We start from the raw sequence: 55,950 nt of genomic DNA, 5'->3' as shown, positions 1-55,950 counted from the left end.
CGTACCTGAACGCCTGCCCCGCTCTTGCCCACCGCCATGCATGAGCGGCTCGACCTGTATCCGTCCTTTGACGAACAAGACCCCTGAGCCCTTGGGCGCGCCGACTTTGTGTCCGGAGAGGCTCAGTGCGTCCACGCCCAACGCCTTGACATCCAGGGAAAGCCAGCCGGCTGCCTGCACCGCGTCCGTATGGAAGGGGACCCCGAACTCGTGGGCTGCGGCCGCCAGAGCGGCGACCGGCTGCACTGTACCAACCTCGTTGTTGGCGTACATGATGCTCACCAGGGCAGTTTGGGGGCCCAGGACGCTCCGCAGGGCGTCAACGGTCACCAACCCCTCGTCATCCACCGGCACAACGTCCACGGCGAATCCATGCGCCCGTTCCAGGTAGCGGGCGGATTCTTCCACTGCCGGATGTTCGACGGCGCTGATCACCACCCGGTTGACCGTGGGATCGGCTGCCTTCCGCGCCAGGGCGATGCCCTTAACCGCAAGGTTATCGGCCTCCGTACCGCCGCACGTAAATGTCACCTCGCCAGCACGGCAATGGAGCACTGAAGCGACGCCGGAGCGCGCCTTGGCCAGTGCTGCCGCCGCCGCTTCACCCAAGGTGTGGTGGCTTGACGGGTTGCCGAACTCGCCGCTCAGGTAGGGCCACATGGCCTCCAAGGCCTCACGGCGAACCGGCGCGGTGGCGGCGGCGTCAAGATAGATCATGGTGGGCTCGCCGGCTTCAGCCCTGCGGCGCCGTCAGTTCGATATCGAGGCCGAGGTCCAACGCTGCGACGCTGTGCGTCAGGCCGCCGATGGAGATGACATCGACTCCGGCAGCAGCAATTTCGGTAACAGTGGAGGTGTTGACGTTGCCGCTCGCTTCAACGATTGCCCTGCCGTCCACTTGTTTGACGCCCGCCCGGAGCTGCTCGATGGAGAAGTTGTCCAGCATGATGGTGTCCACTCCCGCCGACAGGACGGGCTCAATCTGGTCCGCGCTGTCAACTTCGACTTCAAAATGGGTGGTGTGGCCCAACTGCGCCTTCGCGGCGATCAGTAACTCGGTGAGCTTGCTGGAGTCGCCCCCGGTCATGACCGCGAGGTGGTTGTCCTTGGCCAGCACGGCGTCGGAGAGGCTGTAACGGTGGTTGGCTCCTCCGCCACAGCGAACGGCGTAGCGCTCGAGCACCCTCAGCCCGGGCGTGGTTTTGCGGGTGTCCGTAATCCGGGCCCTCGTGCCTTCCACGAGCCTGACGAACTCCGCCGTCTTCGTGGCAATGGCGCTCATCCTCTGCACCAGGTTCAGGGCGACGCGTTCGGCGAGCAGCACCGAACGTGCGCTGCCGCTGACCCTGGCGAGGTGCGTTCCGGCGTCGAACTCTTCGCCGTCGGCGAGCAACAGCTCCACATCCAGCGCCGGGTCCACCCATAGCATGGCCTCACGGAACACAGGGCCTCCACTCAGCACTCCGGGCACGCGCGCATTAAGCACGGCCACGGCCCTTGCCTGCGCCGGGATCAACAGCTGCGAGGTGATGTCGCCGCTGGGCGCGTCCTCGGCAAAGGCTCGTTCCAGGATCTCCCGTACAGGAGCCATGGGAAGGGCCAGATGGTTTGTTGGAGCAGTCATTGGACGAGGCTCGCTTTCCGGGTGGTGATGTGATGCTTCTCTGAAGGCTCGACGGCCGCAGGTTCGGCCACGCTGTCGCTGCGGTAATGCGCGCCGAGCGATGCCCTCCGCTTCCGCGCCGCACGCACCAGCAACTGGGCGGCGAGCAGCAAGTTGGAGTCCTCGTGCGCCTGAATATCCAAGGACCTGGAGACAACCAAGGGCACGACGTCGGCCTCCCACGCAGCCAGGGCAGCCTCGGCTTCAGCGAGCAGCAGCCCGTTCCGCAGGACGCCGGCCTTGGCCGTCATCAGCCGCTGCAATGTCTGCCGTGAGAAGCCGCTGGATGCTGGTGCATCGGCGGGCTCGTTGAGCGGGAGCACGTCAGTGGTTCCGCGCGGAGCCCTGCGGTCTTCGGAAAGGAAGCCTTGGATAGCCCGCCGGCCAAACACCAGCCCCTCCAGCAAGGAATTGCTGGCCAGCCGGTTGGCGCCCTGAACTCCTGTGCAAGCGACTTCGCCAGCGGCCAACAGCCCGGGAACGGAGGTTCGTCCGTAAAGATCGGTGACCACTCCGCCCATCCAGTAGTGTGCTGCCGGGGCCACGGGGACCGGTTCCCGGGTCCAGTCGATTCCGGCTTGCCGGGTGCGGGCGGAGATGGTGGGGAATCTCTTGCTGAGGAAACCGCTCCCGCGCTGGGCTTCGATGACCGTTGCATCGAGGAACACATGGCCGTTGGGGTCCCCAAGCGCAGCAAGGTGGAGTGCGATGCTTCGGGAAACGACGTCCCGGGGGGCCAGCTCGGCCTCCGGGTGGTAGTCAGGCATGAACCGGTGGCCGTTTGCGTCCACGAGGATCGCCCCTTCCCCGCGCACTGCTTCGGAGATCAACAGCGGCTCCGCCGCGCTGTCGGCCTGGGGAGCGGGAAACACCATGCACGTCGGGTGGAACTGGAAGAACTCAAGGTCCGCCACGTCGGCACCGGCACGCCACGCAAGGGCCAGCCCATCAGCTGTGGCCACGGACGGGTTGGTGGTTTGCGCGAAGAGTTGCCCGGCCCCACCGGTGGCCAAAAGTACAGCGTCACCGTGGGTGCTGTGCAGGGCCCCATTGTGGAGGAACTCCACGCCGGAGACGCGTCCGGACCCTGCACCCGCTTGTATCAGCGCCGTCACCTGGGCGTGCCCGATGACGTGGATCCTGCCTGCAGCATGGAACTCCAGCACGGTCTTGATCAGTGCTGCCGCCACATGGGCCCCGGTGGCATCTCCACCTGCGTGCAAGATGCGCGGCGCCGAGTGCGCCGCTTCCAGGCCCAAGGCCGGTTCGCCGTCGTCGTCAAGATCGAAGCTGACACCGAACCGGGCGAGTCCGGCGATGTCGGTGCGGGCCTCGGTGCACAGCACCCGGACGGCTTCCTCGTTGCAATGCCCGGCACCGGCCCTGATGGTGTCGGCGATGTGCGCCGCCACCGTGTCACCGGGCGCCGGTTCATCGAGCACCGCAGAGATGCCACCTTGGGCGAAGTACGTGTTGCTGTCCGCGAGCGCGCCCTTGGTCAGCAGCACGACGTCGGAACCGGCTTCGGCGGCCAGCAGCGCGGAATACAGCCCCGCGATGCCGCTTCCGACGACGATCAGCCGTTGCCGGGGCCCTTTGGCAGGGCTGCCTGCAGCGATAGGAAAACTATCTGCAGTCATGTGAGGCTCGATTCGGCTAGTGGTTGTTCTGTCGTCAGGCCGGCTTGGCGGCCAGCATGCGCTCCAAGGCGATTTTCGCGTTGTCCTGCACTGCGTCATCCACGGTGATGCGGTTGACGATGCGTCCTTGGACGAGTTCCTCGAGCACCCACGCCAGATAGCCCGGGTGGATGCGGTACATGGTGGAGCACGGGCAAATCACGGGGTCAAGGCAGAAGATGGTGTGCTGGGGATTCTCGGCGGCAAGCCGGTTCACCATGTTGATCTCGGTGCCGATGGCGAACGTGGTGGGTTCCGTGGCAGCGGCGATGGCCCTTTTGATGAAGTCGGTGGAACCGGCGGAGTCCGCAGCGTCCACGACCTCCATGGGGCACTCCGGGTGAACGATGACGTTCACGCCCGGGAAGTCCAGGCGGGCCTTCTCGATTTGGCTGACGTTGAAGCGCTTGTGGACCGAGCAGAATCCATGCCACAGGATGACTCTTGAATCCAGCAATGCCTGCTCATCATTGCCGCCCAGTTCTTTTCGCGGATTCCACATGGGCATCTGCTCAAGGGGCACACCGAGGGCTTTGGCGGTGTTGCGCCCCAAGTGCTGGTCCGGGAAGAACAGGACCCTCTGACCGCGTTCGAACGCCCATTCCAGGACCACTTTGGCATTGGAGGAGGTGCAGACGATACCGCCGTTCCGGCCACAGAAAGCTTTGAGTGCGGCAGAAGAGTTCATGTAGGTGACCGGTATGACAGGTACGCGGCCTTGGTCATCGGTTCCCGTCCCGAAGATTTCCTCGAGCTGCTCCCAGCACTCCTCCACGGAATCTTCATCAGCCATGTCCGCCATGGAGCATCCGGCTGCGAGGTTGGGCAGGATGACGGCCTGCTCCGGGGTGGAGAGGATATCCGCGGTCTCTGCCATGAAGTGGACACCGCAGAAAATGATGGCTTCAGCGTCCGGCTTGGTGAGTGCGGCGTTGGCAAGCTGGAAGGAGTCTCCCACGAAGTCCGCGTACTGGATGACTTCATCGCGTTGGTAGAAGTGCCCCAGGATCACCGCGCGATCGCCGAGCTTGGCTTTCGCGGCACGGATACGGGCGTCGAGTTCGGCGTCGCTGGCCTGTTTGTATTCGTCCGGCAACTGGCCTTGCCGCGGCGTGGCGGCCGGTGCGGTGTCGCTGCTGGATGCCCCAGGACCGTAGGCAGGAGCACCCGCGAGCGCTTCGGCGAGGTCGTATTCCCAAGGTCCCTTCGCCAACGCCGGGCTGCAGGTGGCACCTGCGCGGGAGAGTCCGTTCTCTGCTTCTTCGCGAGTGATCAACTGGACGGCAGTGTTGACGCTGCTCATGATGTGCTCCTGTTATCTGGCCCGAGGCCGGGTGTTCCGGTAAAGCGGTAGAGGCGTGGTGGGCGGTGTTTGCCGCCTTGGAGGTACTGGCCGGTTTCTTCGATTTCCGGCGTGGCCTTGATGTGGCGTCGGAAATTGGCGGGATCCAATTGCCGGTCCAGGACTGCTTCGTAGACTTCCCGCACTTGGGCCAAGGTGAAGAATTCACCCAGAAGGTGGTAGGCGATCGATCCGTAGGCCATCTTGTTGCGGAGCCGCCACAGGGCGTAGTCCACGATTTCATTGTGGTCAAAGGCCAACTCCCCCAAGCGGTCGGCGCGGAACCAGCGCACGTTCTCGGATTCGTCTGCGAGGGCGGCTTCTGTTGGTTGGACGAGGGCCCAATACACAATCGAGACCACACGCTGGCTGGGCGAGCGGTGGAGGCCGCCGAATGCGTACAGCTGCTCAAGGTAGTGCGGAACCAGGCCGGTGGTCTCACGGAGGTTGCGTGAAGCTGCGTCCTGGAGGGATTCGTCGTGGGACAGCGGCCCACCTGGCAGGGCCCACATGTCCTTGAACGGCTCGCGAATCCGCCGGACCAGCGGCAGCCAGAGGGTGGGACGGCCCGATTTTTCGCTTGGCCGAAGAGCGAAAATGACGGTGGAAATAGCTAACGACGGCGGTGCCAGCCGCCTTTCGGCGACGTTCGCTGAGATGGGACTCATGGCACGCACCTCGCTTCGTCGCCAGCCGGTCCTGCCGGAGTCTCGGTGCTACCCCGGAGGAATACATTGGATGATCAGAATTAGTTAAAGTCTCATTGACTAGAACTAATGGTACGGCCGTGGCAACGTTGGACCAAATGCCCTGCGTCACATTTGCTCGGCTGCCGCCTCCATGAGGGGCAGCGTGCGGCCTTGGATATGGCTGTTCAGCGCGATGACCGACGAGCACCGGACCACGGACTTGGTAGCAATCATGGCGTCAAGCACCCGCTGCATGTCCGGGTTGGAGCGCGCGGCGATCCGCACCATGAGGTCTGAATTGCCCGTCACCGTGTGCACTTCGGTAATCTCGGGGATGGCACTCAAGCTCTGGATAACGGCGTCGTGGCCAATCTCCTGGGTGATGGTCACGGAACAGAAGGCCACTACGGGGAAGCCGAAGTTCGCCGGATCCGGCTGCGGGACCCACGATCCAATGACGCCGCTTTCCATCATGCGGTCGATCCGGGACTGCACAGTGGCACGGGCGACGCGGAGCACCCTGGAGGCTTCAAGCACGGACGATCGGGGCGAATCCGTGAAGAACCGTACAATTTTTGCATCAAGCGCATCGACCATCATCAAAGTTCCCGTCACCCAAGGGTTGTCACCTGTCACATCAGCACCGTGAGAAGTGATGTATCTTACAATCTGCGAGAATTATTCCACGGCCCTGCCTGCGGCGTCGACGCATGGTTTATCCGCTCGCTTCCCAGATAGCTTGTCCAGCTCACAAGGCTGCCAGGCTCAACCCCCATGTAATCCATAGAAGGTAGACACGTATGACAACGAAGTCGATGGCGGCTCCTGCCCAAACATCCGGGCTTGGCCACTCCCTGAAGCCGCGCCAGCTGACCATGATGGGATTGGGCAGTGCCATTGGCGCGGGCTTGTTTCTCGGCTCAGGCGCGGGCGTCCAAGCCGCCGGACCGGCCGTGCTGGTTTCATACCTCGTGGCCGGAACCCTGATTATCCTGGTCATGTGGGCCCTCGGCGAGATGGCTGCCGCCAATCCCAATAGCGGCGCCTTCTCCGTTTACGCGGAAAAGGCCCTGGGCAAAACAGCCGGAGGGACCGTCGGTTGGCTCTGGTGGCTGCAACTGGTGGTGGTGATCGCCGCAGAAGCTCTTGGCGCCGCAGGGCTGCTTTTCTCGGTGTGGCCGGTCGTCCCGGTCTGGATCCTCGCGCTGGTCTTCATGGTGGCCTTCACGGGAATCAACCTCGTTGGGGTCCGCAACTTTGGCGAGTTCGAGTTTTGGTTCGCCATCCTGAAGGTAGCGGCAATCGTTATTTTCCTGCTCATCGGGGCAGCACTGTTGTTCGGTTGGCTCCCGAACGTCACATCCCCGGGATTCTCGGCGTTCGGCACTTTCGCTCCGCACGGCATGAGCGGCATAGCGAACGCCTTGTTTGTGGTGATCTTCGCCTTCGGCGGCACGGAAATCGTCAGCGTGGCCGCTGCTGAAACCGAGAATCCGGCCCACAGCGTCGGCAAGGCGATCCGCACCGTAGTGTGGCGCATCCTGGTCTTCTACATCGGTTCCGTGTTCGTCATCGCAGCTGTCCTCCCCATGGGATCTGCCGGGCTGAAGTCCCCTTTCGCAGGAGTCCTCGACCTTGCAGGAATTCCCGGAGCCGGGACAGCCATCACTCTGGTCGCCGTCGTGGCCCTGCTGTCGGCCCTGAACGCCAACCTTTACGGGGCGTCACGGATGATCTTCTCGTTGTCCGAGCGAGGCGAAGCACCCCGGATGCTGTCCGCGGTGAACAGCAACAAGGTGCCCGTGGCCGCCGTCGGCATTTCCGTGGCGTTCGGCTTCATCGCGACCGTCCTGGAACTGATCTTCCCCGAGCACGTCCTGCCGGCGCTGCTGAACCTTGTGGGCTCCACCTGCTTGATGGTCTGGGGAACCGCCCTGGTCTCCCAGTTCATCCTGCGCCGAAGGGCTGATCGCGATGGAACGGAACTGCCGTTGCGCATGAAGGGATTCCCGTTCCTGACCATCCTCGGCTTGGCGCTCTTGGTACTCATCCTTGCCGTGGGCTTCGCTAACCCTGAGAGCGCAGCCCAGTTGCTGGGCACGTTGGTGCTGATCCTGGTGATTGCCGCGGGTTGCTTCTTCAACGCACGAGCCAAGATAGGAAAGACACTGGAAGTCCGCTAACTACTTGCCTAACCCAACGACGAAGCCCTGCACAGTTTGTATCGTGCAGGGCTTCGTACGTTCCTCAACATGGACAAAATGCTGTACTCAAACTGAGCTTATTGCGCAGGCGCGATCCCGGTGACTAGGGTCACACCCATGACTACCCATCCCGAGCTGTCCGGCGACGACGCACCGGCCCCGCTCACGCACGAACAGCTCCGTGAGCTTTACGCCCTCATGTCAGCGGTACGCCGGCTCGATACCGCCGCTGTCGCTTGGCAACGCCAAGGCATCATCCCCGGCTACGCTCCGGAGCTCGGCCAGGAAGCTGCCCAGGTGGGCAGCGGCTACGCCGTTGACCGGACACGCGACTTCGTTTTTCCCACCTACCGCGAGATGGGGGTGGCAAAGGCCATGGGACTGGACATGGTGGGCTACATGTCCACGCACAAAGCCACCTGGCACGGGGGTATGTACAACCCGCTGGAGTCCCGCTTCGCACCGATCCAGGCTGTGGTGGCCGGTTCGGTCCTGCACGCCGTGGGCTGGGCCCATGGGCAGACCCTCAGCTGCCCCACGGACAGCGGCGTTGCCGTGACGTACTTCGGCGATGGCGCCTCATCGCAGGGCGATGTCCATGAAGCCATGAACTTTGCAGCGGTCATGAAAGCCCCGGTGGTCTTCTTCGTCCAGAACAACGGTTGGGCAATCTCCGTCCCCACAGAACGGCAGGTTGCCGGGGGCTCCGTTGCCGCCCGGGCAGCCGGGTATGGCATCCCGTCACTTCAGGTGGACGGCAACGACGTCGTTGCTGTTTACCAAGCGACGCGGTCAGCTTTGGCACATTGCCGCTCCGGCAACGGCCCAGTGGTGATCGAAGCCATGACGTATCGCCGCGGTCCGCACTCAACAGCCGATGATCCCGGCCGTTACCGCACTCTTGAGGAGGAGCGGCTGGCTGCGGGCGAGGATCCGCTGGAACGTTTCAAGCGGCGACTGCTTGCCGACGGCGTGGCCGATGAAGCCTTCTTTGCCGAGGCGCAGCGCGCAGCCGAAGAAGAGGCTGAAGCGATCCGGACCGGCATCGAGGAGCTGGGGCCCCGGCCCGGCGCCGAGATGTTCAGCATGGTTTTCCAAGAGCCAACACCCGACCTCCAATCCCAGGCCACGGCGTGGCGCGAGGAGTCAGAACATGTCTGAGACCACCATGACATCCCTGCAGGATGCTGAAGCACCGGCACCGAATGTAGCCACCATGTCCATGCAGCAAGCCCTCAACCTTGCCTTGGACGAGGTTTTGGGAGAGAACCCAAAAGCCGTGATCTTCGGTGAGGACTGCGGCCGTTTGGGCGGCGTTTTCCGGATCACGGACGGACTCCAGGCAAAGCATGGCGAGGACCGTGTCTTCGACACACCGCTGGCCGAGTCCGGCATCCTCGGCATGTCGGTGGGCTTGGCAATGGCGGGCTTCCACCCGATTCCCGAAGTGCAGTTCGACGGTTTTGCCTACCCGGCAATCAACCAAATCGTGTGCCAGATCGGACGGATGAACTACCGAAGCCGCGGCACGCTGCCCATGCCGATTACGTTGCGCGTTCCCAGCTTCGGCGGGATCCGGGCTCCCGAACACCACGGCGAAAGCCTGGAGGCACTGTTCGCCCATGTCCCCGGACTCAAAGTCGTCTCACCGTCCACTCCGAACGATGCCTATCACCTGCTCAAGTACGCCGCCGGCCGCCCGGACCCTGTGATCTTCATGGAACCAAAGTCCCGTTACTGGCAGAAAGGTCCCGTGAATCCCACGTCGGGAAACCCCTCAGGCGCACGGGTGGCCAAGGAGGGCCGCCACCTGACATTGGTGGCTTGGGGTGCCATGGTCTCCCGTTGCCTACAGGTTGCCGAACTCGCCGCAGAGGACGGGATCGACGTCGAAGTCCTGGACCTTCGCTGGCTAAAACCCATCGACTCCGAAGCACTGGCACGCTCTGTCGGGAAGACACGGCGCGCCGTCGTCGTTCATGAAGCACCGCTGACCTCCGGCCTCGGCGCCGAGGTGGCCCAGCTCATCACGCAGAGCTGCTTCGCCACGCTCAAGGCACCCGTGGAACGCGTGACCGGCTTCGACGTTCCCTACCCATCCGGGGACCTGGAGGACGAATACATTCCGAACATCGACCGCATCCTTTTTGGGATCCAACGCGTACTGGAGTACCGCCGTGGCTGAACTTACCTTTCCGCTACCCGATCTTGGTGAAGGCCTCATCGAGGCAACCGTGCTCGAATGGCTGGTGGAACCCGGCCAGCAGGTGGAGCGCAACCAGGCAATCGTGGAACTTGAAACCAGCAAGTCCGCCCTCGAACTGCCAAGCCCACAGGCAGGTAAAGTGGTGCGTATTCACGGAGCGCCAGGAGACACCGTCAACGTTGGCGAACCGCTGATTGTGTTCGAGGTGCCGGACGACACCGCCGGGATCGTGGGCACTGTTCCCAAGGACGAAGCACCCAAGCGCCGGGTCCGCCTGAGCGCCGTACTCGATGAGGACTGAGACCATGACCGGCAGGCACACCGTGGAACAGCACAGGCACACAGTGGAGGGCACCGACCCGGGACTGTTCGTTCAAATCCATGAACCTGCCAACGGCGCCGGCCTCCGGCCTGTCCTCTTGATTCACGGATTTTCGTCCTCCAGCAAGTTGAACTGGCAGGACAGCGGCTGGATCACTGCCCTCCAGGAAGCTGGCCGCCGGATCATCACCGTGGACTTGCCCGGCCACGGCCGGAGCTACTCCCCGGAGGATCTGGACTCGTATACACCCAGCCGGATCCGTGCCGACTTCCTGCAAATCGTGACCGACGCCGGAGCCCGGCCCCTTCGCGAAGGGGACCCGGCCACCGGCGTGGACGTTATTGGCTATTCCCTCGGTTCACGACTGGCTTGGGAATTCGGCGCAACCCAGCCTGACCTGGTCCACCGGATGGTCTTGGGCGGACCCAGCACGGCCGATCCCCTCGCCGCGTTCGACCTTGCCGCCGCCCAGCGGCATTTAGCCGACGGGACGCCGATCGACGACGCCTCCACGGCCGGCCTACTGAAAATGGCCCAACTGCTGCCCAGCAACAACCTGTTCGCCATGTTGTCCCTCATTGAGGCCATCAAGGAAGAACCTTTCGATCCGTCAGAGGCGGCGCCGCACATGCCTCTGTTGCTCGTGGCCGGGGAGAAGGACGAGCGTGCAGCGACCATGCCGGAATTGGCCGCCATCGCCGCGAAACACGGTGCCAACGTTGAAACACTCCTGATCCCGGGCCGCACGCACACCAACGTGGTCACCAGCCGCGCGTTCAAAGAGGCCGCCGTCGAATTCCTCGGAGTCTGACCGCTGAGCCGCTAGCGAGCGAGCCGTTCAGCATTGAGGCTCATGCGTTCGAGCACACTGAGGGCCATGGCGTACTCATCGATGCCGATGCCCATGGACAAGTCCTGACGGGCCGTTTCCACCAACCACGCGGCTTCGTGGCACTTCCTCCGCCCCACGTCGCTGAGGGTCAGCCGGTCATCGATCATGGTGATCATGCCACGTCCCACCAAAGTTGCCAGCTCCCGTTCACGCAGACGAACATCGCTTCCCCAGACCGGCCGGAGGGCCTCCACCAGTTCACCGGGACGAAGGGCGCCGTCGTCGAGGATGGTGAGAGCTTGCCATTGCCGTCGACTGAGCTTGAGCTGGGCTAGGGTGCGGTCAAGCTGGGCCTCCAGGGCGGCATCGAGCCTCTTGATCCAATATCCGATGGGCTTGTCCACCTGTTCATGCTTTCAGTGGATGGGCCAGCGGGCAAGGAGCGAACGGTAGGCTGGGGTCTGCAAACGATGGACATGGAAGTGGAGCAGATGGGCGTGCGTTACAAAGACCGGGCAGAGGCCGGCAGGCGCTTGGCTGAAGCTCTCCCCCAGTTCCGGGAAAATCGCAGCACCATTGTGCTCGGGCTCGCCCGCGGCGGCGTACCGGTCGCAGCCGCAACCGCCGAAGCCTTGAGCCTGCCCTTCGGCGCCGTGCTGGTGCGCAAGCTCGGCATTCCCGGCCGGGACGAGACCGCCTTTGGCGCACTGGCTTGGTCGCAGGGAGATGTCCTCCGGATCGTCAACAAACCCATCAAGGAACTGATTCTTTCCCGCGGCATCACCCAGGCTGCGCTGGACGCCGTCGAAGCCCACGAGCGCACGGAGCTTTTGCGCCGCGCCGACGAGTACCCGGGCATTGGCCATGATCTCCACGGAAAAACGGTGATCCTCGTGGACGACGGCCTTGCGACCGGGGCCACCATGCGGGCCGCGGTGGAAGCGGTCCGCGCGGGAGGCGCCTCTACGGTCATTTCTGCGGTCCCCGTATCGTCCTTGGAAGGCACGTCGTCCCTGGCGCGGGTGTGCGACTTTGTGCTTCCCCTCCACATCCCGGGTAAGTTCCACGCCGTCGGGGCGTTCTATGAAGAATTCGGGCAACTGACCGATGCCGACGTCGTGAGCCAGCTGGGTGGCTAGGGTCAAGCGGGAAAGCCGGCCCAGCACCATAGGATGGTTCGCATGAATCCCCGCAGCGCCACCCAGGGCCCAGGCGAAGCAACAGCCCAGGTCCCGCCGTCCCAAACGCTCTCACGGGGAATCCGCGCCCTGGAAATCCTCGCCGCAGCAGAACGGCCGCTCACCATCGCCGAACTTACGACCGCGCTGGGTGTCCACCGCTCGGTGGCTTACCGCATCCTCCGGACGCTCGAGGACCACTCACTGCTGGTCCGCGACGACTCAGGCCGTGTCCAACCCGGGCCAGGGCTGGCGGTCTTGGCCAGTGGCGTGTCCCGGAATCTCCAAACCGCCGCGTTGCCGGAGCTGACCCAGTTGGCAAACACTTTTCACATGACCGCCTTTGTGGCCGTCTGGGACCACCAGGAATGCGTCACCTTGGTGACGGTCGAGCCCAGGCACTCCGGCGCTGCCCTGGCCCAACACCCGGGAAGCCGCCACCCCGTCAGCAGTGGAGCTCCCGGCATAGCCATCCAATCCACCATGAGTGAAGAACGGTGGGATCAGATGGCCCCGGGCATCCCCTACCGGCCGGAAGCGCAGGAGGCGCGTAAGAGGGGGTACGCGGCGAGCCATGACGAAGTCATCGCTGGCCTCTCCTCATTAGCGGCCCCGATTCACGTCCCCTCGGGACGGCCGGCAGCGATCGCCGTCGTCTATATCCGGCTGGACCAGGATGCCGAAGCCGTGGGCGAGGCACTGGCCGCGAGTGCCGCGCGAATCGAAACCCAGCTCGCCTGACCTGTGCCCCGGGGGGCGGTCCTCTCAGTCGTCTTCGGACCCGTGACCGATACGTGCGTAGAGGGCCGGCTGCGAGCGCCGCAACCGCAAACCCCAGATGATGCCTACGACGCCGGGGAGCAGCACCAGTGCGGGAAGGATGAACGACGCCGGGGTGGAGTCGGTCTGGCCCAGAAGGACATTGAAGTTCACTGTGATGAGGCCGAAAACGAGTGCCAGGAGAACAAATCCAAGGGCCGGAGCGATCACTTTTACCCACAAGCTGGCAGCATGCCGCTGCTTCCGGAAAAACCCGATCACGGCCACGGACACCACAGCCATCAACAGTACGAGTCCCATCGCGCCGCTATTCGTCAGCCACGTGAACATCGTCAGCACCGGATACATCTCGCCAAGATCGGATCCGGACCCGGCGATGGCGAACGCCACGGTCACGACGACGGCGATCACCGTCTGGGCCAAGGACCCGGCGAAGGGAGCTCCGCTTCCTGTCCGAACCTTGGCCAGCGCTGATGGGAGGACGCGTTCGCGGCCGAGGGAGAAAAAGTACCGGGCAACGGCGTTGTGGAAACTGACCAGCGCAGCAAAGAGGCTGGTAACGAAGAGGAGCTGGGCGATGTCACTGAGCAGGACTCCCCCGTGCGCACCGAGGAACGAAAAGATCATGTCCGGGCCGCTGGTGGTGGCGGCCGCGATAACGGAGGAGGGGCCTGTGCTTACTGTCATCGCCCATGCGGACACCGCATAGAACACCGCGATGATGCCCACCGCCGCGAACGTCGCCCTGGCCACCGTGTGCTGCGGGTCCTTGGACTCTTCTCCATAGATGGCCGCTGATTCAAAACCCATGAAGGCTGCGATGCCGAACGAGAGCACCGCCCCGATCCCTGGCACAAAGAGCGTGGCGGGGCTGAAAGCCTCCGCACTGACGCCCTCAGGAGCCACTGCCAGGCTGATCACGTCGTAGGCGATGACCACTACGAATTCGAGGGCCACCAGAACGCCCAGCACCTTGGCGGACAAGTCCACCCGGTTGACGCCCAGCCACCCCACAATTGCTATGCACACGAGGACGGGAATCCACCACGGCACATTGATGCCCAGGCGGGTCGACAGGAGTGAGGAGACTGTGAAGCCGAACAGTCCGTAGATGCCGATCTGCATGAGGTTGTATGCCATGAGTGCAACCAGGGAAGCCCCCACCCCGGCCGGTCGTGAGATTCCCTGCGCTATGTAGGCATAGAACGCTCCGGCGTTCGTCACGTAGCGGCTCATTGCCGCGTAGCCCACGGCAAACAGGGCCAGAATCCCGCCGAGGATCAGGAAAGATAGCGGGACACCTACCACCCCTGTTACAGCGAACGTCGTGGTGACTCCGCCGGCAAGTACGGTCAGCGGTGCGGATGCGGCGATAATCATGAAAGTTACGGCTGGTACGCCGAGCCGCCTCTTGCTGATGGTGGCACTGCTGGTCTTGCCTTTGACGGGATTGTCCACGCTCATAGTGTGCTCCTGCTTCGGTGCCGCGGATCATCGCGCGGCACGGGGTGGGTCTTTCCGCAATCTTCCACCGTCAAGACGGGCCGTGACTTGTCTCACACGGCAGGGTGTTTGTCGGTTCACGCATGCACCCTTGCAGAGGCGAGCCGGTGTAGAATCGTGGGCAAGCTCACGTCCGCACCAACGACCCTCCCGAAGCGGCCCGGTACCGCGGGCCGTTGAAAGGGAATTGGATGACCGTCCAGGCCGAAGCAGGCGCCACCACCGTTCAAACAATCGTGGCAGGGTCTTTCCAAGAATGGACCAAGGCCATTTCGGCTTCTTTCGTTCCTTTGTTGGCGAAGGGTCCGGCCAATGCGCAGTTCCACGGCACGATGCGCGGACGCGTGCTCGGCCAAATTTCCGTTGTGGACATCACCGCAGGACCACACACGGTAATGCGCACTTCCGAATTGATCGCCAAATCCACGGGACGCTTCTTCAAGCTCAGTATCCAACTCGCTGGAACGGGCCGCTTGGTCCAGGACGAACGCGAAGCGATACTGCACCCTGGCGATCTCTCGATCTACGACACCTCCCGCCCCTACCAACTGACGTTCGACGACGACTTCCGGACGCTGGTGCTGATGTTCCCCCACGGCGTGCTGGACCTTCCTGCGGGGGCCATGGAGCATGTGACGGCCCTGCGTATTCCGGGCGACCAAGGTCTCGGCGAGATCATCAGTCCCTTTCTGGTGCGGCTGGCAGAGAACCTGGAAGCCCTGTCAGGAACCAACGGACTCCGGTTGGTGCACAACGCGCTGGACTTGGTCACCACGCTCTTCAACGGCGAGCTGGACCAGCTCATTGAAACAGGCCGGGACCCACACTTGCTCCTGCTCGGCCGGATCCATGACTACATCGAGGCCAACCTCGGGGACCCGGAACTTTCCCCCGGAAGCATTGCGGCCGCTCATTACATCTCCACCAGGCACCTCCATGACCTGTTCCAGGAGATCGGGACCACGGTGGCGACATCCATTCGGCAGCGCCGGCTGGAACGGTGCCGCCGCGATCTGAGGGACCCCGTCCTCGCGGACCGCCCGGTCACAGCCATTGCTGCACGGTGGGGATTCACCGATGCCGCCCACTTCAGCCGGATTTTCCGTGCTTCTTTTGGCAACTCACCTACGGGGTACCGCAACGGCGGCTGACATGGGAGGCGCCTAGTCCCGCGCTCGCCGCCGCATGACCAAGGCGGTGAGGACGCCCAACAGCAGCAGTGCCACCGCTGCGGCCATCGAAACGATGAAAGCCGCTGTTGCCCCTTGTGCCTGCGCCAGCTGGCCGGCCACATAAGAACCAAGTGCGGTCCCTGCCACAATCCCGCTGGCAAGGGCAGTCATGACCGTCGCCATCCGTCCGGAAGGGGCAACCACGCCGCCAATACTGAAGACAGTGACCATTACGGGCCCTACCGGAACGCCTAGGAGCAACAGGATAAAGACCATGGGCCAGATTCCGGCAGGCAGCACCAGCAGCACGGATAACAAGGCCATGGCCAACGCCGCGACAACCCAGCGGGCGGCCAGACTGAACCGCTGGGGCCAGTACGCCACGGACAACGCCGCAACAGCCGAGCTCAAGCCCATCACCGAATAGAGGAGTCCGGCGATCTCGGCGGTGGCGTACTGTGCCGAAAATGCGCTGAGTGCGTTTTGGGTGGCCCCGAAGAAAGTGCCCATGCATACCATGGCAACGACCGGAACAGCCACGACGGCCGCCGTCCAGCGGCCGCGCCGGGCGGGATTGTCGTTCGGCGTCCGGGCACTTGTGGGTTGCTTCCGGCGGGTGGGGACCACGGCTTCCTGGCTCGGGTGCACGGCAAACGCCGGGACCAGGGTGATAGTTATGGCAGCCGCCAACGCCAACGGTAGCCACGGGGCAACCATGCTGGCGAGGATACCCACAAGTGCCGGTCCGAGGACAAACGTGACCTCGTCCGCGGTGCCTTCGTAGGACAGTGCCGTGTCCAGATCCGCCCTGTTGCTGGCGACGCTTCCGCGGCCACCGCTCGATTCCAGGTTGCGGCTGGTCAACGCCATCCAACGCACCCGGGCCATAGGTCCAACCTGGGGACAGCTTGCACCGGCGAGCAGGGCTACCAGCAACACTGAAGAGGCGTCCTGCACGGACTCATATGTTGGCGTCACATAGGCAGCGGCGAGCAGACCCGCCACCGCCAATGCATTCACGACGGCGGCCACGAGCAGTACCGTGCGCTGGCCGGCCCGGTCCGCCAAAGAACCGAGGACGGGGGCGCCGATGGCCGACCCGATGCCGACGGCTCCTGCCGCCATACCGCCAAGGGCGTAGGACTGGCTGACGGCCGTGATCAGGGTCAGTGTCCCTACCGTCAGCATCGCCAGGGGAACGCGGGCAAATAGTCCCAGTGGGAGGAATCCGGGCCCTGCAAGTTCGGGCAGGCGGGAGAATCTGCCAGGCAGGCGGGAGGTGCGTTTTTGGGCTGCCGGTGACGGCGCGGATTTCCGCGTAGGCAAAGGTATCCGCGAAGGCGCGGGCATCTGCGAAGGTACGGGTTTCCGCGAAGGCAAAGGGGTCACAATAGGTTTTTCCATGATTCCGGGTTCGCTAATAGCTGCGCATCGTCCCTCCTCCCGATGCGCGCGACCCGGTATCGGTTCAAGTCTATCGGATCGGCCTTAGCTCGGACCGGCGCCGGCGATGTGGACACTGGACCCATGCCTGCCCTTGACCACCTGCAACTGGGTTTGGATGCGCTGTTTCATCTCGGCTACATGGCTGACCAGTCCTACGACCCTGCCCCCGTCGCGCAGCCCCTCCAAGGCATCCATAACTTGTTCCAGCGCTTGCTCGTCAAGGCTGCCGAAGCCTTCATCGACGAACAACGTTTCGATGTCAACGCCGCCGGCTTCTTGTTGCACAACGTCCGCCAGCCCAAGCGCCAACGCCAAGGAAGCCATAAAGGATTCACCACCGGACAACGTGGCCGTGTCCCTTTGCTGTCCTGTCCACTCATCCACCACTTCCAGCCCAAGGCCAGACTTTTGGTTGCGGGCGGCGCGCGCATCCGTATGCCGCAACGTGTACCGGCCATCGCTCATGGCAACAAGCCTCTCGGACGCAGCGACAGCCACCTGTTCAAGCCGGGCAGCAAGCACGTAGCTGTTCAGGCTCATTCGGTAGCTGTTCTCACCGGCACCGCGGACAGTCTCTGCCAGCCCGGAGAGCATGCCTGCCCGTTGCCGTGGTTCCTTCCCTGACTGGGCTGACTCCACGTACTCCGCCCGGATACGGCCCACCGACTTCTCAGCCTTCTCCGCAAGGCCTGCCGCTAGCGCCACGTTGCGGGCCTCCTCACCGGCCACTGCAGCTGCTGCCCGGGCCGCGTCCAACTCGGCCGCAGGCAATGGGAGGTCGCCGATGCCAACTTCCTTGGAAGCAAGCGAAAGATCCTCGCTGGCAAACAATTCCTCAATTCGCGCTGCCTCGGCGTCGAACTCCGCCAAATCCGTCTCCAACGCCACGACGTCGGAGGCCGATAAGAGCTCCCGGCGCGCGTCCTCCGCTGACGCGAACCCGGCCCCGGGAAGCGCCTTATCCAGGGCTGCTGCAGCCTCCAATCGGGCCTTGTCGGCGTGGTCAAATACAGCGACGGCGTCGACGGCGGTTTGAAGGAGCATCCGTTGTGCAGAGAGGGCTTCTGAGCGTTCCCGCAGGCTCGGAAAGTCCCGTCTCAGCGTTGTGAGTGTTGCTTCCAAAGCAACGAATTGTTCCTGCAGCATGTCTGCCGCGGACGAGGCTTGCACGGATGCCTGCCTGGTCTCGCTGAGTTGTTCCTTCACCAGGACGATGCGGCCAGTGAGCAACTCGTGTTTGGCTCGAAGTTTCTCCAAGGCCTGGGAAGCCTCGCGCGCCTCCACCACAGCCGCTTTCCAGGACGCCAAGCGGTGTTCAGCTTCATCCAGCTCATCCGAACCTCCTTGGGCAGCGAGGCCTGCGACCCGTTCCGTCGCTGCTGAGAGGTCCGCTGCGATCTGTCCGAGGACTTGCTCGCTTGCTTGGAAGGCGCGCTCGGCCTCTTGCTCGTCTTGGGCGATGCTCAGGGCGGACTGGGCCGCGGCAGCAGGGGCAGGATGGTCGTGGCTGCCGCAGACGGCACAGGGTTGCCCCGGAATCAGGGCGGCAGCAAGTTCACCGGCGGCATTTGCCAGCCGCGCTTCCCTCACGTCGAGCCAAGCTTGCCGGAGATCCTGGGACTCGGTGCGGGCCTGAGCGTGGCTCTCCGTAAGAACGTCCAGTTCCTGCACGGAGGCCGCGTGGCGGATCACGAGGTCCACATGGTGCTCTGCCGCTTCAGCCTCACGTTGGACTTCCACATGGCGGGCCGCCACGGGCTCGAGAAGCTCGATGCCTGCGGTAACGGCTGTTTCTTCCGCCGTCAGCTCGTCCAGCGAGGCGGCCGCCTCGCTGGCAGTCTCTCCCAGCCGTTCCAGCTCGTCGCGCCTGGAGGCCAGCTGGGCCGTAACCTGCTCCAGGCGCTGCTCATCGGGCAATCTGGCGTCCAAAACGGCCAAGGTGGTGTTGGTCGTTTCCAAGGCGGCTTTGGGATCCGACACGTCCAAGGCTGCTGCCTCCAAGCGCTCCACGGCGTGATCCTTGCGGTCACGCGCGGCGTGGAATATGCCGACGGCGGTGTCGAGTGCTTCCAGATGCCCGCTAAGGACGGCCGCGCGACGGTGCCGGGCGAGCTTGTCTTTCTTTTCGAGCGCAGGCGGTGCTGCCAACTCCAGCAACACCCGCCGTTGCATTCCGGCCGCGAGGCGGGCGTGACGCTTCGCTTTTTGCACGTCGTGCTGCAACTGCTCCTCACGTTGCCTGGCGCGGGCCTCCGCTAGCTTGGCATGGGCTTGCCGTCGCTCAGTTTCCGCCGCTATTTCGGCCTCCAGCGCTTCAAGCCACGCCTCCGGCTCCGGTGCGCGGGCAGCTTGATCGAGTTCGACGGCGGAACCGCCGGCCTCGCCGAATGCAGGAAGGCCCAGGTGATCCCTTTCTCCAGCCGCCCTGTCAAGAAGATTGTCGAGGTGCCTTGCGTTCTGTTCTACCGCCCGCGCAGCGTCCGCGGCTTGGAGCGCAACTTGCTTCTCGACTGCCTCGAACCGTTGGGTACCGAAAAGTTTCTGCAGGAGATCAAGGCGGTCACCGGCTTTTGACCGCAGGAAAGCGGCGAAATCACCCTGGGGCAACATCACCACGCGCGTGAACTGATCGCGGTCCATACCGAGAACATCGGAGAGCTCGGCACCCACTTCATCATTCCGGGATGACTTCTCAATCCAATTCCCCGCCACTCGTTCACGCAGGAGGGTCTTGGCCTGTTGGGTGGTGAAGCCCTTGCGGCCACGTGCGCTGGGCCTGTCCCAGGCCGGAGACCTGGTCACCTCGAACCGACGGCCCCGGGCCGAGAATTCGCAGACAACATGCGGTTCCACCCCTGGAGCGGCGTGGTCGCTGCGGAGGCGCTTTCCCTCTTGGCGTGCACCCGGCACGGACCCGTAGAGGGCGAAACAGATCGCGTCGAGGACGCTGGTTTTGCCCGCTCCCGTGGCTCCGTTCAGGAGGAACAAACCCTGGGCGCCCAATTGATCAAAGTCGATGTGCTGTTTTGCAGCAAAGGGCCCGAAAGCCTCCAGGTCCAGGCGATGGATCCTCATAGCTCCGCCTCCGCCACCCTGGCAGCCTCCAAGGCCTCACGTAATGCGGCTACTTCCGCGTTGCCGGACTCCCGCCCGCGAACGTGCTCCAGGAACCCGCAGCAGACGTCGAGGTCGTCCCTGGCATCAGCTAACCTGCGGCTGTAGCTTTCCTTGCTCCGCACCCCAGCGTCGTCGGGGTCGAAAACCAAAACAAGGGTGTCCGGGAAACGTGACCTCACCTGCTCCATCGCCTGGGTTGGGCGCTGGGTGTCAGTCAACGTGACCTGGCAGTAGGCAGACTCTGCCCACGCGTGCTCGGGAGACTCCAGAAGCTCCGCCAACTGTCCGCGCAACACAGCTAATGCCTTGTGCTCTTGCCACGTCACCTCCTGGACCGCCACGGCGCCAGGCCCTCCTGCCTCGTCCCCGGGTTCTATGTCCAGCAACCAAGCGCCCTTGCGATGGTTTGCTTCCGAGAATGAGTAGGCCAACGGCGAGCCCGAATAACGCACATTGGGGGCCAACTCCTGCCGCCCGTGGAGGTGGCCCAAGGCAGTGTAGGTGAAGCCCTCAAAGAGATCCAGTGGTACCGCACCGAGGCCGCCGATGCTCAAGTCCCGCTCGCTTTCCGACGTAATCCCGCCGGAGGCAAAGGTGTGGGCGAGGACCACAGGATACACCGGGCCCAGCGCGCGCCGGCGTTCGACGTCGGCCCGGATCCTCCGTACGGCTTCGAAAGTAACGTCAAAGTGGCTGGCGTTCTCAACTCCCAGGCCGTCGGCTACGAGCCGGGGCTCCAAGTACGGGATGCCATAAATAGCGACAACGCCCTTGGCAGGCTGTTCCGGGTCCGCAGGCTGTTCCGGGTCCGCAGGCTGTCCCGACTCCACAGACTGCTCCGGGTCCAGCGGCAGGACAACCGGGACATCCAAGTCTTCGATCCGCGTCCTCAGGTGCACTCCCCCGCGTTCCAAGAGGCGGGAAGCAAAACCAAGCCGGATGGCGGAATCGTGGTTGCCGCTGGTGAGTACCACACGGGCCCCGGCTTCTGTGATCCGGACCAAGGCCTCGTCCAACAACTTGACAACGTCAAGGCCCGGCAACGCGCGATCGTAAACGTCCCCCGCTATCAGGACCACATCCACCCCGGCCGACACAACGAACGCGACCAACTGGTCCACGAAGCCGCGCTGTGCTTCCAGCATGCCAACGCCGTGGAATGAGCGGCCCAGATGCCAATCGGATGTGTGGAGTAACCTCATGTTCCCAAGTTAACCGGGGGCACCGACAAAAAGAGGAAGGCGAGCCATCCGTCGTCGAGCCTTGGCGGTTGCTAGCCTCTCTTGCCGTCGAAAAACTCGCGTGCCTCATCAGTTGATGTTTGCTGCGTCCGCGAGGTTGGGGTCGCGACCGTGCCGGACTCAACGGAGTCGGTTTCGGCCAGGTCCTCATCGTCGAGTCGCTCCGATACGTTCGAATCCTCGTCGTCCGAAGCGTTCTTGTTCTCCACGCGAGCCACCTCGGCCGAGGGAACCACGGCATCGGCGCTGGCTTCCTTGGCGGCCTTGGCCGAGGAAGCGTCGCGTAGCCCGCGGAACGCCAAACCTGCCAGGACGGCGCCCATGATGGGGGCCACCCAAAACAGCCACAAGCTCCCCAAGGCCCAGGAATCGCTGAAGAACGCCTGGGCTGTAGCACGGGCAGGATTGAAGGGAAGGTTACCCAAGACCTGGCCGAATTGGAGCAGGACTGCCATGGTCAGGCCAACAGCAATGGGTGCTGCCGACGGCAGTGCGCGGCGGCCCACGGTGGAGCCAAGGAACACAGCGACGATCAGCGCCGCACCGATAACCTCAACCAAAAGAACGCCAGCCATCTGGGTTTGCGCCAAGGAGTGCTCCCCAAAACCAGGAGCTGCGGCGTCGAAGGCCTTCCTCGCGTCAGTGAGGACAGGCACCGTCAACACCACGAAGTAGACGAGCGCCGCGCCGAGAATGCTACCGACGACCTGCGCCACCACGTAGGCGAGCGCGGCTACTGCCCGGATGCGGCCTGCTATGAAGTTGCCCACCGTGACGACGGGGTTGAAGTGCCCACCGGAGACATGCCCGAAGGCAAACATCGCGGCGGTCACTGTCAGGCCAGCAGCCAAGGCAGTGGGGACAGGAGCAGAAGCGGGCGTGGAGAAGACTGCCACACCGGCCGCCACGAGCACCACAAACATCGATCCGAGGGCTTCAGCCGAGGCCCGGGCCAGGAGTCCCGGGCTGCGGTCGGCGGTGTCCAATACGGGAGTGGTCATGGCGGATGGATCCTTAAAGTTGGTGGTGAAATGCGGGTGACCGGAGCACGGGGTGACCGGAGCAGTGGGTGCTGGCCCCAACGAATCTTGCCAGCCGAAGCTGTGCAGTTGCTGGACCTTGGCCTGCCGCGGCCCGATGACGAGCTTAGCCGCCCGAGGCGATGGCCGCGATGACGGCTGCGCCCAGTGCCATGACCGCCAGCGTGCTGGAGAGAACCAACCTGCGGGACACCGCTTGGGTATACGCTGCTTGGTTGCCCATATGCAGTACGCGTGAGCGAACCCACACCACTACGGCAAGGACAACGGTCGCAGCAGCAGCCACCAGCGCACAGAGCCCTTGATAATCGAACCCCGGGTGGGCTCCGGCGAGCCCCGAGAGCCACCGGCGCCAGATAAACAGGTCCACCACCACCAGCGAGATCAGCGTCCGCCGCCACGCCAAGGTGGTGCGTTCAGGTTGAAGCCCTGGATCCCGGAGGTCCATCTTCACCGGGCCATGAGGATCAAGACGGCGAAGCCAAAAGCAGCCACCGCCACCACAATGGTCATGAACAGCAGGACGCGGGAAAACGGCAGCGCCTGGTTGTTGCGCATCGCAGCTTCCATCAGGCCCCACCTGCGGTAGGACAGGACCGCGAGCCCGGCCCCGATGAAGGAAAGCACCACGCAAAGGATGATCCGCACAGGTTGCGGAGCGATGTTCGGCGCCAACTGGTCAATCGCGATAGCACCGGCAAGCAGGGCAAGCGAGGTTCGTATCCATGCCAGGAAGGTGCGTTCATTGGCGAGCGAAAACCTGTAATCGGGAGTCTTGCCCGTCCGTCGCCAAGCGGGTTCACGCACGTCTTTTCTCCAAGGTTCAAGCGGTCCGGGAAGCTTCCCCACCATATCAGCGGGTGCGCGGGCCACGGTAAGTTACTGGCATGAGTGTTAACGCTTCCACGCCCGTCCCTCCAACCTTCGAATCCCGTGTCCGCGGAGCATTGCTCGGTGGTGCTTTGGGTGATGCCCTGGGCTACGCCGTGGAGTTTGAATCGTTGTCCGCGATCCGCGCAGAGTACGGCCAGGAGGGCCTCACCTCCTTTGAACAGCTCGACGGCGGTGGCCACTTCTCGGACGACACTCAAATGACGCTCTACACCGTCGATGGGCTTGTTGAAGCCTTGGAATGGGCCAACGACGGCGTTGCTGCCGACGAACTCGCGTGCCTTTGGCTTGCTTATTTGCGGTGGCTCGCAACCCAAGGCGTCGCCCCGAATTCCTCCGCCCCGGTGCCGCAACCCCGCTGGATCGACCAGCAGGAGGTTCTTCGGCAACGCCGCGCGCCGGCAGAGGACTGCATCAGCGGCCTGGCATCGGGCCAGATGGGAACCGTGGCCCGCCCCGTAAACCCCGACTCCAAGGGCTCCGGTACAGTGATGCGCTCAGCGCCGTTCGGGCTCATCCCGCACATCTCCCCCGAAACGGTCTACAAGCTCAGTTCCGATGCCGCCTCGCTGACCCATGGACACCCTTCCGCACGGTTGAGCGCTGCCGTCTTCAGTCTGCTGATTCACAAAATCGTGGCTGGCTCCGACATCCGGAGCGCCGCCGAGTCCGCGCTGGACTACATCGAGCAGTCTCCCACCAAGGCCCCGGAGCTCCCGGACCGCCTCAGAACGGCGATCCAACTTTCGGAGAAGCCCTCTGTCACGCCGCCCGGGGAGTTGACGGCGGCGCTGGGTGAGGGATGGGTCGCCGAGGAGGCCCTCGCCGTCGGGCTTTATGCCGTTCTTTCGACCAGCGGGAGCGAGCCCACCGAGCACTTCCGCAGTGCCATTGGCGTCGCGGTCAACCACAACGGTGACAGCGATTCGACGGCGTCCATCGCCGGGAACATCCTCGGCGCCTTCTACGGCGAAGAATGCTTGCCGTCCGGGTGGCTGGAGACGCTCGAAGGCAGTGAAGTGGTCCAAGGGATGGCCTCGAGGCTGATCGCCGTCACCACGGGGTGACCGGCCACTAGTTTCCGCCCACCATCTGCAGGAATTCACCTTCGGAGACAACCTCGATCTGCTGCCCCTTGGCGTGCAGTTCCAGTACCCGTTTGGCCTTGCCCGTCAGCCGTCCTGCCCGAAGGTCCCCCGCGACGAAGCCATCCCCAACCACCAACACCGTGGTCCGTGCAGTGACCCTGCTCTCGGGGCGGGCACCCATATCCGCCGCCCGTGACTTCGCTTCGGGCCGGGGGATGGCAAGGTCGCCGGTGAATACCACGGTTTGGCCAAAAAGCGGGTGACCGGGCTCAGCAGCGGCGTTGGGCACCGGGTTCGGCCCTTCCTCGCGCCAAGTGGACCAAGCACCGGAGCGGGCATCACGTTGTCCCACCGAGCCGTTGCCGGCGGTTCCGCCCGCGCTGGTGCCCAGCCTGGCTGCGAGGGCTGAAAGAGTTGCTTTGGACAACCCGGCCGACGGGTCGAAGGCTGGTTGTTTGGGCACGGTGAGGCCCAACGAAAGGTAGAGTTCGGCGATGCTGTTGGCATTGTTGCGACGCGCGATGTCCACCAGGATTCCGGCGCAGGCCCGGGCATCCTCGGCGGCGTCGTGGTGATTGACCAGTGGCACTCCTGCTTCCTCGGCGGCGTAGGGCAAGGAGTTGGACACCAAAGAATAGCAACGGCGCGAAAGCATCACCGTGCAGACAAACTCGTAGGCAGGACCAGGGAGGCCGGAAACTTCCAAGCCGGACCGGATGACGCCGAGATCGAAGGCGGCGTTGTGCGCGGCAAGGATGTCCCCACCGATGAACGCCCCGATTTCCGGAAAGAGCTCCCCGAACCGCGGCTGGCCCGCTACGTCTTCTGCCCTGATGCCATGGATTCGCGTGTTGTGAAACTCGAAGTGGTCGTGGTTTTCCGGGGGACGCATCAGCCATGAGGCTTCCTCCACCACTACGCCCCCGCGGACCTTGCTGAGCCCCACAGAACAGGGCGACCCCCTGAAACCGTTGGCTGTTTCGAAGTCGATCGCAGTAAAGTCCAAGGCCACCGGACAATATTACAGTTCCAAACCCCCGTCCACTACACTTCCAAACCCCAGTCCGGTCCGCGCGGCTCACCGCGGAAAACGAACGACGACGGCGGTCAAGTAGGCTTGAAGGGTGATCCTTTCAGCTGTGAACCACCTTGCCGTATCCATGTTCGGAGGCGCCGGACCGGTGCGGCCGCCTATGGGCTCTTTCCTGCCCGGTTGGCTGGACCCCCAAGTGTTCCTGGCCGATCCGGCTTTGGCTCCCTGGGTTGTGCTCCTGGTATGCGGCATCATCTTCGCCGAAACCGGCCTGCTGGTGGGATTCTTCCTCCCGGGCGATTCGATGCTCTTCACCGCCGGCCTGCTGGTGGCAACGGGAACCATCAAATTCAATATTTGGGCGCTCGCGGCGCTGGTCATCGTCTCTGCCGTGATCGGCAACCAAGCCGGCTACCTCATTGGTGCCAAAGCCGGGCCGGCCATCTTCAACCGACCGAACTCCCGGCTCTTCAAGAGGGAAAATGTCCAAAGCGCGCACGCCTTCTTTGAGAAGCACGGCGGAAAGGCACTCATCCTCGCCCGATTCGTGCCGATCATCCGCACGTTCGTGCCCGTGATCGTCGGGGTCGCCCAGATCGACAAGCGCAAGTTCTTCCTCTTCAACGTCATCGGTGCCGTGCTCTGGGGCGGCGGGGTGACGCTCCTGGGCTACCTCTTGGGCGACAGCGTCCCTTGGGTCCGGGCCAATCTGGACCTCATCTTCATCGTCATCGTGTTGATTTCGGTGATACCGATCGCCATCGAAGTGGCCCGCGGATTCTTCGCGAGGCGTAGGGCCGCCACCAACGGCACCGCCCCCGTGGACGAATTCATCGAAGATCACGACGGCGGCACAACAGGCGGCCGCTAAGCCTCCATCTCCGAGTCATCCTCTCGGGACAACGCCGCCGGACAACGCCGAAACGATGGCGGGCATAAGAGCGCGGAATGCCTCGCCGCGATGGCTGATGGCGTTCTTCTCCTCCGAGCTCAACTCGGCGCAGCTTCGATCCATCCCGGCCGGCTGCAGTACGGGATCGTAGCCAAATCCGCCTGCGCCGCGGGGGTGCCGCAGCAACGTGCCTTCCAGTTGGCCGTACTCCACCGTCTCGTGCAGTACTCCGTCGGGACCGGGCACGGCCAGGGCCGCGGCGCACACGAACGCAGCCCCACGGAACGCATCCGGAACGTCCGAAAGCTGGGCCAGGAGCAGGTCCAGGTTGGCCGCATCATCTCCGTGCCGGCCGGACCAGCGTGCGGAAAAGATCCCGGGAGCGCCGCCAAGGACGTCCACGGCTAACCCGGAGTCATCAGCAATCGCCACAAGGCCGGTGGCCATGGCCACGGACCTCGCCTTCAACAGCGAATTTTCCGCGAACGTCACGCCTGTTTCGGCGACGTCCGGAGCCCCTACCGCGCCGGCGTCCACCACTTGGGTGTCGACGTCGAGCCCTGGCACCTGGCCGCGCAGGAGTTCCCGCAGTTCTTTTAACTTGCCTTTGTTGTGCGTGGCCAAGACCAGGCGCGGTCCCGTGACTCGGGACGAATCACTGCCTCGGGACGAATCACTGCCTGGGGACAAGTCAGCGCTCACGGCGCTTCCGCCAGGGTCTCGCGCTGGATGACGGACAACTGGCTGGTACCGAGCAGTGCGAGGTCCAGCAAGGCGTTGAGCTCGTCACGGTCGAACGGGGCACCCTCCGCGGTCCCCTGGACTTCCACGAACTTGCCCGAACCGGTGACCACGACGTTCATGTCGGTTTCTGCGCGGACATCTTCGACGTATGGCAGGTCCAACATGGGCACGCCATCAATAATTCCCACGGAGACTGCAGCGATGGTATCCACCAACGGCTCGGCGTTGCGGGCGATCAACTTGTTCTCGCGGGCGAAGCGGATGGCCTCGGCGAGTGCCACATAGGCTCCCGTGATCGCCGCGGTACGTGTACCGCCGTCGGCCTGGAGGACGTCACAGTCCAGGACTATCGTGTTCTCGCCCAGCGCCTTGGTGTCGATGATGGAGCGCAGCGATCGCCCGATCAAACGGGAAATTTCATGGGTGCGGCCGCCGATCTTGCCCTTGACGGACTCACGGGCGGACCGGGTGTTGGTAGCACGGGGAAGCATGGCGTATTCCGCGGTGACCCAGCCGCGACCCTCACCCTTGAGCCACCGCGGCACGCCCTCTGTCAGGGAAGCCGTGCAGAGCACCCGGGTGTTGCCGAACTCGATGAGCGCCGAACCTTCGGCCTGCTTGGACCAACCCCGGGTGATGCTGATGGGGCGGAGCTGGTCGGGAGTCCGGCCGTCGGCGCGGGTCACGGGTATGCCTGTAGCTTCAGAAGTCATGCCTCAAGCTTAGCCATGCCTAGATCGTGTAATGGACTCCGGCGACCGCCACAGCAACGTCCCCCAAAAAGACAGGCTTGGCCTCTGACATCACCTTGGTGTGGGAGGTCCACACGGGAATGTGCGTCAGGAGCAGGCGCTTGGCACCTGCATTCCTGGCGGCCTCACCCGCGCGCTTGCCCGTCAGGTGCACATCCTTGATCGCGTCATCGCGGCCTTCTTCGAAGGCTGCTTCGCACAGGAAAAGATCCGCGTCCCGTGCCGCGTCTTCCAAGCCGGAACACGAATCGGTGTCACCCGAATAGGCCAGCGTCCGTGTGACCGTTACGCCGTCTTTGCCCGGCTCAGTGGCAGTGACCCGCAAACCATAGGCTTCCTCCACCGGATGGTTCACCGCGAAGGGAGTCACCGTGAAAGGCCCCACCGTTACCGGCTGGCGCTCGGCCCAGTGCGTGAAATCGAATTCCTCGTGCATGCCCGGATCCAAGTCCAGCCCGTAGGCGGTAGCCATCCTGTCCGCCGTCGCTGCAGGACCCCATACGGGGATCCTGTCGCGGCCCCAGCCGCCCGGCTTCCACCGGACTGCCACGTGCAATCCGCACAGGTCCATGCAGTGGTCCGGATGCAGGTGCGTGAGGAAAATCGCGTCGATGTCCTCCAAATCCGTGTACCGCTGGATGGCACCGAGCGCCCCGCTGCCAAGGTCCATCACGATTTTCCACTGACGTTCGCCGTCGTGGGCGGTCACCAGATAGCACGACGCCGGTGAGCCGGGACCGGGAAACGAACCGGTGCAGCCGACGATGGTCAGTTTCACAGGCCACGTCCCAGGCCCGTAGCGGGATCCACGGGCGGGAGGCCGTCCGGCTGGACGAAGTAGGAGCGCCGCGACAGGCCGGAACCTGCACGGGCGGCTTGCAACATTTCCGGTGTGATACGGGCGAGACTGCCGGTGGGGTATTGGGCCGCCACGTGGTCCACGTGCTTCACGGAAAGGACTTCAGGGCCAAGGAAGCGCCGCGCAAGTGTTTCAAAACCTGCTGCATCCCCGGTGGCCACGAACTCGTGGCTGGGCGCGCTGGCGGCCGTCCGTTGGATTCCGTGGTTGGCCAACGCCCGGTACACGTCCTTGGCCGTTTCTTCGGCACTGGAAACCAGTGTCACGTCCTCGCCCATGACGAGGGAAATAACGCCGGTCAACAAGGGATAGTGCGTGCACCCAAGCACCACAGTGTCCACACCCGCGTCCTTGAGCGGTTGGAGATATTCGTTGGCAGCTGCCAGAAGGTCCGGGCCGGTGGTGATGCCGGCTTCAACGAATTCCACGAACGCAGGACACGCTGCAGAGGTAATGGTGAGGTCAGGGGCCGCGGCGAACGTATCCTCATAGGCCCTGGAGCCTACCGTCGCGGACGTGCCGATAACTCCGATCCTGCCCGAACGCGTGGCCGAGACAGCCCTCCGCACGGCCGGTTGGATGACCTCGATGACGGGAATGCCATACCGGGCGGTATACCGCTCGCGCGCGTCACGAAGCACCGCCGCCGATGCGGAATTACAGGCGATAGTCAGTAGCTTCACGCCGGAATCCACAAGTTCGTCCATGACCCCGAGGGCATTGGCCCGCACTTCGGCAATGGGCAGCGGCCCATAGGGACCGTTCGCGGTATCACCCACGTAAAGGATCGATTCGTTGGGAAGCTGGTCGATAATGGAGCGGGCCACCGTAAGGCCGCCGACGCCGGAGTCAAAGATCCCGATCGGACGGGCCCCTATGGGGGCGTCGCCTGATGAACTGCCCGATGCTGAAGTCATAATTATTCGAGAATAAGGCTTCCCTTGGTGTCCGGCCATTACCTGTGTCCACCGCCTCGTGTCGGATGCGTCACACCGGACGGTCCAGGGTCGGCATCTCCTATCAGGACTGCGCCTGCCTGGCGGAGATCATCGACTGCACCAAAGACTCTTGCAGCCAGGTGGTGAAGTTATAGACCAAGGCCAGATAGCTCTCCACATCCTCTGCCTGACTCCAGTCCTGCATGCTGTGGATATGGTCGGCGTCCGCCTCATCGCGGATGTCCAACCGCTCAGCCAGGACCAGCCGCACATCGTTGAGGGCCATGGACCAGCGAGCCGCCTCTTCACCGGTCAGGACAAGGTCGTTCTTGTCCAAGCCCAGCGCGGTGGCTTTGAGTGCGCCGATCTTGCTTTCCCTGACAGAGCGCTCGGTGAGCTGCCGGAACTCGAGGGAACCGGCGTCGTCGTCTTTCATGACGTTGGGCAAGAGCCGCAGGAGGGCGCGATCACTGGGCTTCTTGGCGTCCATGTCCAGGCCGATGAGTGCTGCCAGCGGATCCTCGTTTTCCCGCACGTCCGATTCCAGCATGGAGATGACATCGTCCAGCAAACCGCGCAGCAAGTCGCGCTCCGCCGGTTCCAGGTGCCCGGTGATGCCCTTGAGCCCGTATTTGAATGCTTTAGCCACGCTGGCGGCCGCCCTTTCCCGGTGTCTCGTTGCCGCTGGCAGCCTTTTCAACTGTCGCCCAGAGGCCGAATCCGTGCATGGCTACCGCATGCTGCTCCACTTGTTCCTTACTGCCGTGCGCCACAATCGACCGGCCCTTTTTGTGGACTTCCATCATGAGCTTGTGCGATTTGGCCTCCGAGTAGCCGAAATAGCTCTGGAAGACATAACTCACGTAACTCATGAGGTTGACGGGATCGTTCCAGATCACGAGGTTCCAAGGAATGTCCGGAGCAGTGAGGACATCGGTGGAGGTCTGTTGTGCAGTGTCCGTCCGCTGATCAATGTCCGTGCCGTACGCAACGCTAGGGGTCATCTGTCCATTCTATGGCGGCGCGCACTAGAGTGAATCCGTGAGTAGAGCCTCTTCCTGGGACCACCCCGCAACTTCCTTGTACACCGACCACTACGAACTGACCATGCTCCAAGCCGCCCTGCATTCAGGTGCTGCCCATCGCCGTTCAGTCTTCGAAGCCTTCGCGCGCCGCCTGCCGGACGGCCGCCGTTACGGCGTGGTGGGAGGCACCGGGCGCCTCCTGGAGGGCATCGCCGATTTCCGCTTTGGAGACGCTGAACTGGCCTTCCTTGAGCGCAATAACGTGGTCAACCAGGAAACGTTGGACTACCTGGCCAGCTACGAGTTCAGTGGCGACATTTGGGGTTACGCCGAAGGCGACGCCTACTTCCCCAACTCCCCCATCCTGATCGTCGAGTCCACGTTCGCCGAGGCTTGCATCCTGGAAACATTCATTCTCTCGGTCCTCAATCACGACAGCGCCATTGCCTCGGCGGCGTCGCGGATGACCTCGGCAGCCGGCTCGCGGCCATGCATTGAAATGGGCTCCCGGCGCACTCAGGAAGAATCGGCGACGGCGGCAGCACGCGCCGCTGTCATCGCAGGCTTCGCCAGCACCTCCAACCTCGAGGCCGGACGACGCTACGGCATCAAGACGGTAGGCACGGCAGCGCACTCCTTCACTCTTCTCCACGACACGGAGCGCGAGGCATTCGAGGCCCAAATCGCGGCGTTCGGTCCCGGGACGTCGCTGCTCGTGGATACCTACGACGTCGAGACGGCGGTCCGTACCGCCGTCGAACTTGCCGGCGACAAGCTGGGGGCAGTCCGGCTGGACTCCGGTGACCTCATTGCCCAAGCGCAGTGGGTGCGGCAATTGCTTGATGACTTGGGGAACGTCAACACACGGATTGTGGTGACCTCGGACCTGGATGAGTTCGCGATTGCAGCCCTCCAAGCGGCTCCGGTCGACTCCTATGGCGTGGGGACCTCGCTGGTCACGGGGTCCGGCGCTCCCACCGCCAGCATGGTCTACAAACTGGTCAGCAGGACCGACGACTCCGGCGAGTTCATCCCGGTAGCGAAGGCCGCCAAAAACAAGGTCAGCATGGGCGGGCGCAAGTACGCCCTCCGCAAGCTCAACGAACGCGGCCGCGCCACCCACGAGCTCATTGGCATCGGGCACCGTCCCGAGGACGACGGCAACGACCGCTCATTGCTGCACCAGTTCGTCAAAAACGGTCAGGTCCTGCCCGGATGGACAGGCCCCGAGGGCGTCATCCGTGCCAAGCAACGCCACACCGCGACCATGGCCGAGTTGCCGCCGGTCGTGAACCGGTTGCAGCGAGGCGAGCCAGCCATCCCCACTTTGTACGAGGAGAACTGATGTCCCGCGCCCTGATCATCGTTGACGTCCAAAACGATTTCTGTGAAGGCGGCGCCTTGGCCGTGGATGGTGGAGCTGCCGTAGCCTCTGCCATCACGGAGTACCTCGACGCCCACCAGCAAAACTTCGATCACATCGTGGCAACCCAGGACTGGCACATAGAGCCCGGCAACCACTTCTCGGACGAACCGGACATGGTGGACACCTGGCCACCGCACTGCCGTGCACGGACCAAAGGCGCGGAACTGCACCAGGACTTGGACCCGGAGTACATCCAAGCCTATTTCCGCAAGGGACAGTACACCGCGGCCTATTCCGGATTCGAGGGTATCCTGGCCCCCGAGGACGACGTCCCCACCGGCGACCTCAAGGCCGGTGCCCTGGAACCAGAGGCAATCGATGAGGACGCCATCGGATTGGATGACTGGCTGCAAAGCCACGACGTCGAAGAAGTCGTGGTGGTGGGTTTGGCAACGGATTACTGCGTCAAGGCAACGGCGATCGATGCCGTGCAGGCCGGGTACACCACCACCGTCGTCGCAGGCCTCACCGCCGGCATCGCCCAGGACCTCAGCGACGCGTATGAGGAAATGGAAGACGCCGGCGTCGAGGTGGAACGGGACTGATCCCGCCTTCATTGACGCGGGATCGGTTACTTCCTGCCAATGAACCAGTCCTGGAGCTTGCGCAGGCGTGCCTGCAATTGCTCCTCGTTGGCTTGGGCAACCGCGGGGCCGCCACAGACTTCGCGCAGCTTCGTGTGAACCACTCCGTGGGGTGTCCCGGTGCGGGCCGACCAAGCGGCGACGTTCTTGGCCAGTTCGCTCCTCAGGTCCATCAACATCCGGTGGTCAGGGATAGCTGGAGCGGCAGCAGCAGCCAACGGTGATTGGCGCTTCTTCCGGGACTGCTGTTCGTGTTGGCGCTGACGCAGAAGCGTGCCTACCTGCTCGGCGTCCAGCAGGCCCGGTATCCCCAGGAAATCCAGCTCTTCGTCCGAACCGATATCCGCGCCCGTGCCGAACTCGCCGCCGTCGAACAGCACCCGGTCAAAGGACGCCTGCGAATCCAGCGCCTCAAACTTGCCCTTGGTGAGCTCGTCGGAGGCTTTGTCTTCCCGGTTCGCTTCAGCCATGAGGTTCTCCTCGGGGCTGAACAGCCCGTCGTCGTCCGTCTCCGGCCGGTCCAGGGCGTGGTCACGCTCCGCTTCCATGGTGTTCGCCAAGATCATCAAGGGCGGAACGGAAGGAAGGAATACCGACGCCGTCTCGCCCCTCTTCCGGGCACGCACGAAACGACCCACGGCTTGGGCAAAGAACAGCGGGGTCGACGTCGATGTTGCGTAAACGCCCACCGAAAGTCGGGGAACGTCCACCCCTTCGGAGACCATGCGGACGGCCACCATCCAGCGCTTGTCCCCTGCAGAAAATTCCTCGATCTTGTTGGATGCTTTGGAGTCGTCCGAGAGGATCACCGTGGGCGATTGCCCGGTGATTTTCTTCAGTTGTCCTGCATAGGCGCGGGCGTCGTCGTGGTCCGTGGCGATGACCAGGCCACCGGCGTCAGGAACTGTCCGCCGCACCTCGCTGAGGCGTTTATCCGCTGCTGCCAGAACGGCAGGAATCCACTCCCCGGTGGGGTTCAGTGCGGTACGCCAGGCTTGGGAAGTGATGTCCTTGGTCACCGCGGCCTCGCCGAGTGAAGCGGCCATCTCATCCCCTGCGCTGGTCCGCCAACGCATCTGCCCGGAATAGGCCATGAAAAGCACCGGACGCACCACGTGATCGCGCAGCGCATTGCCATAGCCGTAGGTGTAGTCCGCCTTGGACCTCCGGATGCCGTCCCTGTCCTCGGCGTATTCGACGAACGGAATGGGCGAAGTGTCAGAGCGGAACGGCGTACCCGTCAAGGAAAGCCGGCGGGAGGCGGGGTCGAAGGCCTCCCGGAGGCCGTCGCCCCAGGACAAAGCTTCGCCACCGTGGTGGATTTCGTCCAAGATCACCAACGTGCGGGCTGCCTCGGTTTTGGCACGATGCAGCATGGGCTTGCTGGCAACCTGGGCATAGGTAACGGCAACACCCACGAATCCCCGTCCGTGCTGGCCGTCGGAGTTCTTGAAGTTGGGGTCGATTGCGACCCCTACCTTCGCGGCCGCGTCTGCCCACTGCCGTTTCAGGTGGTCCGTTGGCGCAACGATGGTCACCCGGTTCACGACGCCGGCATCGAGCAGCGTGGTGGCAATGCGCAAGGCAAATGTGGTCTTACCTGCGCCCGGCGTCGCTACGGCAAGGAAGTCCTTTGGATGCCGGGCCATGTAGAGATCCAGCGCCTCCTGCTGCCACGCACGGAGCTTCTGCGCAGTCCCCCAGGCAGCCCGTTCAGGGTACGCCGGAGGGAGCGATGGACCACCAAAAAGAGTTTCTGTCCCACTCACTACTTGGAGTTGCCTGGGCCGCTGTCTCCACCGTCTTTACCCGGGCGGAGACCATCGTAGATCTCCTTGCACTCCGGGCACACCGGGAACTTCTTGGGATCGCGACCCGGGGTCCAGACCTTGCCGCACAGAGCGATCACGGGGTCGCCCGTCATGGCCGACTCCATGATCTTTTCCTTGCGGACATAGTGGGAGAACCGCTCACGGTCGCCGGGCTCCACTTCCGGGCGCGTTTCCTCGCGCTCAATGGTGGCAGTGGACGTTCCGGCTCCGGAAAGCTCGCGCATGGGGTCGTTTTCGAATGGATCCGGAGGAAGCGTAGTCATGCCCACCATCTTACCGTCTAGAGTCCCTGCCACTCTGGCTTGTTGTCGTACGTGTGCCGGTAGTAGTCGGCCAGTTTCAAGGAGGAAGCGGCGGCCTCATCCACCAGGATCGTGGCGTGCGGATGCAACTGCAGCACTGATGCGGCACAGATGGCCGCGACGGGACCCTCGACGAAGTCGCGGACCGCCTGGGCCTTCTGGGCGCCGGTCGCAACCAGCAGGACGTGACGGGCGTCCATGATGGTCCCCAGGCCTTGGGTCACCACGTGGTGCGGAACGTCGTCGATACTGTCGAAGAAACGGGCATTGTCCTTGCGTGTTTGCTCGATCAGCGTCTTGATCCGGGTCCTTGATGCCAACGACGACCCCGGCTCGTTGAAGCCGATGTGCCCATCGGTCCCGACTCCGAGGATCTGCAGGTCCACTCCGCCCGCTGCCTTGATGGCATCCTCGTATTCCTGGCATGCCGCTTCAAGGTCCGGTGCGGCGCCGTTGGGACCGTGAACATTCTCCGGAGCAATGTTCACGCGGTCAGTGAACTCGCGGCGGATGACCTCGCGGTAAGACTCCGGGTGCCCGGGTTCCAGTCCTACGTATTCGTCCAACGAGAAGCCTTGCGCTTGGCTAAAGTCCAAGCCCTCCGCTTCATGGCGGCGCGCCAACTCGTCATAGATCGGCAAGGGAGATGAGCCGGTAGCCAAACCCAGCACGGCATGAGGCTTCCGGCGCACCAGTGCCTCGATGGCATCAGCTGCCAGGACACCTATCTGGTGGGCGCCGGGGAGAATGACAACTTCCATCGTCCTGACCTTTCCTTGGTTAAGGCTGCGAGCTGACAGGATATCCCATGTCCGACATTAAGGGATCTAGAAACCGTGGCGCGGAACAGCCCTCTGGTATTGCGGAACCCAGGGAATGTCGTAGCCAAGCTCGTAAGCTGCCCTCAGCCACCAATGCGGATCCCGCAACGCGGCGCGGGCCATAAAGACCGCGTCGGCCCTGCCGTTGGCCACAATGTCCTCGGTCTGCGCAGGGCTCGTAAGGAGTCCCACCGCCCCGGTCCTGACACCGGCGTCGCGCTTAACCTGCTCGGCGAACCCTGCCTGGTAACCGGGCACCGCACGGATCTTTTGATGGGCAACGGCGCCACCACTGGAAACATCAACCAGGTCCACGCCCCGCTCCGCTGCGGCCCGGGCCAAACGAACCGACGCCTCAACATCCACGCCCCCTTCGGCCCAGTCGGTCGCAGAGATCCTCAACAGCAGCGGCATCGAATCAGGGATGACATCCCGGACGGCGTCAACCACCGTGAGCATCAACCGGTTCCGGCCTTCTTCGCTTCCGCCCCACTTGTCTGTTCGGGTGTTGATCAGCGGGCTTTGGAACTGATGGAGAAGGTAGCCATGGGCACCATGGATCTCCACGGTGTCAAAACCTGCGGCAACCGCACGGCCTGCGGCGGTTGCGAAGTCGGCCACAACACCTTCGATTTCCTGCTCGGACATGGCCACAGGCGGCGCATACCCCTCGAAGGGCTGGTTTGAGGGACCGGAAGTCACCCAACCGCCGTCGTCAGCCCGCACGGAACCGGAGCGATCGGCGAAAGGCCAATACGTTGATCCCTTGCGTCCGGCGTGCGCCAGTTGGACCCCGATCTTGCAATCCACTGCGCCGTGCTGGTGCACGAAGTGGACTATCCGCTCCCACGCCGCCGCCTGCTCGTCGGTGTACAGCCCTGCATCCCGGGGGCTGATACGACCGGCCGCATTCACGGCGGCCGCCTCCGTCAGCATGAGTGCGGCACCACCGGCAGCGAAAGAGCCAAGATGCATCAGATGCCAATCATTGGGCACCCCCTCCCCGGTTTCGGGAGTACAGCTGTACTGGCACATCGGCGAGACCCAGCCCCGATGGGGGATGGTCAGCGACCGCAGTTCGATGGGCGTGAACAGTGCGGACGGCACTAGAACAGCACCCTTGCCAGGCCGTGGCGGGCTTTGGCGACCCTCTCGTCAGAGCTGCCCACTACTTCGAAGAGCTCAAGGAGGCGTATCCGGGCCGTATCACGCTCCGGTCCAAAGTTCCTGCCGATAAAGGAGATGATCCGGTTGAAGGCGTCCTCGATGTGGCCACCGGACACGTCAAGGTCCGCAACCCCCAACTGTGCCTCCAGATTGTCCGGCTCTGTGGCCGCCAGCTCCCGGAGGCTTTCCGCTGCTCGCGCGCTGAGCGACTCCAACCGGGCCATCAGCTCAACCTGGGCAAGGCCCGCTTTTGCGTCGGCGTCTGCGGGTTGGTCAAGAAGCGCCTGCTTGTAGGCGGCCGCAGCAGCGGCGTAGTCGCCGGCCTCAATAGCGTCAATGGCTGCCTGATGCAGTGGTGGCAGAGGTGCGGGACCCGCGTCCTGGGCCGGTCCCCCGTCGCCGATGGTTCCGGTCACGCCATTGGCGGCCGCGACCTTCAGCAGTTCCTCCACCAGGCTGCCGATTTGTGCGTCGTCCGCAGGGCCTTGGAACAGGGGCACGGGCTGGCCCTTGATGACGGCGACGGCCGTGGGGACTGCGTCCACTTGGAAAGCCTGCGCCAACTGCGGGAAAGCATCAACGTCGGCGGCTGCAAGGACCAAGCGGCCGCCGTAAGTGAGGACGACACGCTCAACGGCGTCAAGGACCGCCGGGGACTCGGGCGCGTACCTGGACCACAACAGGAACAGGACGGGGATCTGGGCTGACAACTGCACAAGATCCTGGAAGTTCGATTCATTGGCGTCCACCCGAAGTGGCGCGGTGCCGGCGTCGTCAGTGGCCGGCGGTGCGGCTGCGGTTCCGCCCGGGGGCGCCGCCGGTGGCGACGCAGGCGGGGAGGCGGGGCGCCGCAACGTCGAGAGGTCGACGGCGCCGCGAAGGTTGAGCTGGCTGGCAGCGGCTGGAGGGGGTCGGTATCCGGGCGAACTCATACCGTCCACTCTAGCCGCTGCCCTGCCTGGGGCATTTCCTACTTGAAGTTGGCGCCCACGAGGCCACGCGTAGCCGCGACGAGCTTCATTGGATCAGAAGAACCTGCCGGGGGAATGTAGACCGCAACTGACTCCGCGAACTTCAAGACCATTCCCGTGGTGGTTTCCTTGCCACCGGCAAACACTGCCGAATCGTCCTGGAGTATGAGCTTGTCGCCTGCGGACTTCGGTGTTCCTTCAAAGGAGAAGTCGAGGCGGCCCACCACAAGTGCACCACCATCAGCGGTACGGAGCACCACGGTCTGGTTGGTGACCGGGGTGTGCGTGAAGGTGAAGTTGGCGCTGGTACCGCTTTTGACCGTGTCCGCCTGGTAGGCCAGGGCGCCGGCGATATATGGCGATGCCTGACCGTCGGCGAGCTTGCTGCGGTTCGGCGAAACAGGATTCGTCAGCATCTCCGACAAAATGCCCAATGCTTCGTTGCCGCTGTATTCCAAGCCGGTCTTGTCGCTGGCTTGTATGGCCGCCGTCCCTTCGCGGGGAGCCGGGAAGGACGGGAAGTTCGTGCCGGGCTGGAGCGGTGCGCTACCCCACAGTTTGTAGTTCTCGCGCGGTGAAAGCTGCACCAAGGTCAGCACCTGGGGAACCACGTTGCCGTCGCCTTGGGTCAGGGCGTAGACCGTGCGGGGCCAATCGCGCTTGGTGCTGATGACGCTGCTTTGAAGCTTGGTGGCGCGGATCGGCATCCGGGGTTCATATGCAGAGACGGTGGAGCGGATCTTGTAGTTCTGCGTCCGGACCAAGAGCTCCATCTTGTCAACCCTGGGCGCCAGCTTCGCGGCGTCCTTGGCGGCATCTGCGGCGTCAACGGTGCTCGCTACCTGCTCGAGGATGCGCTGCAGTTGTGATTCGAGAATGACCGGCGTGCCCTTCCCCGCCGGAGAGGAAGCATCGGCCGACGGGCTCACGGTGCTGCTGGAGCTTGGGCTCGCCGTGCTGCTGGAGCTTGGGCTCGCCGTGCTGTTGGAACTCGGGCTCGCGGTGCTGTTGGAACTCGGGCTCGCGGTGCTGGTGGAACTCGGTTCCGGGGCTGGGGACGTATCAGCTTGCGCTGCAATAGCGGTGCCACCGACCATGACAGCTGCAAGCGCGGCAGCGACTGCCGTCACCCTCAACGCAGGCCCGTCAGTTTCGGAGCCACGACGACGGCTGGCATCCGTGGCCGGAAGGGCGCCCGACTGGGCAGGAAGCGTGCTGGTTTTCGCTCCCCCGTCCGGACCTTCGCCGTCGTTGTTGTTCTTCCGGTTGGACAGCGTCTTGGTGATGAATGGCAGTGCGATTCCTGCCAGCATGATGATGATGCCCAAGACGATGAAGGGGACAGCCCAGGGCGTGGTGGCGTGGTTGGGAACCGTCATGGAAATTGCCGAAGGCGCCGGCTTGGTACCGTCGCTGGCCACCAGGAGTGACCAGTCTCCGTCAGCAGGCGGGTTCCACGTGTAGTCGAGCTCGCCACTGCCGTTCTCGGTGCTCACCCACAGATCCGATCCGGCAGGCGATGGAGCCTTGGCTTCTCCGTCGGAGGAGGTCACTTGGAGCGACTTCTGGTCCTCGGAAACACCAGTCAGGGTATTGTGGGCGGTTTTGCCAACCCAAGCTTGGACGTCGTCGGGACGACCCGTAGCGACAACGAAGTTGCCGTCACCTTGGATCTTGATCTTCACCGGCCCATCGTGCTGGGAAATCAGTTTTTGATCGATCACAGTCAGCGGGGCGGCCTTGGTGTCGCCGGGAACCGAAGCTGTCACGGTCTCTGGAGGGGCCCAAAAAGTCAGCTGGCCGATGCCGGCCAACATCGTCAGCAGGCCCAGCAGCACCAGCAAGGCTGCAGTCTTCAAACGCACAGGATCACCTATCATCAGCGGTCGTTGAACTTTAAGGGTAACCGTTTTGTTATCACGGAGTCAGATCGGGGGTCCTTGTCAAGGCCCTCCAAACCGCGCCGTGGCGCAGCCGCTGCGTGATTCGCGGCTGCTGATAGTGTGGCGATGATCATGATATCCGCAGGACATCCGGGCACTTAAGCGTCAATTACTTGCTCATTGCTGCTGTGTTCCGTCCCAAATCCAAACCCGTTCCCTCGAAGAAAAGGCTGTACACCGCGTGAAAGACCATCTGGAGCCCCGTCCCGCCGATGAGACCGGGTCAAGCGCTGCGGATGCCCCAGTCGACGGTATCTCCGCCAACCCGCCGGTACGGACGGGGCGACTGGCCGCGATCAGCCGCCGGTTACGCCAGCCCATCCCGGGAGCGCGGACCCGCATGCGCTTCGAGATGCCCCCGGAGGAGACCGGTGAGGGCTACGGCACGGACACCGAAACCGAGGATGATCACGGCTTCGGCTCCCCCGGCCCGCGGATCTCATCGCAGCACCCGCTCTACGTAGGATTCCTGGGCACGGCCGGCGTCGGTGCTGCCCTTGCCGTCTTTTACATCGCCAGCAACACCACGCAGCTCATCCTGTGGATTGTCGCGGCGCTTTTCATCGCTTTGGGGCTGGATCCCGTGGTCCGGTGGCTCGAGGAACACAAAGTCCCGCGGCCGGCCGGCATCCTTATTTCCGTCTCCGTCCTGGTGCTGGCCGTGGCCGGGTTCTTCGCTACGTTGATCCCAACCATCGTCGAACAGGTCTCGGAGATCGTCCGCCAAGGGCCGGAGTGGATTCGCAGCTTCCTCAACTCTGACTTCTTCCGTAGCGTCGATAGCCAGTTCGGGATCAGGGACCGGATCACCACCGAACTGGACAAGTTCGTCAAGGATCCGCAAGCCATGGGCGGCATCTTCGGCGGCGTCGTCGGCTTCGGCTCAACTGTGGCCAACGGCCTGTTCGGCTCGCTGATCGTCTTGGTCCTCAGCCTCTACTTCCTTGCAGCACTGCCCTCCATGAAGAAATGGGGCTACCGCCTGGCACCTCGATCGCGCCGCCCGAGGGTAGAGGCGCTTTCCGAGGCCATCACCGATTCCGTGGGTAACTACGTCATCGGCCAAGTCTGTGTTGCGCTCTTGAACGCCGCATTTGCCTTCATTGTCATGACCATCCTAGGCATCCCCTTCAGTGTTCTGTTGGCCTTCGTGGTGGCCCTGCTGGCGTTCATACCCTTGGTGGGTGGGCTCATCGCAGCAGTGGTGGTCATCTTGGTGGCCCTCACGGTCGGCTGGCAGACCGCAGTGGTTTACGCAATTGCCTACTTTGCCTACCTGCAGTTCGAGGCTTACTTCATCTCCCCACGCATCATGCAGAGGGCAGTCGCAGTGCCCGGAGCCGTAGCAGTGATTTCCGTGATCGCCGGCGGCAGCTTGCTCGGCGTCCTCGGGGCGTTGATCGCGATCCCAACGGCCGCGGCCACCATGCTGCTGATCAAGGAAGTCTTCATTGTGCGGCAGGACCGCCACTAGCCCGTCGCGACCGGGCTATGCCGTCGCAACCGAGCTATGCCGTCGCGACCGGGCTAACCAGTCGCGACCGGCACTAACCCGTCGCGACCGGGCTAACCAGTCGCGACCGGCCCCGCCCACTCCCGGGGCAGTCCGTCCACTCCCGCCCCTGCCGCCGTCACGTCGTCGACAATCTCGTCCAACACGCGCGCCGCATACTTCTCGCCGACCCAAAGGTGCTTGGCGCCGTCGACGCCCACCACCCTCGCCTGGGGAACCACGCTGAAGCGGCGGTGTGCCTCGGCTGGCTGCAAGTAGTCGTCGTGCTCCGGTACCAGGACGGTCAGGGGTTTGCCCGAGGCTGCCCACTCTTTCAGGTGGACGTCGGTGGCCCGATGCAACGGTGGAGACAACAGCACAGCACCTTCGATCTGTGATGCGACTGGCTCCGAAGCGCCATACATCAGGGCAAGTTCGGTGCCGAAGGACCAGCCAACCAGCCAGCGGTTTGGCAGGCCCCGTTCCACTGCGAAACGCACGGCGGCTTCGACGTCGTAACGCTCGCCGATACCCTCCTCAAACTCGCCGTCACTGACTCCTCGAGGCGATGCCGTGCCGCGGGTGTTGAACCTGAGAACAGCAATCCCGGCCAGTGCGGGAAGCCTGTACGAGGCTTTCCGGTAGACGTGAGAGTCCATGAACCCCCCGTGCGTCGGCAACGGGTGAAGCGTGATGAGGGTGGCGCTGATCTCCCCTGATTCGGGCAGCGCAAGCTCCCCCACCAAGACCTTCCCGTCCTGTGTGGTGAACTCCACATTTTCCCGCCGGGCGGGCAATACCGTGGACGCGCGGATGCCGGACGGAGCATCCTGGGAAGCGAAAACGAACGATGCGGGGTCGAAAGTCATGCTTCCAAGCCTACGGGCATCAGCGGTAGCGGTACGTCCGGGAAGCCCAGCAGTTCGTGTGCCAATGCCTACGTTCGGCCAAGCCGGCGGCTTGTCCGAACAGATGGCTATCGGACCACACCACCAAATGCGCAACGCCGGGCAGGATGGCCGTGGAGCAAACCGGGCAGATGTACTGCTTCTCCGCTTTCTTGGCCGTCATGGTCCGGACTACCCATTCGCCGTCCGGGGCACTTTCCCGCCGGACAATGCCGCCCCGTGCACGCTCAAGATCCAGTTCGACGGGAGGTTCCATCCACTTGCCCGCCGGCTTGGCGCCTCGCCCAGTGGACGTGTTGCGGCGGGGTCGGTTGGAGCGGGGCATGGTTCCATTCTGCCCCAGCATGTGCCATCCACACGGTAATGTTGGCCGCGTGCGACTCGTCATAGCCCGTTGTTCTGTTGATTACGTCGGCCGTTTGAAGGCCCACCTCCCCCTGGCCACGCGGCTCCTTGTGGTCAAGGCCGACGGTTCGGTCCTGGTGCATTCGGACGGCGGGTCCTACAAGCCGCTGAACTGGATGAGTCCGCCCGCCAAGCTCCGTGTGGGCACGCCCGAGGACACTGACCTCGAATCCGGGGTGATTGAGCAGTGGACAGTCCAGTCAGCCAAAGCCGACGACCGCCTCATCATCAACATCTATGAGCACCTGCACGACTCCTCCCACGAACTCGGGACCGATCCGGGACTCATCAAGGACGGCGTCGAAGCAGACCTGCAACGCCTCCTCGCCGAGCAGATAGAAACGCTGGGCACGGGCTTCTCGCTGATCCGGCGTGAGTACTTCACTGCCATCGGCCCCGTGGATATTCTCGCCAGGGACGCCACAGGGGCGACCGTGGCCATCGAGTTGAAGCGCAGGGGCGACATCGACGGCGTCGAACAGCTGACCCGCTACTTGGAACTGCTCAACCGCGACCCCCTACTCGCCCCGGTGCGCGGAATCTTCGCTGCCCAACAGATCAAGCCACAGGCCAAGGTGCTGGCCAACAACCGGGGCATCGACTGCGTCACGCTGGATTATGACGCCATGCGTGGTGTGGATGACAGTGGGTCAAGGCTGTTCTAAGCCCTTTCCCAGGGCCGCGGCTGCAGGCTACTAGACTCAGACCATGACTGCCGCAGATCATTTTGCCTCTCCGTCCGCGCCAAGCCATCAGATCGTCAAGGGGACGCTGGTCAGTGACGGTGAGGTGCTGGAGGACGGCTTGATCGCCATCGACGGCGACCGCATCGCGTATGCGGGCCCAGCCGCCGGCTTCGACCCTGAGGCTTTCGACGGATTCCAGAGCGCGATCCGCCTGGGCGTGCCGAGCGGAAGTTACCTTCTGCCGGGCCTCATAGACCTTCATTGTCACGGCGGTAACGGCGGCGACTTTCCCAGCGGAGAAGAGAGTTCCGCTCGCCAGGCCGTGGATTTCCTGCACCGGTCCGGAACAACCACCTTCCTGGCCAGCATGGTCACGGCCCCGCGCGAGGACCTCCTCCGCGGCATAGAGCTCTACGTCCGGCTGGCCGATGAGGGCTTGGTGGGAGGAATCCACCTCGAGGGGCCGTTCCTTTCCCATGCCAGGTGCGGGGCGCAAAACCCCGATTACCTGCTCGAGCCGGATCTCGACTTCATGGCGGAGCTCGCTGGCGCTGCGGGCGGGAAACTGACCACCATGACCTACGCGCCGGAACTGCCCGGCGCCGCAGCGCTCGTGGACCTGATGACCTCGCACGGCGTGACGCCCTCCTTGGGCCACACGGACTGCGACGACGCCACCGCGGCGGCGTCCCTGGCCGCCGCCCGCGAAGGAATGGAGTCCGCAGGGTTCGACGGCGTCAGCTCGCTGCCGACCGTCACGCACCTCTTCAATGGGATGCCTCCGATGCATCACCGCGCGCCGGGCCCTGTAGCTGCATGCCTTCGGGCCGCGCAAGAAGGAAAAGCGGTGGTGGAACTGATCGCGGACGGCGTCCACCTTGATCCGAGCACCGTTGCCACGGTATTCCAGTTGGTCGGAGCAGCCAATATCGTCCTGGTGACCGATTCCATGGCAGCAGCGGGACTGTCGGACGGAAAGTACATGCTGGGGCCCTCCTCCGTCACGGTCACCGACGGCATCGCCACGCTGGATGCCACCGGCTCCATAGCCGGGGGAACCGCCACCCTCCTCGACGTGGTCCGCAAGACTGTTGCTGCCGGCGTCGAACTAACAGATGCCCTCTGCTCAGCCACTGCCGTCCCCGCGGCTGTCCTCGGTCTCTCCGATGAGATAGGTGGCCTCCGCCGGGGCCTCCGCGCGGACATAATAGTGACCGACGCAGACCTTGAACTCACCGGCGTCATGCGAAATGGCCAATGGCTCTCTTAGCAATCCACGCGTTCTCATAGCAATGCAGATTCGGATTGCCAAGCGCACCGTTACCTTCTTTTTACCCTAAATTTTCCTGAATTACCCTAAAGACCGTTGACCTCCGGCAGAGCACATGAAAGTGTTATAGCAGTCTTTGTGTAGGTGGTTTTTCATGCTCGCAAGACGTGTTGCGAGCGTGAAGCTTCTGCGAATCCCGGCGGGCCCCGGCCTTTATGGAATCCAGGTCTTCTCGCGGAGCAACAAGGCCGGTACGAGGTGTACCGGACTAATGTTCCATAATGAGGAGAAATACATGGCACTGGGAACCGTCAAGTGGTTCAATGCTGAAAAGGGCTTCGGCTTCATTACCCCTGATGACGCAGACGGCGACGTCTTCGTCCACTACTCCGAGATCCAGACCGGCGGCTTCAAGACCCTCGACGAGAACCAGCGGGTTCAGTTCGAGATCGGTCAGGGCGCCAAGGGTCCCCAGGCCACAGGTGTCACCGTCGTCTAGTTCCATGCGGTGATTTCTGCACCCGCAGACTTTGGTAACACATTGGCCCCGGTAAACTCCGGGGCCAATGCGTTTAATCCCGCCACATGAATCCAGCAGCAACCGCCATACGGGTCGAATTCGAATTAAGCAACGCGAACAAACGTTGAGATTTCAACCAACCAAGGTCCTGAGCAACCGGGCTGAATGCCTGACCGACAATCCAGGAAGATAAGCCCGGCTCAGGGCCCGCCCCACGGCAGGCAGGTCCAAAGGGTCCTGATAATACATGTACAAGGTCCGATACTCCGGTTGGAACCGTGATTTAAACGAGGCAAGGGACCTGAACCCATAAACGGGTTCCAACGCTTGTCCCACGACCTCCAATATTCCAGGCAACCCCTCTGCCTGTTCAATGTCGTTCTTCTCCGGCGTCAGGGGCGAGCCTGACAAGGAGATTACTTCCACCGTTTCCCGCAGATGAAGCACTGCCGAAGCGATCATGAACTCCATGACTCCTGGAAAGGCGCCACTGCGACGCCGCATGAAGTCCAAGGTCCAACTGACCACCCTGCCGTTTTCGAACACGGGCAGCCAACTTGTCACCCCATAAACACGGCCAGAGGCGTCCACCGCGACGCAACACAAAACATCAGGGTCTTCGAGCTCGTCCAGCCCGCCCAGCGTAAAGCCCATTTCAGGGATGCGCTTCTTTGCGGCCCACTCTTCCGAAACCTCGCTTACCTGTGCCCTGATGCCGTGCGGGAAGTCTGCGTACGCGCCCCATACAGCTTCGATGCCCATTTTGGCTGCGCGGTTCAGGGCAGTCCGCACGTTCTGCCACTCTTTGCCTCGAAAGACGAGTTCCCGAACACGCAACCGAGTTTCCTGGGCCACAGCCACCCGGCGGAATCCCCTGGCCTCCAACGCGGGCCATAGCTCCTCGGTACATGAGTACAGGCACGGTATCAGCGCCCGACGCGTGCAATCCTCCATGAATCCGTCCACGGTAACCTGCCGCTGTTCACGCGATCCAAACGGTCCAGCCAAGGTAAGAGCCACATGGCCGTGCTGCTGATACGCCACTCCCCCGGTACCTTCCGGGGTGAACCAATATTTATTCGGAGCCCAAAGCGCCATCCAGGAGAGCGAATCGCCGCCAACCTTGACCAAGGCGCGCGCACGCTCCCTGCCGTGGTGATCCATAGCTCCCGCGGGATGGCGCCGAACCAGGAGCACCCAGACCCCTATCAAGGCCACCAGCCAGAAAACTGTCCCCGAATAGGAGAAAAGGAAGACTTCAAAGGCATCACGGTCCGCGAATACCTTTCGATACGCTGCGGGCAACGGGACCGGCAGGTACTGCCTGGCGAGTTCAGCCGCCAAACCCAACAGACCGCCGTCGCGCGCCATTCCCCCGGAGGCAAGCCAAACATCGGCATAAGCCAAGATGAGGATGCCGCCTGTCATGCCAACCAGCCAGAAGACCCGGCGTCGTAAGCGGGAGGAAGACTCCACCCTGAAATGGCCACGATAGGCAAACAGCAAGGAGGCGAGTACCAACGGAACAAGAACCAACGGCATCAGGTGCACGATGGCGGTGTCCATCGCGCCCACGCGAGGACGTCCTTGGGACAGGGCTATGCCTGCAAACAGACCGAGGTACGTCGCAGATAGTGCCACCACCAGCAGCTGCACGCCGATCGCGATGCCCAGCGCCATCCGCCGGCCGCGACGCATGCCGTCAGCACAGATAAGAAGCAGTACTACCGGTACCACCGCCAGGGCGAGGCCGAAAGGACCGGGGTGGCCTTGCCGTGCTATTTCGAGGCAGGCTACATCGATCGTGCCGCCGCAATTGCCCTCCACTTGGCTCAAGGTGGGCAGCGGGTTGAGAATCACATCCCGCAGGAGGGCCAACGGCCCCGAAGGACTGCTCGCCGCCGCAGCCACCAAGGGTCCGACGGCGAAAATCGCCGTGACGAGGGAGAGCAGATTCCGGACCTCCCGGCCAGTGGAACGCCGCAACTGAAGACTCCCCCGGCTGCTCTGGGTCCATAGCCCGGCAATTAGGCCTATAAGGGCGCCAATAAGGCCCATGACCGTCTCCGCATGGCCAACATAGAGGACCAAGAGAATGGACAGGGCCAGGACCGCGGTACGCAAGCGGCGTTGCCACAGGGTCGAGAAGAGGCCACTGGCAGCAAGAGTGGTCGCGAGGATAGCCCCATAAGGCCCGATAAGCGCTGTGTCGGCCATTCGCGACAGCCAGCCATCATCGGCGTAAACCGCCACCTGGGTGATCATCAGGAAAGCAGATACGCAGGCGAATTGGCTACCTAAGAAGATGGCCGCGGTCTTCAACGCACCGAAACGACGTTCAGCGAGACTTAGCAGGAACAGGATCATCAAGATCGACGTGACATAGGCCAAGGGATTCGTCGTGAAAAACAACGACGTCCAAATGGCCCACCACTGCCCGGCCTTCAGGCCCTCCAGCGTTGCGCCGGCGAACGGCAACCACGATTCAGGGGGGCCCGCAAAGAAGGTGCCCGCTACCAGGGATACTGATACGAACACCACCAACACGAGCAAGGTGAAAGGCGATTTCCGCAGATGGCGGCCCATCCGGAACCATGCCGGCCGGATGAGGCTCCTGAAAGCCAGGCTCACCGTCCCGACCCCACGTCAGATGGAGCGTGAGACGACGAAATCCACCTCGGGACAGCATGCGGAAGGTGGATGCTAAGGGGTGCGATTCTCTTCTCCAAGCACATGGTATTTCCAATCCCTGGCCGGAGCCCCGCTCGAAAACAATGCTATCGCCAGGTTCCAACCCCGATGACGGGTCCGGCTTCCAACCACGAAGACAGTCCGGCGTAAGCATCAAAATTCATGGCCAACATGAACTTGTTGCCTTCGTACTGAAGCTCCACGATCACGACGTCGGGCTGGACTTTGACGAGTTCGTCTTCCGTTGGTTTACGGCGGCCAAGGAGTTCAAGTGAACTGCGTTTGAACCTGTGCTTCGGAATCACGCTCAGCGACATCAGGCGAAACCACTCAAGTTCACTGTCCTGATAACGACAAACCCCCATCTGCCAACTGTTACCAGCTGTGCAAATGGAGGCATCGACCGTGCCCAGGGCACGCCGCAAATTGAAGCGGCGCACCCCGAAAAGGCACAGTGTAAAAATCAGCAACGTAAACGCCGTCGCCAAGGCGATGAACGGAATGAGGGAATCGTCCATCAAGGTCTTGCTATCGGATCCCCGCTGTAGCCGCTTCGCCCAGTTGGGCGTTGTCAGCGACAATGACCACACGGTTGTTGTCAACGGAGAAGAATCCACCGTCCACGACTACCGCAATTTGGTCACCGGAAACCGGCTGGATTGCCAGCTCGCCAGCGGCCATGATGGCCAAGAGCGGCGAGTGGCCCGGCAGGATTCCGATTTCACCATCGCTGGTGCGGGCCTTTACCATCTTGGCCGCGCCAGACCACACGAAGTGGTCTGCTGCAACAATCTCAACCTCGAGCTCGGCCATACTACTTGGTCTGTTCCTGGATCTTGGCCCAGTTACGCTCAACGTCATCCAGGCCACCGACGTTGAAGAACGCCTGCTCTGCGATGTGGTCGAGTTCGCCGTCGCAGATTGCCGTGAAGCCTTCGACGGTGTCCTTGATGGATACCGTGGAGCCCTCGACGCCGGTGAACTGCTTGGCGGTGTAGGTGTTCTGGGACAGGAACTGCTGGATGCGACGAGCGCGGGATACGACGATCTTGTCCTCTTCAGACAGTTCATCGACACCGAGGATGGCGATGATGTCCTGGAGTTCCTTGTTCTTCTGCAGGATCTGCTTCACACGGACGGCCGTGTTGTAGTGATCCTTACCGATGTACTGGGGGTCCAAGATACGCGAGGTGGACGTCAGCGGGTCAACGGCCGGGTACAAACCACGGGAAGCGATTTCACGGGAAAGTTCCGTGGTCGCGTCCAGGTGTGCGAAGGTCGTGGCCGGTGCCGGGTCCGTGTAGTCATCTGCGGGCACGTAAATGGCCTGCATTGACGTGATGGAGTGGCCCTTGGTGGACGTGATGCGCTCCTGGAGAAGACCCATCTCATCCGCAAGGTTCGGCTGGTAGCCCACTGCGGACGGCATACGGCCGAGCAGAGTGGAAACTTCCGAACCGGCCTGCGTGAAGCGGAAGATGTTGTCGATGAAGAGCAGTACGTCCTGGTTCTGTACATCGCGGAAGTACTCCGCCATGGTCAGCGCCGAAAGCGCAACGCGCAGGCGCGTTCCCGGCGGCTCATCCATCTGGCCGAAGACAAGCGCGGTGTCCTTGAGAACACCTGCCTCTTCCATTTCAACCCAGAGGTCGTTGCCTTCACGGGTACGCTCGCCAACACCGGCGAATACCGAAGTACCACCGAAGTTACGGGCAACACGGGTGATCATTTCCTGGATCAGAACGGTCTTGCCAACGCCGGCGCCACCGAACAGACCGATCTTGCCACCCTTGATATAGGGGGTGAGAAGGTCGATGACCTTGATGCCGGTCTCGAGCATCTCCGTGGAGCCCTCGAGGGAGGCAAAAGCCGGAGCCTTGCGGTGGATCGGCCAGTAGGCGTCAGCCTTGATCTCGGACTCTTCGACGTCCAGCGGCTTGCCGAGAACGTTGAAGATGTGGCCCTTGACGCCGTCGCCAACGGGCACGGAGATCGGAGCACCGGTGTCCTGCACGGTGGTCCCGCGGACGAGTCCGTCGGTGGCCTGCAGGGAGATAGCGCGAACAAGGTTGTCACCCAGGTGCTGGGAGGTCTCGAACGTGATGGTCTTGGTCTGGCCGTTGAGGGTGATCTCGGTGGTCAGAGCGTTATAAATCGAGGGGATTGCGTCAGCCGGGAATTCGACGTCGACAACCGGACCAATAACACGGGCAATGCGGCCGGTGGCACCGGCCGTTGCTACGTGTTCGGTAGCAGTGGCAGTCATCTCTCTCACTTCACTCAGTAGATGGCGTGGGGTTAAGTTTATCTGTTTGGTGCAGGTGCGGCTTCGAACCGAATCCGCGGCTGGCTAGGACGCTAGGGCGTCGGCGCCGGCAACGATTTCGGAAAGCTCCTGCGTAATCTCGGCTTGTCGGGCCGTGTTGCGAAGACGCGTGTACTTCTTGATCAAATCGGTAGCGTTGTCACCGGCCGACTTCATGGCACGCTGGCGGGCTGCGAGCTCGGAAGCCGCCGCCTGCAGCATTGCTGCGAAGATGCGGGATTCGATGTAACGCGGAAGCAGGGCATCAAGAACCTGCTCCGTTTCCGGTTCAAATTCGTACAACGGCAGCAAATCGGTCTCCGAGGGTGCTTCCTCTTCAACGACCTCGAGCGGAAGAAGACGAATAACCGTCGGCTCCTGCGTCACCATGGACTTGAAGCGGGTATATACGACGTGGATCTCGTCCACGCCGCCCTCTTCAAAGTCAGTGGAGAAGTCTTCCAGAAGAGCGGCTCCGACTTCCCTGGCTGTGGCGAATTCCGGCGCGTCCGTGCCACCGGTCCACACACGTGTGTAGGACCGGCCACGGAAATCGAAGTACGCCTGGGCCTTGCGGCCAACCAGGTATGCCTTGACTTCCTTGCCTTCTGCGTGAAGTAGCTCCGTCAAACCCTCGGCCTGCTTGAGCACACTTGCCGAGTAGGATCCTGCAAGGCCACGGTCCGATGTGATGATCAGGACTGCGGCCCGGCGGATCTGCTCCGGCTCGGTGGTCAGGGGGTGGTCGACTTCGCTCTGAGTTGCGACAGCAGAAACGGCGCGGGTAATCGCGTTCGCGTAGGGCAGTGAAGCTGCTACGCGGGCGCGGGCCTTACCAATGCGCGAGGTAGCGATCAGTTCCATCGCCTTGAAGATCTTGCGCATCGACGTCGTCGAGCTGATCTTCTGACGGTAGACCCGAATCTGGGCTCCCATACTTTTCCTTTCCTAAGTTCCCGATATGCCGCCCCGCCGAAGCCCTCTCGGACTCCGGCGGGGCAGCCAATCGAAACTAGCGCTTCTGCTTGACGATCTTTTCCTGGTCGACGTCGCCGCCGGAGATCGCTGCGTGCTCTTCATGGCCGGCGCCAACCAAGTGGTCGTCACCCTGCCCGAAGAAGCCCTTCTTGAAGGCAACAATTGCCTGCTTCAAAGCTGCAGCGGTGTCGTCATCCAGGACGTTGGTCTGTGCCAGCGTGGTCAGGATGGAGGACTGGTGCTTCAGGTGCTCGAGGAACTCGGACTCAAAGCGGTTGATGTCTTCAACCGGAATGTCATCCAAGTAACCGTTCGTGCCGGCCCAGATGGAAACAACCTGGTTCTCGACAGGGAACGGCGAGTACTGGCCCTGCTTGAGCAGTTCCATCAGACGCGCACCGCGGGTGAGCTGCTGACGGGAAGCAGCATCGAGGTCCGAGGCGAACATCGCGAATGCCTGCATGTCGCGGTACTGTGCCAGGTCCAGCTTCAAGGTACCGGAGACCTTCTTCATGGACTTGACCTGTGCAGCGCCACCAACGCGGGATACCGAGACACCAACGTCAACAGCAGGGCGCTGGTTGGCGTTGAAGAGGTCCGACTGCAGGAAGATCTGGCCATCGGTGATGGAGATCACGTTGGTCGGAATGTAGGCGGAAACGTCGTTTGCCTTGGTTTCGACAATCGGAAGACCGGTCATCGAACCTGCGCCAAGCTCGTCGGAGAGCTTTGCACAACGCTCAAGAAGGCGGGAGTGCAAGTAGAAGACGTCACCCGGGTATGCTTCGCGTCCCGGCGGACGGCGCAGCAAGAGCGACACGGCGCGGTAAGCCTCGGCCTGCTTGGACAGGTCATCGAAGATCACCAAAACGTGCTTGCCGCCGTACATCCAGTGCTGGCCAATGGCCGAACCTGCGTACGGTGCCAAGTACTTGAAGCCCGCGGGGTCAGATGCCGGTGATGCCACGATCGTGGTGTATTCCAGCGCGCCGTGGTCCTCAAGGGTCTGGCGGACGGCCGCGATGGTGGAAGCCTTCTGGCCAACACCAACGTAGACGCAGCGAACCTGCTTGGTCACATCTCCCGAAGCCCAGTTGGCCTTCTGGTTGATGATCGTGTCCACGGCAATGGCGGTCTTACCCGTCTGGCGGTCACCGATGATCAACTGACGCTGGCCGCGGCCGATCGGGATCATGGCGTCGATGGCCTTCAGTCCGGTCTGCATCGGCTCGTGAACAGACTTGCGCTCAGTGACGCCGGGAGCCTGTAGTTCGAGGGCACGCGTGCCTTCGGCTTTGATCTCGCCAAGGTCATCGATCGGCTGGCCCAAGGGGTCAACGACACGACCGAGGAAGGCATCGCCTACCGGCACGGACAGGATCTCACCGGTGCGGTGAACTTCCTGGCCTTCTTCAATCCCGGTGAAGTCACCGAGGATAATGACACCGATCTCGCGGACGTCAAGGTTCTGGGCGAGGCCCAGCGTGCCATCTTCGAAGCGAAGGAGCTCGTTCGCCATGACCGAGGGAAGTCCCTCAACACGGGCGATGCCATCACTTGCGGCGGTCACACGACCAACCTCTACGCGCTCAGCGTTTCCGGGTTCGTAGGACGCCGCGAACTCGTTCAACGCATTACGGACGTCGTCGGCGTTGATGGTCAATTCGGCCATCTGCAGTCCCTGCTCTCCTGTTTTCGTGATCATCGTTGCTCACGATGACCGGGTTTTATATCAGTTAAGTTGTGCTTGCCTTGACTAGCCAGCGAGCTGACGGCGGAGTTCACCCAGACGGGCAACAACCGAAGCATCAAGTACTTCGTCACCCACCTGGACACGTACTCCACCAATCAGGGCAGGGTCAACATTGACGTTGACCTTGAGCTCACGGCCGTAAAGTGCGTTCAGCCCGGCATGCAGGCGGCTGGCCTGCGCATCCGTCAACGGACGGGTGACGCTGACGGTTGCGATCCAGCGCTGCCGACGCTTGGCTGCAAGCTTGGCAAAAGACTCGACCAGCTTGCTCGGCTTGACACCTCGCGGCTGGGTTACGGCCTGTTCAATGAGAACCTTAGCTTCCTCGCTGATGCCGGGGACGAGGTTCTCCACCAGCGCAACCTTGGCTGCGGCCGATGCTTGCGGCTCAGACAGAGCACGTTGTACTTCGTGGCTGGAGGCGACAATCTGGTTGAAGGCAAACAGATCGTTTTCCAGCTCTTCCAGCCCCGTGATACCGAAGGCAGAAACAGCCGACTTGTTTTCAGCTACCGCGATGACAACCGTGGCGGCAAGAGTCTCGAGTGCATCGCCGATATCACGGGCCGATGCCCAGCGTGAGCTGGCCAATCCGCCTGCAATTTCAGCAGCATCAGCGGAGACTTTCCCGCCAACGAGCTGCTTGACCAGCGCCGACTTCTCGTCTCCGCTACGGGAGGGGTCAGTCAAAGCGCGGCGCAAGCCAGCCGAGCTGTCCACCGTACCCAGGATGCCGAAGAGGTCCTTAGCCAACTGCAGCGAGGCAAAAGGAAGCTTCGCTTCCAACTGCGCCAGGGCTGTGGTCAGCGATCCGCTCGATATACCTGCCATTACTTAGCTGCACCTGCGTTCTGGGTCTCCAGATCTGCCAGGAAACGGTCAACAACCCGTGCAGCCCGCTCGTCATCGGTAAGTGCTTCGCCGACGATCCTGCCAGCCAACGTGGTGGCAAGCGTGCCGACTTCGGAGCGGAGCGAGACAACAGCTGCCTGGCGCTCCGATTCGATGGCGGCGTGCGCCTGCTCCGTGATGCGGGCAGACTCTGCAGCGGCCTTCGCCTTCAGGTCCGCGAGGATCTGCGCACCTTCGGCGCGTGCTTCTTCGCGGATGCGGTTGGCTTCGGCGCGGGCATCGGTGAGCTGCTGCTTGTACTCTTCGAGAGCTGCCGATGCTTCGGCCTGTGCCTGTTCAGCCTTGGCAATGCCACCTTCGATCGCTTCGGCGCGCTCTGCGTAGGTCTTTTCGAACATCGGGACAACAAACTTGACCACGATGTACAGAAGGACTGCAAAGCCGACGAGGACGACGCCCATTTCCCAGACGTTGGGAACGAGCGGGTTAGTCGCCGCGGTGTCGGTGGTGGCGGCTGAGATGATTTGCTGCTTCATATTTCACCCGTCCTATCTACTCGTGTGTGGAATTCGCTTGGTTCTTCGGTTTACTTGAGAACGAAAGCGAAGACCAGGCCGAGGATGGCGAGGGCTTCAGTCAGTGCAAGGCCGAGGAACGCGATCGGCTGGAGCACGCGCTGGGCTTCCGGCTGACGTGCAACACCGTTGATGTACGCGGCGAACACGAGACCCACACCGATACCACCGCCGATGGCCGAGAGACCGTAGCCGATGAGGTTGAGGGAGCCGTTGATGGAGCCTTCCATTTTTTCTTCCTTTCAAGATGCCGCCCGTGCGGCAGGTTGTTTGGGTTGCTTCATCCCCGCAAGGGGAAGTTTTCGGAGCCTAGTGGCTATCGGCGTGCAGGGCGCCTTCGATGTAGATCGCGGTCAACAAGGTGAACACGTATGCCTGCAGGGCCATGATCAACGCTTCGAGCATGTACATGGCAATTGCACCCACCAAGACCAGGACCGAGGCGCCCTTGAGAAGGACGTTCTCCTGCATCACCAGGAATTCGATGCCGGATCCGGCGAGCATGACGATAAGGTGGCCGGCCAGCATGGTGGCGAACAGACGAAGGCTGTGGGTGACCGGGCGGACCAGGAAGTTGGAAATGATTTCGATCGGTACGACGATCAGCAGGATGTACCACGGGATACCCGAGGGAACCGTTGCGAGCTTGAAGTACCTCAAGCCGTTCTTCTTGACACCGATGGCGATCCACGTGATGAAGACGATGCCGGCCAGGACGTAGGCGCCGCCAACGTGCGAGAAGCTGGGGAGCTGGAGCACCGGGATTGCGCCGTAGATGTTGTTCACCAAGATGAAGAAGAACAAGCTGAACAGCAGCGGGACGTACTTGATGAAGTCCTTACCGCCAATAATGTCCTTGGCGATGCTGTTGCGGACGAAGCCATAAGCCATTTCGCCTGCGAACTGCAGCTTGCCGGGAACCAGCTGCCGCTTACGAGCGGCGAGGATGAAGAATGTAGCGATAATGACGACCGAAAGAATCACCAGCAGCATCTGCTTGGAGAAACCGTCGTGCGCACCCCAAGGCAGGATTGCCGGCAGGTGCAGTTCGTCGATTCCGGGTGGGGTGAATGACCCCGAATCCTGGGCGGGGAGCGCAAGCGCGATCAACGCGTTTCCTCTCTGCTGTGTCCATCATTGGGCATTGGTTGAAATCCGGTCGCGTTCAACGCATCCAAACTCCGTGTTAAATTATTTGGCATTACTGTCCCCGTCCGTAGGCGGACCGCCGTCTGCGTTGCTTGGGGATCTATGACTGGTGAGGCCGTGCATATGGGAAAGATAGAACCCTCCTGCGGCTCCCAGCAGAGCGCCGAGGAGCACAATCCAGCGGGTCCCCCACAGATTATCCAAACCCCAGCCTATCAAACTCCAGACAATGATCCCGCCAACGATGTAGCTGAAGACGGCGATGCCGGCGTTGTATCCGCCGTCGTTTCTGTCCTCAAAGACCTCGTGCGGGTTGATTCCCCCGGAGGAAGCGCCAGGGGCGCCGGAATCAGGCTTACGCGGTGTCATCGCGACCGCCCTTCGGGCTTGGAGGATCATTGAATATCTGCAGCCGGGCTTTGCTGAAACCGTAGATTTCCGCCGTTTGCCAGAAAACCACCGAAACCACGGCCCCGATGAGGAACCATCGGCCGTGCAGCCAGGAGGGTGCTCCGATGGCGAAGAGGACCACGGCGAATCCGATGACCTTCACGAAATAGGTTGCAACAAATAAGCCGACGGCACCGGAAGGATTGCTTCGGCCGACGAAGTGCCCGATCAACAGGCTGATGGCGAAAAACGCCATGACCAAGGCGGCACCAAAAGCAACCGAAAGAGCTCCCA

At 62.8% G+C, this 55,950-nt stretch carries 57 protein-coding genes (2 of these 57 running past the window's edge); 16 read left to right on the top strand and 41 right to left on the bottom strand.

Going from position 1 to position 55,950, the window contains the following annotated elements; translation table 11 throughout:
- From QRN04_RS07570 to QRN04_RS07545, 6 genes are all read right to left on the bottom strand, one after another.
- A protein-coding gene (locus QRN04_RS07570) for a cysteine desulfurase family protein (protein WP_284975395.1) crosses the window boundary here: on the bottom strand, positions 1-717 show its 5' portion. Its footprint begins 471 nt before the window's first position; the window shows 717 of its 1,188 coding nt (coding positions 1-717); the start codon lies at positions 715-717; its stop codon lies beyond the left edge, outside the window.
- 16 nt (positions 718-733) lie between these two features.
- Positions 734-1,624, bottom strand: a complete 891-nt coding sequence (gene nadC / locus QRN04_RS07565) for a carboxylating nicotinate-nucleotide diphosphorylase (RefSeq protein WP_284975394.1) — start codon at positions 1,622-1,624, stop codon at positions 734-736.
- The gene (gene nadB, locus QRN04_RS07560) at positions 1,621-3,303 is read right to left on the bottom strand and encodes an L-aspartate oxidase (protein ID WP_284975393.1); all 1,683 of its coding nucleotides are present in this window, start codon (positions 3,301-3,303) and stop codon (positions 1,621-1,623) included. Before nadB ends, nadC begins: the two co-directional genes overlap by 4 nt.
- 34 nt (positions 3,304-3,337) lie before the next feature.
- Positions 3,338-4,645, bottom strand: a complete 1,308-nt coding sequence (gene nadA / locus QRN04_RS07555) for a quinolinate synthase NadA (protein WP_284975392.1) — start codon at positions 4,643-4,645, stop codon at positions 3,338-3,340.
- The gene (locus QRN04_RS07550; protein WP_284975391.1) at positions 4,642-5,352 is read right to left on the bottom strand and encodes an NUDIX hydrolase; all 711 of its coding nucleotides are present in this window, start codon (positions 5,350-5,352) and stop codon (positions 4,642-4,644) included. The genes nadA and QRN04_RS07550 overlap by 4 nt, the downstream gene beginning before the upstream one ends.
- Positions 5,353-5,499: 147 nt before the next feature.
- A complete protein-coding gene (locus tag QRN04_RS07545) occupies positions 5,500-5,973 on the bottom strand; it encodes an Lrp/AsnC family transcriptional regulator (RefSeq protein ID WP_284975418.1) in 474 nt (157 codons plus the stop codon).
- A gap of 200 nt (positions 5,974-6,173) precedes the next feature.
- Between QRN04_RS07545 and QRN04_RS07540 the strand changes: the two genes are divergently transcribed.
- The 5 genes from QRN04_RS07540 to QRN04_RS07520 all read left to right on the top strand — a co-directional run bounded on the left by QRN04_RS07540 (position 6,174) and on the right by QRN04_RS07520 (position 10,916).
- The gene (locus QRN04_RS07540) at positions 6,174-7,556 is read left to right on the top strand and encodes an amino acid permease (RefSeq protein ID WP_284975390.1); all 1,383 of its coding nucleotides are present in this window, start codon (positions 6,174-6,176) and stop codon (positions 7,554-7,556) included.
- Positions 7,557-7,694: 138 nt separating this feature from the next.
- A complete protein-coding gene (locus tag QRN04_RS07535; protein WP_284975389.1) occupies positions 7,695-8,738 on the top strand; it encodes a thiamine pyrophosphate-dependent enzyme in 1,044 nt (347 codons plus the stop codon).
- On the top strand, positions 8,731-9,762 hold the full coding sequence (locus tag QRN04_RS07530; RefSeq protein ID WP_284975388.1) for an alpha-ketoacid dehydrogenase subunit beta: 1,032 nt from the start codon (positions 8,731-8,733) through the stop codon (positions 9,760-9,762). Before QRN04_RS07535 ends, QRN04_RS07530 begins: the two co-directional genes overlap by 8 nt.
- Positions 9,755-10,084 carry a biotin/lipoyl-containing protein gene (locus QRN04_RS07525; protein ID WP_284975387.1) on the top strand — a complete coding sequence of 110 codons (330 nt, stop codon included), beginning with the start codon at positions 9,755-9,757 and terminating at the stop codon, positions 10,082-10,084. Before QRN04_RS07530 ends, QRN04_RS07525 begins: the two co-directional genes overlap by 8 nt.
- A 4-nt stretch (positions 10,085-10,088) precedes the next feature.
- Positions 10,089-10,916, top strand: coding sequence for an alpha/beta fold hydrolase (locus QRN04_RS07520; RefSeq protein ID WP_284975386.1), 828 nt, complete (start codon positions 10,089-10,091; stop codon positions 10,914-10,916).
- Positions 10,917-10,927: 11 nt separating this feature from the next.
- Here QRN04_RS07520 and QRN04_RS07515 read toward each other — a convergent pair whose 3' ends face one another.
- Positions 10,928-11,341: a winged helix DNA-binding protein gene (locus QRN04_RS07515; RefSeq protein WP_284975385.1), complete on the bottom strand. Its 414-nt coding sequence runs from the start codon at positions 11,339-11,341 to the stop codon at positions 10,928-10,930.
- 72 nt (positions 11,342-11,413) lie between these two features.
- Here QRN04_RS07515 and QRN04_RS07510 point away from each other — a divergent pair, with 72 nt between their 5' ends.
- A complete protein-coding gene (locus QRN04_RS07510) occupies positions 11,414-12,076 on the top strand; it encodes a phosphoribosyltransferase (protein WP_284975417.1) in 663 nt (220 codons plus the stop codon).
- 33 nt (positions 12,077-12,109) lie between these two features.
- The gene (locus QRN04_RS07505) at positions 12,110-12,856 is read left to right on the top strand and encodes an IclR family transcriptional regulator (RefSeq protein WP_410549346.1); all 747 of its coding nucleotides are present in this window, start codon (positions 12,110-12,112) and stop codon (positions 12,854-12,856) included.
- Positions 12,857-12,880: 24 nt separating this feature from the next.
- Here the strand turns inward: QRN04_RS07505 and QRN04_RS07500 are convergent, their stop codons facing one another.
- Positions 12,881-14,359: an APC family permease gene (locus QRN04_RS07500; protein ID WP_284975383.1), complete on the bottom strand. Its 1,479-nt coding sequence runs from the start codon at positions 14,357-14,359 to the stop codon at positions 12,881-12,883.
- A 230-nt stretch (positions 14,360-14,589) separates the two neighbouring features.
- Here QRN04_RS07500 and QRN04_RS07495 point away from each other — a divergent pair, with 230 nt between their 5' ends.
- Positions 14,590-15,549, top strand: coding sequence for an AraC-like ligand-binding domain-containing protein (locus QRN04_RS07495; protein ID WP_284975382.1), 960 nt, complete (start codon positions 14,590-14,592; stop codon positions 15,547-15,549).
- 12 nt (positions 15,550-15,561) lie between these two features.
- On the opposite strand, the gene QRN04_RS07490 is transcribed toward QRN04_RS07495, so the two are convergent.
- The 6 genes from QRN04_RS07490 to QRN04_RS07465 all read right to left on the bottom strand — a co-directional run bounded on the left by QRN04_RS07490 (position 15,562) and on the right by QRN04_RS07465 (position 23,221).
- Positions 15,562-16,974: an MFS transporter gene (locus QRN04_RS07490; protein WP_284975381.1), complete on the bottom strand. Its 1,413-nt coding sequence runs from the start codon at positions 16,972-16,974 to the stop codon at positions 15,562-15,564.
- Positions 16,975-17,058: 84 nt separating this feature from the next.
- Complete coding sequence (locus tag QRN04_RS07485) at positions 17,059-20,091, bottom strand: AAA family ATPase (RefSeq protein WP_284975380.1); 3,033 nt, start codon at positions 20,089-20,091, stop codon at positions 17,059-17,061.
- Positions 20,088-21,335 carry an exonuclease SbcCD subunit D gene (locus tag QRN04_RS07480; protein ID WP_284975379.1) on the bottom strand — a complete coding sequence of 416 codons (1,248 nt, stop codon included), beginning with the start codon at positions 21,333-21,335 and terminating at the stop codon, positions 20,088-20,090. The genes QRN04_RS07485 and QRN04_RS07480 overlap by 4 nt, the downstream gene beginning before the upstream one ends.
- Positions 21,336-21,406: 71 nt before the next feature.
- Positions 21,407-22,375: an aquaporin gene (locus QRN04_RS07475; protein ID WP_284975378.1), complete on the bottom strand. Its 969-nt coding sequence runs from the start codon at positions 22,373-22,375 to the stop codon at positions 21,407-21,409.
- A 145-nt stretch (positions 22,376-22,520) separates the two neighbouring features.
- A complete protein-coding gene (locus QRN04_RS07470; RefSeq protein WP_284975416.1) occupies positions 22,521-22,862 on the bottom strand; it encodes a DUF202 domain-containing protein in 342 nt (113 codons plus the stop codon).
- A 2-nt stretch (positions 22,863-22,864) separates the two neighbouring features.
- Entirely contained in the window at positions 22,865-23,221 is a 357-nt protein-coding gene (locus QRN04_RS07465) for a YidH family protein (RefSeq protein WP_284975377.1), read from the bottom strand.
- Between the two features lie 80 nt (positions 23,222-23,301).
- Here QRN04_RS07465 and QRN04_RS07460 point away from each other — a divergent pair, with 80 nt between their 5' ends.
- On the top strand, positions 23,302-24,372 hold the full coding sequence (locus tag QRN04_RS07460) for an ADP-ribosylglycohydrolase family protein (RefSeq protein ID WP_284975376.1): 1,071 nt from the start codon (positions 23,302-23,304) through the stop codon (positions 24,370-24,372).
- Positions 24,373-24,379: 7 nt separating this feature from the next.
- Here the strand turns inward: QRN04_RS07460 and QRN04_RS07455 are convergent, their stop codons facing one another.
- Positions 24,380-25,405: a 3'-5' exonuclease gene (locus QRN04_RS07455; RefSeq protein WP_284975375.1), complete on the bottom strand. Its 1,026-nt coding sequence runs from the start codon at positions 25,403-25,405 to the stop codon at positions 24,380-24,382.
- Between the two features lie 127 nt (positions 25,406-25,532).
- On the opposite strand from QRN04_RS07455, the gene QRN04_RS07450 reads away from it, so the two are divergent.
- Complete coding sequence (locus QRN04_RS07450) at positions 25,533-26,297, top strand: VTT domain-containing protein (protein WP_284975415.1); 765 nt, start codon at positions 25,533-25,535, stop codon at positions 26,295-26,297.
- Between the two features lie 15 nt (positions 26,298-26,312).
- Here the strand turns inward: QRN04_RS07450 and rdgB are convergent, their stop codons facing one another.
- The 6 genes from rdgB to clpS form a co-directional block, all read right to left on the bottom strand.
- Entirely contained in the window at positions 26,313-27,008 is a 696-nt protein-coding gene (gene rdgB / locus QRN04_RS07445) for an RdgB/HAM1 family non-canonical purine NTP pyrophosphatase (RefSeq protein ID WP_284975414.1), read from the bottom strand.
- Between the two features lie 8 nt (positions 27,009-27,016).
- Positions 27,017-27,775, bottom strand: coding sequence for a ribonuclease PH (gene rph, locus QRN04_RS07440; RefSeq protein WP_284975374.1), 759 nt, complete (start codon positions 27,773-27,775; stop codon positions 27,017-27,019).
- A 19-nt stretch (positions 27,776-27,794) separates the two neighbouring features.
- Complete coding sequence (locus QRN04_RS07435; protein WP_284975373.1) at positions 27,795-28,592, bottom strand: MBL fold metallo-hydrolase; 798 nt, start codon at positions 28,590-28,592, stop codon at positions 27,795-27,797.
- Entirely contained in the window at positions 28,589-29,590 is a 1,002-nt protein-coding gene (murI, locus tag QRN04_RS07430) for a glutamate racemase (RefSeq protein WP_284975372.1), read from the bottom strand. The genes QRN04_RS07435 and murI overlap by 4 nt, the downstream gene beginning before the upstream one ends.
- A gap of 103 nt (positions 29,591-29,693) precedes the next feature.
- The gene (locus tag QRN04_RS07425; protein WP_284975371.1) at positions 29,694-30,260 is read right to left on the bottom strand and encodes a DUF2017 domain-containing protein; all 567 of its coding nucleotides are present in this window, start codon (positions 30,258-30,260) and stop codon (positions 29,694-29,696) included.
- On the bottom strand, positions 30,253-30,615 hold the full coding sequence (clpS, locus tag QRN04_RS07420; RefSeq protein WP_284975370.1) for an ATP-dependent Clp protease adapter ClpS: 363 nt from the start codon (positions 30,613-30,615) through the stop codon (positions 30,253-30,255). The genes QRN04_RS07425 and clpS overlap by 8 nt, the downstream gene beginning before the upstream one ends.
- Before the next feature lie 37 nt (positions 30,616-30,652).
- On the opposite strand from clpS, the gene QRN04_RS07415 reads away from it, so the two are divergent.
- Complete coding sequence (locus QRN04_RS07415; RefSeq protein WP_284975369.1) at positions 30,653-31,981, top strand: nicotinate phosphoribosyltransferase; 1,329 nt, start codon at positions 30,653-30,655, stop codon at positions 31,979-31,981.
- Entirely contained in the window at positions 31,981-32,607 is a 627-nt protein-coding gene (locus QRN04_RS07410) for an isochorismatase family protein (protein WP_284975368.1), read from the top strand. Before QRN04_RS07415 ends, QRN04_RS07410 begins: the two co-directional genes overlap by 1 nt.
- A 26-nt stretch (positions 32,608-32,633) precedes the next feature.
- On the opposite strand, the gene QRN04_RS07405 is transcribed toward QRN04_RS07410, so the two are convergent.
- The 6 genes from QRN04_RS07405 to QRN04_RS07380 all read right to left on the bottom strand — a co-directional run bounded on the left by QRN04_RS07405 (position 32,634) and on the right by QRN04_RS07380 (position 39,619).
- Positions 32,634-34,415, bottom strand: coding sequence for a DEAD/DEAH box helicase (locus tag QRN04_RS07405; protein ID WP_284975367.1), 1,782 nt, complete (start codon positions 34,413-34,415; stop codon positions 32,634-32,636).
- A complete protein-coding gene (locus QRN04_RS07400; protein ID WP_284975413.1) occupies positions 34,415-34,750 on the bottom strand; it encodes a DUF3039 domain-containing protein in 336 nt (111 codons plus the stop codon). The genes QRN04_RS07405 and QRN04_RS07400 overlap by 1 nt, the downstream gene beginning before the upstream one ends.
- 8 nt (positions 34,751-34,758) lie before the next feature.
- Entirely contained in the window at positions 34,759-35,541 is a 783-nt protein-coding gene (nagB, locus tag QRN04_RS07395; protein WP_284975366.1) for a glucosamine-6-phosphate deaminase, read from the bottom strand.
- A 66-nt stretch (positions 35,542-35,607) separates the two neighbouring features.
- On the bottom strand, positions 35,608-36,708 hold the full coding sequence (locus QRN04_RS07390) for an NADH:flavin oxidoreductase/NADH oxidase (protein WP_284975365.1): 1,101 nt from the start codon (positions 36,706-36,708) through the stop codon (positions 35,608-35,610).
- Positions 36,708-37,700, bottom strand: coding sequence for a tetratricopeptide repeat protein (locus QRN04_RS07385; RefSeq protein WP_284975364.1), 993 nt, complete (start codon positions 37,698-37,700; stop codon positions 36,708-36,710). Before QRN04_RS07385 ends, QRN04_RS07390 begins: the two co-directional genes overlap by 1 nt.
- A gap of 38 nt (positions 37,701-37,738) precedes the next feature.
- Complete coding sequence (locus tag QRN04_RS07380) at positions 37,739-39,619, bottom strand: DUF8094 domain-containing protein (protein WP_284975363.1); 1,881 nt, start codon at positions 39,617-39,619, stop codon at positions 37,739-37,741.
- A 244-nt stretch (positions 39,620-39,863) separates the two neighbouring features.
- On the opposite strand from QRN04_RS07380, the gene QRN04_RS07375 reads away from it, so the two are divergent.
- Positions 39,864-41,156 carry an AI-2E family transporter gene (locus tag QRN04_RS07375; RefSeq protein WP_284975362.1) on the top strand — a complete coding sequence of 431 codons (1,293 nt, stop codon included), beginning with the start codon at positions 39,864-39,866 and terminating at the stop codon, positions 41,154-41,156.
- Between the two features lie 92 nt (positions 41,157-41,248).
- Here QRN04_RS07375 and QRN04_RS07370 read toward each other — a convergent pair whose 3' ends face one another.
- Positions 41,249-42,043, bottom strand: coding sequence for an alpha/beta hydrolase (locus QRN04_RS07370; RefSeq protein ID WP_284975361.1), 795 nt, complete (start codon positions 42,041-42,043; stop codon positions 41,249-41,251).
- A 19-nt stretch (positions 42,044-42,062) separates the two neighbouring features.
- The gene (locus QRN04_RS07365) at positions 42,063-42,407 is read right to left on the bottom strand and encodes an Rv1322 family protein (RefSeq protein WP_284975360.1); all 345 of its coding nucleotides are present in this window, start codon (positions 42,405-42,407) and stop codon (positions 42,063-42,065) included.
- 49 nt (positions 42,408-42,456) lie between these two features.
- Between QRN04_RS07365 and nucS the strand changes: the two genes are divergently transcribed.
- The 3 genes from nucS (at position 42,457) to QRN04_RS07350 (ending at position 44,942) form a co-directional block, all read left to right on the top strand.
- Positions 42,457-43,152, top strand: a complete 696-nt coding sequence (gene nucS, locus QRN04_RS07360; protein ID WP_284975359.1) for an endonuclease NucS — start codon at positions 42,457-42,459, stop codon at positions 43,150-43,152.
- Positions 43,153-43,195: 43 nt separating this feature from the next.
- Positions 43,196-44,443 (top strand): N-acetylglucosamine-6-phosphate deacetylase, encoded by a 1,248-nt coding sequence (nagA, locus tag QRN04_RS07355; protein ID WP_284975358.1) that lies wholly within the window; start codon positions 43,196-43,198, stop codon positions 44,441-44,443.
- Between the two features lie 295 nt (positions 44,444-44,738).
- On the top strand, positions 44,739-44,942 hold the full coding sequence (locus QRN04_RS07350; RefSeq protein WP_017199737.1) for a cold-shock protein: 204 nt from the start codon (positions 44,739-44,741) through the stop codon (positions 44,940-44,942).
- Between the two features lie 153 nt (positions 44,943-45,095).
- Here the strand turns inward: QRN04_RS07350 and QRN04_RS07345 are convergent, their stop codons facing one another.
- The 12 genes from QRN04_RS07345 to QRN04_RS07290 form a co-directional block, all read right to left on the bottom strand.
- Positions 45,096-47,549: a bifunctional lysylphosphatidylglycerol flippase/synthetase MprF gene (locus QRN04_RS07345; protein ID WP_284975412.1), complete on the bottom strand. Its 2,454-nt coding sequence runs from the start codon at positions 47,547-47,549 to the stop codon at positions 45,096-45,098.
- 191 nt (positions 47,550-47,740) lie between these two features.
- The gene (locus QRN04_RS07340; RefSeq protein WP_284975357.1) at positions 47,741-48,172 is read right to left on the bottom strand and encodes a DUF2550 domain-containing protein; all 432 of its coding nucleotides are present in this window, start codon (positions 48,170-48,172) and stop codon (positions 47,741-47,743) included.
- Positions 48,173-48,182: 10 nt separating this feature from the next.
- Positions 48,183-48,467, bottom strand: coding sequence for a F0F1 ATP synthase subunit epsilon (locus QRN04_RS07335; RefSeq protein WP_284975356.1), 285 nt, complete (start codon positions 48,465-48,467; stop codon positions 48,183-48,185).
- A 1-nt stretch (position 48,468) separates the two neighbouring features.
- Entirely contained in the window at positions 48,469-49,920 is a 1,452-nt protein-coding gene (gene atpD, locus QRN04_RS07330; protein ID WP_284975355.1) for a F0F1 ATP synthase subunit beta, read from the bottom strand.
- An 84-nt stretch (positions 49,921-50,004) separates the two neighbouring features.
- Positions 50,005-50,895 carry a F0F1 ATP synthase subunit gamma gene (locus QRN04_RS07325; protein ID WP_284975354.1) on the bottom strand — a complete coding sequence of 297 codons (891 nt, stop codon included), beginning with the start codon at positions 50,893-50,895 and terminating at the stop codon, positions 50,005-50,007.
- Positions 50,896-50,971: 76 nt separating this feature from the next.
- Positions 50,972-52,609, bottom strand: a complete 1,638-nt coding sequence (atpA, locus tag QRN04_RS07320; RefSeq protein ID WP_284975411.1) for a F0F1 ATP synthase subunit alpha — start codon at positions 52,607-52,609, stop codon at positions 50,972-50,974.
- A gap of 84 nt (positions 52,610-52,693) precedes the next feature.
- Positions 52,694-53,521, bottom strand: coding sequence for a F0F1 ATP synthase subunit delta (locus tag QRN04_RS07315; protein ID WP_284975353.1), 828 nt, complete (start codon positions 53,519-53,521; stop codon positions 52,694-52,696).
- Positions 53,521-54,078 carry a F0F1 ATP synthase subunit B gene (locus QRN04_RS07310; protein WP_284975352.1) on the bottom strand — a complete coding sequence of 186 codons (558 nt, stop codon included), beginning with the start codon at positions 54,076-54,078 and terminating at the stop codon, positions 53,521-53,523. The genes QRN04_RS07315 and QRN04_RS07310 overlap by 1 nt, the downstream gene beginning before the upstream one ends.
- 50 nt (positions 54,079-54,128) lie before the next feature.
- Positions 54,129-54,347 carry an ATP synthase F0 subunit C gene (gene atpE / locus QRN04_RS07305; RefSeq protein ID WP_003804776.1) on the bottom strand — a complete coding sequence of 73 codons (219 nt, stop codon included), beginning with the start codon at positions 54,345-54,347 and terminating at the stop codon, positions 54,129-54,131.
- Between the two features lie 79 nt (positions 54,348-54,426).
- Positions 54,427-55,227 carry a F0F1 ATP synthase subunit A gene (atpB, locus tag QRN04_RS07300; protein ID WP_284975351.1) on the bottom strand — a complete coding sequence of 267 codons (801 nt, stop codon included), beginning with the start codon at positions 55,225-55,227 and terminating at the stop codon, positions 54,427-54,429.
- A gap of 81 nt (positions 55,228-55,308) precedes the next feature.
- Positions 55,309-55,635 (bottom strand): hypothetical protein, encoded by a 327-nt coding sequence (locus QRN04_RS07295; protein ID WP_284975350.1) that lies wholly within the window; start codon positions 55,633-55,635, stop codon positions 55,309-55,311.
- Positions 55,622-55,950: the 3' portion of a Cg1360 family ATP-synthase-associated protein gene (locus QRN04_RS07290; protein ID WP_284975349.1), read on the bottom strand. 163 nt of this gene lie beyond the right edge of the window; the window shows 329 of its 492 coding nt (coding positions 164-492); its start codon lies off the right edge, out of view; the stop codon is at positions 55,622-55,624. Before QRN04_RS07290 ends, QRN04_RS07295 begins: the two co-directional genes overlap by 14 nt.

It is taken from the genome of Arthrobacter sp. efr-133-TYG-104, from assembly GCF_030208915.1.
Lineage (GTDB): Bacteria > Actinomycetota > Actinomycetes > Actinomycetales > Micrococcaceae > Arthrobacter.
This window is presented reverse-complemented; position numbering and strand designations above follow the sequence as displayed.

What these genes read in the sequence shown, in the direction of transcription:
- QRN04_RS07470 (WP_284975416.1), bottom strand. Translation starts at nt 22,862, where the DNA reads ATGGACCTCCGGGATCCAGGGCTTCAACCTGAACGCACCACCTTGGCG.
- QRN04_RS07510 (WP_284975417.1), top strand. Translation starts at nt 11,414, where the DNA reads ATGGAAGTGGAGCAGATGGGCGTGCGTTACAAAGACCGGGCAGAGGCC.
- rph (WP_284975374.1), bottom strand. Translation starts at nt 27,775, where the DNA reads ATGACTTCTGAAGCTACAGGCATACCCGTGACCCGCGCCGACGGCCGG.
- QRN04_RS07295 (WP_284975350.1), bottom strand. Translation starts at nt 55,635, where the DNA reads ATGACACCGCGTAAGCCTGATTCCGGCGCCCCTGGCGCTTCCTCCGGG.
- QRN04_RS07345 (WP_284975412.1), bottom strand. Translation starts at nt 47,549, where the DNA reads ATGGGCCGCCATCTGCGGAAATCGCCTTTCACCTTGCTCGTGTTGGTG.
- QRN04_RS07340 (WP_284975357.1), bottom strand. Translation starts at nt 48,172, where the DNA reads ATGGACGATTCCCTCATTCCGTTCATCGCCTTGGCGACGGCGTTTACG.
- QRN04_RS07380 (WP_284975363.1), bottom strand. Translation starts at nt 39,619, where the DNA reads ATGATAGGTGATCCTGTGCGTTTGAAGACTGCAGCCTTGCTGGTGCTG.
- QRN04_RS07530 (WP_284975388.1), top strand. Translation starts at nt 8,731, where the DNA reads ATGTCTGAGACCACCATGACATCCCTGCAGGATGCTGAAGCACCGGCA.
- QRN04_RS07490 (WP_284975381.1), bottom strand. Translation starts at nt 16,974, where the DNA reads ATGGAAAAACCTATTGTGACCCCTTTGCCTTCGCGGAAACCCGTACCT.
- QRN04_RS07350 (WP_017199737.1), top strand. Translation starts at nt 44,739, where the DNA reads ATGGCACTGGGAACCGTCAAGTGGTTCAATGCTGAAAAGGGCTTCGGC.
- QRN04_RS07500 (WP_284975383.1), bottom strand. Translation starts at nt 14,359, where the DNA reads ATGAGCGTGGACAATCCCGTCAAAGGCAAGACCAGCAGTGCCACCATC.
- QRN04_RS07400 (WP_284975413.1), bottom strand. Translation starts at nt 34,750, where the DNA reads ATGGTGGGCATGACTACGCTTCCTCCGGATCCATTCGAAAACGACCCC.
- nadA (WP_284975392.1), bottom strand. Translation starts at nt 4,645, where the DNA reads ATGAGCAGCGTCAACACTGCCGTCCAGTTGATCACTCGCGAAGAAGCA.
- murI (WP_284975372.1), bottom strand. Translation starts at nt 29,590, where the DNA reads ATGACTTCAGCATCGGGCAGTTCATCAGGCGACGCCCCCATAGGGGCC.
- QRN04_RS07365 (WP_284975360.1), bottom strand. Translation starts at nt 42,407, where the DNA reads ATGCCCCGCTCCAACCGACCCCGCCGCAACACGTCCACTGGGCGAGGC.
- QRN04_RS07310 (WP_284975352.1), bottom strand. Translation starts at nt 54,078, where the DNA reads ATGAAGCAGCAAATCATCTCAGCCGCCACCACCGACACCGCGGCGACT.
- nagA (WP_284975358.1), top strand. Translation starts at nt 43,196, where the DNA reads ATGACTGCCGCAGATCATTTTGCCTCTCCGTCCGCGCCAAGCCATCAG.
- atpA (WP_284975411.1), bottom strand. Translation starts at nt 52,609, where the DNA reads ATGGCCGAATTGACCATCAACGCCGACGACGTCCGTAATGCGTTGAAC.
- QRN04_RS07495 (WP_284975382.1), top strand. Translation starts at nt 14,590, where the DNA reads ATGACCGTCCAGGCCGAAGCAGGCGCCACCACCGTTCAAACAATCGTG.
- QRN04_RS07485 (WP_284975380.1), bottom strand. Translation starts at nt 20,091, where the DNA reads ATGAGGATCCATCGCCTGGACCTGGAGGCTTTCGGGCCCTTTGCTGCA.
- QRN04_RS07540 (WP_284975390.1), top strand. Translation starts at nt 6,174, where the DNA reads ATGACAACGAAGTCGATGGCGGCTCCTGCCCAAACATCCGGGCTTGGC.
- QRN04_RS07480 (WP_284975379.1), bottom strand. Translation starts at nt 21,335, where the DNA reads ATGAGGTTACTCCACACATCCGATTGGCATCTGGGCCGCTCATTCCAC.
- QRN04_RS07325 (WP_284975354.1), bottom strand. Translation starts at nt 50,895, where the DNA reads ATGGGAGCCCAGATTCGGGTCTACCGTCAGAAGATCAGCTCGACGACG.
- QRN04_RS07335 (WP_284975356.1), bottom strand. Translation starts at nt 48,467, where the DNA reads ATGGCCGAGCTCGAGGTTGAGATTGTTGCAGCAGACCACTTCGTGTGG.
- nagB (WP_284975366.1), bottom strand. Translation starts at nt 35,541, where the DNA reads ATGGAAGTTGTCATTCTCCCCGGCGCCCACCAGATAGGTGTCCTGGCA.
- QRN04_RS07370 (WP_284975361.1), bottom strand. Translation starts at nt 42,043, where the DNA reads ATGACTTTCGACCCCGCATCGTTCGTTTTCGCTTCCCAGGATGCTCCG.
- QRN04_RS07550 (WP_284975391.1), bottom strand. Translation starts at nt 5,352, where the DNA reads ATGAGTCCCATCTCAGCGAACGTCGCCGAAAGGCGGCTGGCACCGCCG.
- QRN04_RS07385 (WP_284975364.1), bottom strand. Translation starts at nt 37,700, where the DNA reads ATGAGTTCGCCCGGATACCGACCCCCTCCAGCCGCTGCCAGCCAGCTC.
- QRN04_RS07505 (WP_410549346.1), top strand. Translation starts at nt 12,110, where the DNA reads ATGGTTCGCATGAATCCCCGCAGCGCCACCCAGGGCCCAGGCGAAGCA.
- nadC (WP_284975394.1), bottom strand. Translation starts at nt 1,624, where the DNA reads ATGACTGCTCCAACAAACCATCTGGCCCTTCCCATGGCTCCTGTACGG.
- QRN04_RS07315 (WP_284975353.1), bottom strand. Translation starts at nt 53,521, where the DNA reads ATGGCAGGTATATCGAGCGGATCGCTGACCACAGCCCTGGCGCAGTTG.
- QRN04_RS07545 (WP_284975418.1), bottom strand. Translation starts at nt 5,973, where the DNA reads ATGATGGTCGATGCGCTTGATGCAAAAATTGTACGGTTCTTCACGGAT.
- clpS (WP_284975370.1), bottom strand. Translation starts at nt 30,615, where the DNA reads ATGACCCCTAGCGTTGCGTACGGCACGGACATTGATCAGCGGACGGAC.
- QRN04_RS07410 (WP_284975368.1), top strand. Translation starts at nt 31,981, where the DNA reads ATGTCCCGCGCCCTGATCATCGTTGACGTCCAAAACGATTTCTGTGAA.
- atpD (WP_284975355.1), bottom strand. Translation starts at nt 49,920, where the DNA reads ATGACTGCCACTGCTACCGAACACGTAGCAACGGCCGGTGCCACCGGC.
- QRN04_RS07520 (WP_284975386.1), top strand. Translation starts at nt 10,089, where the DNA reads ATGACCGGCAGGCACACCGTGGAACAGCACAGGCACACAGTGGAGGGC.
- nadB (WP_284975393.1), bottom strand. Translation starts at nt 3,303, where the DNA reads ATGACTGCAGATAGTTTTCCTATCGCTGCAGGCAGCCCTGCCAAAGGG.
- QRN04_RS07460 (WP_284975376.1), top strand. Translation starts at nt 23,302, where the DNA reads ATGAGTGTTAACGCTTCCACGCCCGTCCCTCCAACCTTCGAATCCCGT.
- QRN04_RS07475 (WP_284975378.1), bottom strand. Translation starts at nt 22,375, where the DNA reads ATGACCACTCCCGTATTGGACACCGCCGACCGCAGCCCGGGACTCCTG.
- atpE (WP_003804776.1), bottom strand. Translation starts at nt 54,347, where the DNA reads ATGGAAGGCTCCATCAACGGCTCCCTCAACCTCATCGGCTACGGTCTC.
- QRN04_RS07535 (WP_284975389.1), top strand. Translation starts at nt 7,695, where the DNA reads ATGACTACCCATCCCGAGCTGTCCGGCGACGACGCACCGGCCCCGCTC.